This is a genomic window from Chryseolinea sp. T2 (assembly GCF_037203685.1).
Classification (GTDB): Bacteria; Bacteroidota; Bacteroidia; order Cytophagales; family Cyclobacteriaceae; genus Chryseolinea.
This window is the reverse complement of record NZ_JBBCAU010000008.1, coordinates 173015-230685: the sequence shown is the minus strand read 5'-3', so window position 1 is coordinate 230685 and position 57671 is coordinate 173015. Positions and strand designations below refer to the sequence as shown.

Annotated in this window: 44 protein-coding genes and 1 riboswitch (2 of these 45 running past the window's edge); of the genes, 23 read left to right on the top strand and 21 right to left on the bottom strand. The window is 47.5% G+C overall.

Going from position 1 to position 57671, the window contains the following annotated elements; translation table 11 throughout:
* From WBG78_RS24150 to WBG78_RS24120, 7 genes are all read right to left on the bottom strand, one after another.
* On the bottom strand, nt 1-85 hold the beginning of the coding sequence (locus WBG78_RS24150) for an acylphosphatase (RefSeq protein ID WP_337329080.1). The gene continues 188 nt to the left of window position 1, outside the view; 85 of the gene's 273 nt are visible here — the first part of the coding sequence; the start codon lies at nt 83-85; the stop codon falls past the left edge of the window.
* 22 nt (nt 86-107) lie between these two features.
* Nucleotides 108-1712: an NADP-dependent glyceraldehyde-3-phosphate dehydrogenase gene (locus tag WBG78_RS24145; RefSeq protein ID WP_337329079.1), complete on the bottom strand. Its 1605-nt coding sequence runs from the start codon at nt 1710-1712 to the stop codon at nt 108-110.
* A 199-nt stretch (nt 1713-1911) separates the two neighbouring features.
* Nucleotides 1912-2298 (bottom strand): hypothetical protein, encoded by a 387-nt coding sequence (locus WBG78_RS24140; RefSeq protein ID WP_337329078.1) that lies wholly within the window; start codon nt 2296-2298, stop codon nt 1912-1914.
* 208 nt (nt 2299-2506) lie between these two features.
* Nucleotides 2507-2989, bottom strand: a complete 483-nt coding sequence (locus WBG78_RS24135; protein WP_337329077.1) for a thermonuclease family protein — start codon at nt 2987-2989, stop codon at nt 2507-2509.
* Between the two features lie 143 nt (nt 2990-3132).
* Complete coding sequence (locus WBG78_RS24130) at nt 3133-6015, bottom strand: tetratricopeptide repeat protein (protein ID WP_337329076.1); 2883 nt, start codon at nt 6013-6015, stop codon at nt 3133-3135.
* Nucleotides 6016-6148: 133 nt separating this feature from the next.
* Entirely contained in the window at nt 6149-6946 is a 798-nt protein-coding gene (locus tag WBG78_RS24125; protein ID WP_337329075.1) for an anti-sigma factor, read from the bottom strand.
* Nucleotides 6943-7443, bottom strand: coding sequence for an RNA polymerase sigma factor (locus WBG78_RS24120; protein WP_337329074.1), 501 nt, complete (start codon nt 7441-7443; stop codon nt 6943-6945). Before WBG78_RS24120 ends, WBG78_RS24125 begins: the two co-directional genes overlap by 4 nt.
* A gap of 392 nt (nt 7444-7835) precedes the next feature.
* Here WBG78_RS24120 and WBG78_RS24115 point away from each other — a divergent pair, with 392 nt between their 5' ends.
* The 3 genes from WBG78_RS24115 to WBG78_RS24105 all read left to right on the top strand — a co-directional run bounded on the left by WBG78_RS24115 (nt 7836) and on the right by WBG78_RS24105 (nt 9623).
* Nucleotides 7836-8558 (top strand): ferritin-like domain-containing protein, encoded by a 723-nt coding sequence (locus tag WBG78_RS24115; protein ID WP_337329073.1) that lies wholly within the window; start codon nt 7836-7838, stop codon nt 8556-8558.
* Nucleotides 8559-8576: 18 nt separating this feature from the next.
* Nucleotides 8577-9362, top strand: coding sequence for a ferritin-like domain-containing protein (locus WBG78_RS24110; RefSeq protein WP_337329072.1), 786 nt, complete (start codon nt 8577-8579; stop codon nt 9360-9362).
* Nucleotides 9363-9446: 84 nt separating this feature from the next.
* Nucleotides 9447-9623: a Sec-independent protein translocase subunit TatA/TatB gene (locus WBG78_RS24105; RefSeq protein WP_337329071.1), complete on the top strand. Its 177-nt coding sequence runs from the start codon at nt 9447-9449 to the stop codon at nt 9621-9623.
* 4 nt (nt 9624-9627) lie between these two features.
* On the opposite strand, the gene WBG78_RS24100 is transcribed toward WBG78_RS24105, so the two are convergent.
* Complete coding sequence (locus WBG78_RS24100; protein ID WP_337329070.1) at nt 9628-10404, bottom strand: class I SAM-dependent methyltransferase; 777 nt, start codon at nt 10402-10404, stop codon at nt 9628-9630.
* An 84-nt stretch (nt 10405-10488) separates the two neighbouring features.
* On the opposite strand from WBG78_RS24100, the gene WBG78_RS24095 reads away from it, so the two are divergent.
* From WBG78_RS24095 to WBG78_RS24080, 4 genes are all read left to right on the top strand, one after another.
* Nucleotides 10489-11676 (top strand): GWxTD domain-containing protein, encoded by a 1188-nt coding sequence (locus tag WBG78_RS24095; protein ID WP_337329069.1) that lies wholly within the window; start codon nt 10489-10491, stop codon nt 11674-11676.
* A gap of 10 nt (nt 11677-11686) precedes the next feature.
* Nucleotides 11687-12370, top strand: coding sequence for a 16S rRNA (cytidine(1402)-2'-O)-methyltransferase (gene rsmI / locus WBG78_RS24090; RefSeq protein ID WP_337329068.1), 684 nt, complete (start codon nt 11687-11689; stop codon nt 12368-12370).
* A gap of 267 nt (nt 12371-12637) precedes the next feature.
* Nucleotides 12638-13447: an inositol monophosphatase family protein gene (locus tag WBG78_RS24085; protein WP_337329067.1), complete on the top strand. Its 810-nt coding sequence runs from the start codon at nt 12638-12640 to the stop codon at nt 13445-13447.
* A 77-nt stretch (nt 13448-13524) separates the two neighbouring features.
* Nucleotides 13525-16335 carry a M16 family metallopeptidase gene (locus WBG78_RS24080; RefSeq protein WP_337329066.1) on the top strand — a complete coding sequence of 937 codons (2811 nt, stop codon included), beginning with the start codon at nt 13525-13527 and terminating at the stop codon, nt 16333-16335.
* Between the two features lie 218 nt (nt 16336-16553).
* Here WBG78_RS24080 and WBG78_RS24075 read toward each other — a convergent pair whose 3' ends face one another.
* Nucleotides 16554-17315 (bottom strand): arylamine N-acetyltransferase family protein, encoded by a 762-nt coding sequence (locus WBG78_RS24075; RefSeq protein WP_337329065.1) that lies wholly within the window; start codon nt 17313-17315, stop codon nt 16554-16556.
* Between the two features lie 40 nt (nt 17316-17355).
* On the opposite strand from WBG78_RS24075, the gene WBG78_RS24070 reads away from it, so the two are divergent.
* The gene (locus tag WBG78_RS24070; RefSeq protein WP_337329064.1) at nt 17356-18402 is read left to right on the top strand and encodes an NAD(P)-dependent alcohol dehydrogenase; all 1047 of its coding nucleotides are present in this window, start codon (nt 17356-17358) and stop codon (nt 18400-18402) included.
* 138 nt (nt 18403-18540) lie between these two features.
* Here WBG78_RS24070 and lpdA read toward each other — a convergent pair whose 3' ends face one another.
* Nucleotides 18541-19932, bottom strand: coding sequence for a dihydrolipoyl dehydrogenase (gene lpdA, locus WBG78_RS24065; protein ID WP_337329063.1), 1392 nt, complete (start codon nt 19930-19932; stop codon nt 18541-18543).
* A gap of 180 nt (nt 19933-20112) precedes the next feature.
* On the opposite strand from lpdA, the gene fabG reads away from it, so the two are divergent.
* From fabG to WBG78_RS24040, 5 genes are all read left to right on the top strand, one after another.
* Complete coding sequence (gene fabG, locus WBG78_RS24060; protein ID WP_337329062.1) at nt 20113-20859, top strand: 3-oxoacyl-[acyl-carrier-protein] reductase; 747 nt, start codon at nt 20113-20115, stop codon at nt 20857-20859.
* A gap of 382 nt (nt 20860-21241) precedes the next feature.
* Nucleotides 21242-21347, top strand: a riboswitch (SAM riboswitch).
* 10 nt (nt 21348-21357) lie between these two features.
* Complete coding sequence (locus tag WBG78_RS24055) at nt 21358-21501, top strand: hypothetical protein (protein ID WP_337329061.1); 144 nt, start codon at nt 21358-21360, stop codon at nt 21499-21501.
* 149 nt (nt 21502-21650) lie between these two features.
* On the top strand, nt 21651-22973 hold the full coding sequence (locus WBG78_RS24050) for an O-acetylhomoserine aminocarboxypropyltransferase/cysteine synthase family protein (RefSeq protein WP_337329060.1): 1323 nt from the start codon (nt 21651-21653) through the stop codon (nt 22971-22973).
* A gap of 27 nt (nt 22974-23000) precedes the next feature.
* Nucleotides 23001-24053 carry a homoserine O-acetyltransferase family protein gene (locus WBG78_RS24045; RefSeq protein ID WP_337329059.1) on the top strand — a complete coding sequence of 351 codons (1053 nt, stop codon included), beginning with the start codon at nt 23001-23003 and terminating at the stop codon, nt 24051-24053.
* Between the two features lie 24 nt (nt 24054-24077).
* Nucleotides 24078-25340, top strand: a complete 1263-nt coding sequence (locus WBG78_RS24040) for a homoserine dehydrogenase (protein ID WP_337329058.1) — start codon at nt 24078-24080, stop codon at nt 25338-25340.
* 19 nt (nt 25341-25359) lie between these two features.
* On the opposite strand, the gene WBG78_RS24035 is transcribed toward WBG78_RS24040, so the two are convergent.
* On the bottom strand, nt 25360-27714 hold the full coding sequence (locus WBG78_RS24035; protein ID WP_337329057.1) for an ABC transporter permease: 2355 nt from the start codon (nt 27712-27714) through the stop codon (nt 25360-25362).
* Between the two features lie 127 nt (nt 27715-27841).
* The gene (locus WBG78_RS24030; protein WP_337329056.1) at nt 27842-29599 is read right to left on the bottom strand and encodes an MASE1 domain-containing protein; all 1758 of its coding nucleotides are present in this window, start codon (nt 29597-29599) and stop codon (nt 27842-27844) included.
* 109 nt (nt 29600-29708) lie between these two features.
* Between WBG78_RS24030 and WBG78_RS24025 the strand changes: the two genes are divergently transcribed.
* Nucleotides 29709-30905: a formimidoylglutamase gene (locus WBG78_RS24025; protein WP_337329055.1), complete on the top strand. Its 1197-nt coding sequence runs from the start codon at nt 29709-29711 to the stop codon at nt 30903-30905.
* Between the two features lie 29 nt (nt 30906-30934).
* On the opposite strand, the gene WBG78_RS24020 is transcribed toward WBG78_RS24025, so the two are convergent.
* From WBG78_RS24020 to WBG78_RS24005, 4 genes are all read right to left on the bottom strand, one after another.
* Nucleotides 30935-32212: an NRAMP family divalent metal transporter gene (locus tag WBG78_RS24020; RefSeq protein WP_337329054.1), complete on the bottom strand. Its 1278-nt coding sequence runs from the start codon at nt 32210-32212 to the stop codon at nt 30935-30937.
* Nucleotides 32213-32225: 13 nt separating this feature from the next.
* Nucleotides 32226-33104, bottom strand: a complete 879-nt coding sequence (locus WBG78_RS24015; RefSeq protein ID WP_337329053.1) for a YicC/YloC family endoribonuclease — start codon at nt 33102-33104, stop codon at nt 32226-32228.
* A 101-nt stretch (nt 33105-33205) separates the two neighbouring features.
* Complete coding sequence (locus tag WBG78_RS24010; RefSeq protein ID WP_337329052.1) at nt 33206-36604, bottom strand: translocation protein TolB; 3399 nt, start codon at nt 36602-36604, stop codon at nt 33206-33208.
* A 2-nt stretch (nt 36605-36606) separates the two neighbouring features.
* A complete protein-coding gene (locus WBG78_RS24005) occupies nt 36607-37674 on the bottom strand; it encodes an NAD(P)/FAD-dependent oxidoreductase (protein WP_337329051.1) in 1068 nt (355 codons plus the stop codon).
* 146 nt (nt 37675-37820) lie between these two features.
* Here WBG78_RS24005 and WBG78_RS24000 point away from each other — a divergent pair, with 146 nt between their 5' ends.
* From WBG78_RS24000 to WBG78_RS23960, 9 genes are all read left to right on the top strand, one after another.
* Entirely contained in the window at nt 37821-38444 is a 624-nt protein-coding gene (locus tag WBG78_RS24000; protein ID WP_337329050.1) for an MBL fold metallo-hydrolase, read from the top strand.
* A 72-nt stretch (nt 38445-38516) separates the two neighbouring features.
* A complete protein-coding gene (locus tag WBG78_RS23995; protein WP_337329049.1) occupies nt 38517-39218 on the top strand; it encodes a CDP-alcohol phosphatidyltransferase family protein in 702 nt (233 codons plus the stop codon).
* A 12-nt stretch (nt 39219-39230) separates the two neighbouring features.
* Entirely contained in the window at nt 39231-42641 is a 3411-nt protein-coding gene (porU, locus tag WBG78_RS23990) for a type IX secretion system sortase PorU (RefSeq protein WP_337329048.1), read from the top strand.
* A gap of 14 nt (nt 42642-42655) precedes the next feature.
* Nucleotides 42656-43861, top strand: coding sequence for a type IX secretion system outer membrane channel protein PorV (gene porV / locus WBG78_RS23985; RefSeq protein ID WP_337329047.1), 1206 nt, complete (start codon nt 42656-42658; stop codon nt 43859-43861).
* 6 nt (nt 43862-43867) lie between these two features.
* Nucleotides 43868-45127: a M16 family metallopeptidase gene (locus WBG78_RS23980; protein ID WP_337329046.1), complete on the top strand. Its 1260-nt coding sequence runs from the start codon at nt 43868-43870 to the stop codon at nt 45125-45127.
* 55 nt (nt 45128-45182) lie between these two features.
* Complete coding sequence (locus WBG78_RS23975) at nt 45183-45887, top strand: hypothetical protein (RefSeq protein WP_337329045.1); 705 nt, start codon at nt 45183-45185, stop codon at nt 45885-45887.
* Between the two features lie 325 nt (nt 45888-46212).
* Nucleotides 46213-46680, top strand: a complete 468-nt coding sequence (locus tag WBG78_RS23970) for a hypothetical protein (RefSeq protein WP_337329044.1) — start codon at nt 46213-46215, stop codon at nt 46678-46680.
* Between the two features lie 158 nt (nt 46681-46838).
* Nucleotides 46839-47201 carry a hypothetical protein gene (locus tag WBG78_RS23965; protein ID WP_337329043.1) on the top strand — a complete coding sequence of 121 codons (363 nt, stop codon included), beginning with the start codon at nt 46839-46841 and terminating at the stop codon, nt 47199-47201.
* Between the two features lie 179 nt (nt 47202-47380).
* Nucleotides 47381-50779, top strand: coding sequence for a HEAT repeat domain-containing protein (locus tag WBG78_RS23960; RefSeq protein WP_337329042.1), 3399 nt, complete (start codon nt 47381-47383; stop codon nt 50777-50779).
* A gap of 28 nt (nt 50780-50807) precedes the next feature.
* Here the strand turns inward: WBG78_RS23960 and WBG78_RS23955 are convergent, their stop codons facing one another.
* From WBG78_RS23955 to purD, 5 genes are all read right to left on the bottom strand, one after another.
* Nucleotides 50808-51965, bottom strand: a complete 1158-nt coding sequence (locus tag WBG78_RS23955; protein WP_337329041.1) for a glycoside hydrolase family 26 protein — start codon at nt 51963-51965, stop codon at nt 50808-50810.
* 109 nt (nt 51966-52074) lie between these two features.
* A complete protein-coding gene (locus WBG78_RS23950; RefSeq protein WP_337329040.1) occupies nt 52075-54030 on the bottom strand; it encodes a sialate O-acetylesterase in 1956 nt (651 codons plus the stop codon).
* 172 nt (nt 54031-54202) lie between these two features.
* Nucleotides 54203-54697, bottom strand: a complete 495-nt coding sequence (locus WBG78_RS23945; protein ID WP_337329039.1) for a gliding motility lipoprotein GldH — start codon at nt 54695-54697, stop codon at nt 54203-54205.
* A complete protein-coding gene (gene ricT, locus WBG78_RS23940) occupies nt 54694-56445 on the bottom strand; it encodes a regulatory iron-sulfur-containing complex subunit RicT (protein WP_337329038.1) in 1752 nt (583 codons plus the stop codon). The genes WBG78_RS23945 and ricT overlap by 4 nt, the downstream gene beginning before the upstream one ends.
* A gap of 5 nt (nt 56446-56450) precedes the next feature.
* Nucleotides 56451-57671 carry the 3' portion of a phosphoribosylamine--glycine ligase gene (gene purD, locus WBG78_RS23935; protein ID WP_337329037.1) on the bottom strand. 66 nt of this gene lie beyond the right edge of the window, so the window shows 1221 of its 1287 coding nt (coding positions 67-1287); the start codon falls outside the window, past its right edge — the gene reads right to left on this strand; the stop codon is at nt 56451-56453.

Below are 57671 nucleotides of genomic sequence, written 5' to 3'. Positions count from 1 at the left end.
GGCTTTTTGCAACATCGCGCGCAGAGGCCCGATAAAAAACTCCCTGCACTTTGCCACTGACGATGAAGGTAAGATGCTTAGTCATAGTTAGAATTGATCACCCGTGATCACATTATATAATCAGTACTGAGAAAGGCCGACTCGCGATTTCGGATAATTTCGCTCAGCACGCGCTTATTTTCTTCATTTGACTTAGTCGCAACAATCGTACGTATCGAGAACACGCGCAACGCATCGGCTATTGAAAGAGTGCCTTCTGCTGAATCCTTCCGGCCGTTGAAAGGAAAGTTATCAGGTCCACGCTGGCTTTGAGCATTCAGATTGATTCTGCCTACCTGGTTCACAAAGGCATCCATTAACTTCGCTACACGTTCAGAGTTTGTTCCAAATATACTAACCTGTTGTCCGAAGTTCGATTGAAGTACATAGTCAATTGCCTCATCGTCGTCGCTAAAGGGAACGATAGGCACCACTGGTCCAAACTGCTCTTCGTTGTAAATGCGCATTTTGTCGTTTACCGGATACAGTACGGCAGGGTAGAAAAATGTTTCATCCACTGAGCCACCATTCGCATTTACAACTCGTGCTCCGAACTTCTTTGCATCTTCTACGAGTCCGGTCAGATAGTCAACCTTTCCAGGTTCCGGCAATGGTGTAAGGGAGACGCCAGGGTCCCACGGCATTCCGGGTTTCAGTTTTTGTATGGCGGCGTTAAACTTCTCAATGAACGTATTTACGATGGAGTCATGTACATATAGGATCTTCAATGCCGTGCATCGTTGACCATTGAACGATAAAGATCCGGTAATGCATTCGGTCACAGCGACGTCAAGGTCGGCGTCCGGTAATACAATACCGGGATTTTTTGCATCCAGGCCGAGGACAGCTTTAAGTCGGTGGAGTTTGGGGTGGAGTTTCTTCAGTTCATTGGCGCCTTTGTTGGTTCCTATGAATGCGAAGACATCTATCTTGCCTGTCTCCATCAGGGCGCCAACGGTCTCACGGCCGCGGCCATAGATAATGTTGATTACACCTCTGGGAAAGCTGCTGCAAAAAGCATCCAGCAATGGACGTATCAAAAGAACACCATACTTCGCAGGTTTGAACACAACGCTGTTTCCCATGATCAATGCCGGGATCAGAGTTGAGAACGTTTCGTTCAATGGGTAATTGTACGGACCCATACACAACGCTACGCCTATTGGCACGCGTCTGATCTGCGCCATAAAGCCCTGCTCTTCCACAAGCTTGGCAGAATTACGATCGAGCTCTTTGTATGCATTGATGGTATCAACAATATAGTCGCACGTGCGGTCGAACTCTTTCTCCGAGTCCTTTAGTGATTTGCCGATCTCCCACATCAGAAGTTTTACAACTTCGTCGCGTTTTTGTCGCATCGCAGCAAGAAACTTTTCAACATGTGCTATGCGGTCAGCAACGCTCATCGTTGGCCATAGCCCTCTTCCAAGGTCGTATGCGCGCACGGCAGATTCAAGTGCCTCCAATGATTCTTTAGAGGTAAGCAATGGTGTGCTGCCAATGTCTTTCTGAATTAATTTATCGCCTTCCCTGATAAACACAGGACTCAAAACAGGATTGAGGGTGCCAGGCCATTGCTTCAGCTCACCATCAATAAGGTATTCGCGTTGCTCGATGCGCTGATTGATCCGGAATTGCTCAGGGATAGATTGTTCAGAGGGAAAATTAATCATGAGAGAAGGTCCTTTAGAAAGTTGGTTAATATCGGAATTGGCCGAACAACCAAACAAATCAGTTCTACGAAAACGATTTCCGTAGCATGATGATTCGGTGGGAAGCCAACCCACTCAAATTAACCAATAAAGAACCAGAAAAGATCGCAGTTACTTAAAAACAAATCGCAAGACTTCAATCAACAAGTCAACAAATAAATCAATGTCTTATTCCGCACTCCTTGCAATACTTAATCTTGCCGGGTGCATGTCTCTTGGGTTTTCGCTTGTGGCCGAAGTATGCTGGGTTTGCATACTGAGGTTTCATTAGCATGCGTTCGTTGTAACGGTAAGTTTTTGCACGCGCAGACATTCTATCTTCATATTCCTTCTGCGAATTGTAGGTGAGACCACTTGATTTCTTTCGTTGCTTCCTCTCCTTTACTGCGGGCGCATTAAAATCCATATCGTCAGAGCCAGGGCTCAACGTTGTCGGCTGATCGACAGCCGTACCACGACGGGCAGCTTTTTTTTCCTTACGCGTTAAATCCTGTCCGTAAGACGTTAGCGCAATCGTGACGAATAGTATAGAAAGCAGTAGTTTCATTCTGCAAGAGGATTCAAATATATTAACTACAAATCCCTATTAAAAATTGTTTGGCGACTGAATAAGCATACAAAAGAAAGGCCGGAAATACTGCTCTTACGATCGTAGAATTGCAATTCAACGACGAGGGCTGCAGATTATCCTGAAAAAAAGAAACTGCCCGCGGTTTCCCGGCAGGCAGTTCAAAACCAACCTAAACAACAAATTATTAGCTACTCTTTGGGGTCATCATGGATTGCTGGCGGCGGAATGTCCATGGCGGTGTTGGATTTTCGTCCTTCCAAAGGCCCTTCTTTTTGGACTGTGATGCTACCTTATATGACTCCAGTTCGTTTGATGTGCCTTCCTGCGTCCAGGCAAGTCCATCTTTCAAAAGCTGAATGCGTGGATCCTTCTTTCCATCGACCATCACCTCGGCGATAGAGTTACCTGTGCGGTCCTTGCCTTTCACAGTGACAGTTGCTTTTTTGTTCAGTGCCAACTTTTCAAGACAGATGCGCGCTTCGTCGCCATAGGCCTGAGTAAGTTCCGGACAGTCGATGCCGGACAAAACGATAATGTAGGTTTCGCCGGCGTTTGAGATAAACTCGAGGGTGTTACCATCGATGATTCGGGTAACCTTGCCCTCCATCGTGGTTGCGGGAGCTGCTGCCGCCACGAATAACAGAAAGAAACAGAGAATGGCTTTCATACAAGTGGTGTTTGACAAGTGGAGTTATGTTTTCTGGTATACAAAAACATCACCACCGTAAACAGCTTGCGAAATCGTGTGAAAAACGAGCTTGCCCCAACTTTCAGTACCAAATTGGGAGTTTCAAAGCATCAAAACGGGAATTACTTGCAGTATTGATCAATCTGGAACTTGGCTTTTCCGTCGCCAAATTCAACGGCACGGCGCCAGTCAAAGCATGCCTTGTCCTGCTGTTTCAGCTGGTAGTAGAAGTTACCACGCTGCTTGTAATATGAAGCGTTCTTGGGTTCGATTCGTATTGCCTCATCCATATCTGAGACGCCCGCGCCGTAATCGTCCAATTGCGATTTACAGGTCGCGCGATTGTAGTACGCGGTTCCATCTTCAGGATTGAACTGAATCACCTTATTGTAGTCAAGCATGGCGCCTTCATAATCTTCGAGTGATTCCTTCACCAGTGCTCTGTTGAAGTGCGCATCGACGCTCTTCGGATCCAGATCAACAGCTTTGTTGAATTCGCCAACAGCCTTCTTATAGTCTTCAAGTGCAGCGTAAGCTCTTCCCTTGTTCAGAAAAAGTGTAATACTGTTCTCCCCTGCCTTCTGTGCATTCTCCAGGCTCTGTAAAGCAGTCTGGTAATCCTCGGTATCAATCTCCATGAGGCCGCGACGAATGTATACTGTCTTGTTATCCTTTACACCTGCAGCGATAACCTTTCCATAGTATTCATACGCAGGGGGAAACTTTTCCATCGCATAATAGGCATCGGCAAGTGTAAGATACAGGTCGGCGCCTGGCTTCTCCGTTAGCTTTTCAACATCGCGAAAGTCGCGCACCGCTTCATCGTATTTCTTGAGACTGATGTAAGCCTGGCCGCGATTCTCGAATGCTTTAACGTAGTCGGGCTTTTTTTGCAGCGCTGTTCCGAAGTCGGTTATTGCAGCAGGATAATTCTGCTGCAACATATACGCCTTTCCCCGATTGTTGAATAGTACAGGATCCGTTATTCCTCCACCAATCGCTTTTGTATAGTCGTCAATCGCACCAGCAGTATTATTGGTCACCATTCGGGCATCGCCGCGATGAAAGTATGCAATAAACAATTTACTATCACGCGTAACGGCCTCGTCGAAATCCGCCAATGCTTCAGTATAAGCCTTGGTTTCGTATCGCGACCAGCCTCTCATGTCATAAGCAGTCGGTTCATCAATGCCGCTTTTTATTGCCTTGTCAAGATCGGTCAGTGCGCTGGCATAATCTTTACGGGCAAACTTTGCTGCGCCTCTCTTGAAGAACAGTGCCTTATCCGTTTGGCCTGCGTCAATTGCCTTGTTGAGGTCGTTGATTGCTTTTTCATATTCTTTCAACTCGAAGTAGGCATTTCCCCGAACTGCATATAGAGTGTTATCCTTTGCTGATCCGTCGATTGCTTTTGTAAGATCGGCTGCAGCACCGGCGTAGTCTTTAGTTTGATACTTGCTTTTACCCAACATGGCAAGGTCATCTGGTGTCACTTCGCCCCGCGACGCAACGATAGCCATATCCGCCACTGTGCCGGCATAGTCATTCAGCTGATAGCGTGCCGCGCCCCTGTTGCGTGTAGCCGTTGTGTAATCCTTCTTAATTCCCATGGCACGATCGAAATCAGCAATGGATTCCTTTGCCTGGCCAAGTGACAATTTGGACTTGCCGCGATTGTTATAAATCACCTCGTCGTTTGCTCCGAGGTTAATGGCATTGTCGTAGGCTTCAATGGCGCCCTTGTAATCGTTTTGCTTGAACCGTGCATTACCGAGTTGATAGTACAAGTCCTTGTTCTTACTACCCAGGGCAACGGCCTTTTCGAGGGCAGGAAGTGCCTCCTTTTCCTTTTGTGTACTCAGATAAGAAATTCCCAACGCCTCATAAGTAGAGAGATCAGCAATTCCAGCGGCCACGGCTTTCTCAAGATCCGGCGCGGCGACAGCGAACTGCTTCTGCTGAAATGCCGACATGCCATGAGCGTGAATTATTTCCTTCTCTGTGGCTCCCGCCGCTATTGCCTTACCCAGAGTTTCAAGAGCCGGTGCATATTCCTTATTCTGATACTGACATTGTCCAAGGGCTGAAAAAACTTCTTTGCCTGCAGCACCCATTGACACAGCGGCAGAAAGACTTTTTGAAGCTTCCGCACAGTTATTCAAACGCACCTGTGAAAGGCCTAGCATGGTGAATACTTCCTTGTCGCGTACCTTCTTATCAACGGCGCTCTTCAACGCGTCGGCAGCGCCCTTGTAGTCCAGGAGATTATACTTCGCGGTTCCAACCCGCTGAAAAATTTCGGCATCTGATCTACCCGAGGCGATTACTTTGTCATAGTCTTCCACGCTGCCTTTCCAGTCGCTGAGCTTATAACGCGCATCACCCCTGTTCAGGAGGGTATTTGCTACTCCGGGTTTCAATTCCAGTGATTTGTCGTAGTCGGTCAATGCACCTTTAAAGTCCTGCAGGTTGGCCTTTGCTTTACCGCGATTGTTATACAGCGTAGGATCCGATTTACCTGCTGCTACTGCCTTGTCGTAATTGCTGATGGCATCCTTGAAGTTGTCCATTCTGAACTTCGCGTTTCCAAGGTTCGCGAATGTATCGGCACCCTTAGCCCCCATGCTGACGGCCTTTTCAAGGTCTGTTGATGCTCCGTCAATGTCTTCGAGCAGATATCGTGTATTTCCACGATATTCAAACAACTCTGCGGTATTAATGCGGCCTTTTACAGCCTCATCGAAATCCGACTTCGCCTTTTCATAGTCTTTCGTCATGTACAAGGCGATACCCCTTTTTACGTAAACTTCCTTGTTGGTGAACCCGGAGTTGATCAACTGTGTGAACTGAAGGGAGGCGCCGTTGTAATCATTGGAAGAAAGTTTCCTGAGGCCTGACTCCCAATTCACACGCATGATTGAATCCTGTTTCTGGGATTCTGGTTTCTGAGCGAGAAGGGTTACGGAGACAAGAAAAAATCCAAACGCGAAAAAAAGTGCCCTCATAGCGTTAGCAAGGTGAACAGCAAATTTACCAATCATTTGCAGATTGTGCGTGTCGTTCGGGGCAAGGATTAAGTCACTGGTCGGAAGATATATACCAATGTAAGCTTTCCACGTTAGTAGAACGTTTTTCGCTTCAGCCTTCGATGACGTTCCCCGCCACTTGCATGGTCTGGAGCGTAGGCGCTGTCTTTCCACCTTTCGGCTCGATAGTGACCGCGAAAGTGGTGGCGCCTGGTTTCACATCCTTCATCCGGAGAAGCCGCCCTTTGGTGAGATCAAATACGCCGGCGTCAACGGGCTTGCCGTCAATAATCGCCCAAAGCTGGTATTGATTCTCGGCACTAAGCTCTTTCATTTCCTGAATGCTGAGGTATACTTCTTTAGAGGTCTCATTCCAGTATACTGAAGCCAGTGCCGAAGGTGCCTGTTCAGTTCCTTTCAGCACGACCCTCCTGAATGCCGGATTGTTGATGATTTTGATATCGGTCTCCAGCCTGTCGAGGCGTTCATTCACTGTATTGTAATTATCAGCTACCTGCTGATTTTGTGCTATGAGATCGGTGAGCTCGCGCTGGGAGTCTTTCCATTTTCCTCTATAATCGAAAGCAAACCAGGATGCCACCAGGGCAATGAATACAGCTGCCGCGGCCACCCAACGGTAATTGATTACTTCCTCACTTTTCAATGGCACAATTTTACCGGTCGATGGCTTCTGAATTTGAGTAAGTAATTTCTGTCGCGTTGATGGCTTCGGTTGAATTGCCATTTGTTGAAGGAGTGCCTCATGGGTATCTTCAATGGCTTTAAGTTCCGACCGAAGTTGAGGATAGCGAACAAGGTTCTGCTCTACTTCGGCGATTTCTGCCGCCGACAGTTGTCCCTGCACGTATGCTTCCAGTACACCCGACGCTATGTATGCTTCGATGTTCACTTGACCAAAAGGTTTCTTAGTAATTGCATGGCGAGGCGCATTCGGGTTTTTACAGTCCCTAAAGGTAAATTGAATTCCTCCGAAATTTCTGACTGCGTGTAACCCCTCAGGTAATGCTTCTCGATTACAAATTGTTGTTCTTCGGGAAGTTTATGGAGGAGATCGCTAAGGCCAATAGCCTCCACTCCCAGTTCGATGTGGTCATCCGCATCAATCCTATTTACGAACTTTCCAATGTTACCAGTTTGCTTGTCCTTGCTAAATTCTTTGGATCGTGTTTTATCGATTGCCTGATTGCGGGCAATGTTAACCATCCACGTAAAGAGTTTTCCCTTCTCCCGATCGTACGACCCGATGCGGTCCCAGATCTTGAGGAAGACATCCTGTAGTACCTCCTCGGCCATTTCCTCCTTTTGTACTATTCGTACGATCACACCCAGAAGTGCACCTGCGTAGCTGTCGTAGAGATAAGCAAACGCATTCTGATCGCGACTCATGAGTGCCGCGACAAGCGAATCCTCTCCGGTATGTTTGTACGTAGTAGAGATACCTGGTGGTTAATTCACGAATGTATCAAAAAAACAATGGCTATTGATCTTTCATCGCGTAAAGAAAATGTTGTCTCAAAAGAGATCCAGGCAGTGACAATCTTCGTAGCGCTTACTTAACGAGTTCGTTGCGAATACCTGGAGTGCGTGCAGGATTCTACTTCATTTTGAAATTTGATCGTATTTGCAATTCATGCGCATATATACACCGTTGCGAAAAGTGTAGAGAATATTGCCCGTAAAAAGAATAATAGATTTTCGTAATGCAGTGAAATCCGGATTGGTCAATCTGTTCGTAGTTGAATTAAACTAATGACGAATCAACTTAAACCAATTCAGTTATGAATAAGACCCAATCAAAGAGTCATGATTCGATAAGTGACTTTGAAAAGAGAATCATGAGCCCGATGCGCCGCGGCAGATTTTTAAAATACCTGGGCGCGTCAACCGCGGTATCTGCAATTATTGTTTCCGGATGTGACGACGATGATGATGCTCCTTCCATGAACGCATCAGCAGTCGATCTGGGAAGCGGCGATATAGGCATTCTAAACTATGCCTATTTGCTTGAACAACTCGAAGCGGCCTTTTATGAGATGGCAGTGTCGACACCATATTCGGGTATCAGTGCAGCCGAAACATCGATTCTTACGGACATCCGAGATCACGAAAAAGCTCACCGCGACTTCTTTAAGGCGGCACTTGGTTCAAGTGCCATCACCACTGTGGAGTTTGATTTTTCCTCTATCGACTTCAACAGTCGCGCCAGTGTGTTGGGCACCGCCAAAGTCTTTGAAGACCTGGGTGTCTCTGCGTACAATGGTGCAGGGAAACTGCTTGTCAAGGGCGAATATCTGTTACTTGCCGGCAAAATTGTTTCCGTTGAGGCACGGCACGCATCCGCCATCCGGGACCTCCTCAATCCCTTTACAGCCGACTATGCCGGCGATGATGTGATTGCTGTGGCTAACGGACTTGATCTCGCGAAGAGTCCCGCAGAAGTATTATCCGCTGCGGGATCATTCGTAAAGAACACCGTAAACTTTGACAAGCTACCCTCTTAACCTTAACTACAATACATTATGAATCTGCTTAAAATAATATCAGATATTGGAAAGGTAGACCCTGAAGTCTACGAGAAACTGAGTTCACGGCGCGCTATGTTCAAGCATCTGTCGGGAAATGGGGTGAAGCTTGCCGCAGCTGCTGTACCTTTTCTTTTTGGCGCTGCGCTCAACAAAGCATATGCTCAATCATCGGCCGTGCCTGACATTCTAAACTATGCATTGACTTTGGAATACCTTGAAGATGAGTTTTATCGATCCGGTCTTGATGCAGCTGGTTTGATTCCGGAAAACAGAAGAATGATTTTTCAACAGATCAGCAAGCATGAAAGCGCACACGTTGCGTTTCTGAAGTCTGTGTTGATGCAATTGTCAGCTACCCCAGTTTCGAAACCCGAGTTCGATTTCACGGCCGGTGGTAAGTTCGCCGATGTATTTACAAACTATCAGACATTCCTTGCCTTGTCGCAGGCGTTTGAGGATACCGGCGTTAGGGCATACAAGGGTCGCGCAGGTGAGTTGTTAGGTAACGCAACAGTTCTAACGGCTGCATTGCAGATCCATTCCGTTGAAGCGCGACATGCGAGCATGGTCAGGAGACTTCGTGCAGAAAAAGGTTGGATTACCGGTAACAGCAACAGTGGATTACCGGCCGCTATTTATGCAGGTGAGGACAATGTGATGCAGGGCGGAGCAAGTATTACAGGCCTAGGCTATTCAGCTGCTGCCGCAACAGAGGCGTTTGATGAACCTTTGACTCCAGACGAGGTACTGGCAATTGCCGGTGGATTTATAGTGGCGTAAGTTGGTAAGTGGGTAATGATGCCGGGCCGGTTAGTTACGCTTCCGGCCCGCATCATTCGATTTAACCTTTAATACATAAACGAAATGGATACGATTAACCTATTATTTCTAAGCGGCGTTGGTTTCCAGGAGATCCTCCTTATTGCACTGTTTGTGCTTGTGTTTTTTGGAGCCGGGAAGATCCCGGAATTCATGAAGGGACTTGGGAAGGGTGTAAAGGAATTTAAAGACGGCGTCGGGGGTAAAGAAAAAGCTGAATAGTCTGCTACTTGCTCACTATCAGAAACAAATCCAAAGCATCGGTTGCATCATCAACAACAATATAGTCACTGTGGTGGATTCCCGATACCAGTTTGTTGTCGGTAGATTGAAGTTTATTCCGGTTCCACCGGTTGAGCAACTCATAGGGTATGCGCAAAACAGATGCCGGCAGGCGATGCTGAAGATCCAGAATATCGAAACGGGTAAAACGCCGTACTGATCGTCTGTTTTCTTCGTAATACGCCATCACTTTATTGTTTCCCGTGATTCCCTTCATCGTTACTTTGGGAAACACACGTGCCGCCAGGGCCGTTAACTCTTCGGCAAGGTATTCGCGGACATGCCATGGGTTCCGTGTTAGTGACATTTTTCGGTTTGGGGTGGTGATCAGCGCAGTGCCACCGGGTTTCAGCACGCGATGAATCTCTTTCAGATACCCAAGATCATCGTCAATGTGTTCAATAACCTGAAAGCTGAGAACAACGTCATAAACATTGTCCATCAATCCTCCGAAGGGAGGGATGTTCATGCTTATAAACGTGGAATTGCCATACTTTTTCCTCAATACTGCCAGCGCGGATTCGATCTTGTCTACGGCCGTATATTGAGTAGCCCGCGGCAGAATAACCGGTATGCCACGTCCTTCGCCGCATCCCACCTCGAGTACGTTTCCATGAATGTGCGGTTCTGATGCAACATAAGCCTTGAACAATCGTTGATGTATCGGATTGTCCGAAACAAGCTCCTCACTGGTGATTTCCGTCGTGTATACCTTTGACATCGGCACAAAAATAGTGATTTTAGCCCCACGCGGTACATACCCGATCGGACGCGAGTCGAATTGTTAAACTGAGGAAAGCCATACATGTTAAAGAATTTCAGGACTGCATTCAGTCTTGCCATCATAATAGTAGCGGTTAGTCTGACGCCGGCATTGAGTCAGGCTTTACGGGATATCAATTACAGCTATCTCTATGATCCGGACGAGCCGTTTGTGCTGACGGTCAAGCCAATCCGGGGGCAGGACGGATGGGCTGTACACTTTTCTCTTGTGCTTCAGGATACGTCGCAGACAGCGGATCAATACGCGATGTCCTGGGACATCCGGACCTCACTGGAAGAAAAGTCCGGAACGACCATCACAACTGATGCCATTCAGAAACACATTACACGAACGCGCGTCGAAGGAACAGTAAAGGTACCGTTGTCTACGGCGACGCAATACGTGTCCCTGAGAATTCTAAACAATCGGGTTAAGCGGGTGTGGATACATTACAAAGCATTGCTTCCGAATTATCCATCAAATGGCTATCTGATTTCGGAAGGGAAAGCGGTGCAGGTTCCGTTTGCCCATGCTGGAAAGCCATTGCAGCTGGCAGGCATAGCTGAGACGAGCGTTGTATCTTATTACAATGACGATTTCCCGGCGGCGGTTCCTCCCTTTTCGGAGGGAATGTCAAGGGTGTCGCGCAGTATGGTGGCCGACTCAACGTACAACATCCAGGTAAACGCAACGGTTACTTTCACAAAACGCGGGCTCTACCTGGTACAGAAGGACACGAGCAGCAGCGAAGGCTTTGCTTTTCGGATTGAAGACGATTATCCACGGCTTGCCCGAATTGAAAGTCTGGCTGATCCCTTGATATACATCTGCACGAAGCAGGAATTTGTTCGGGTAAAGGAAGCCAAGGGCGACAAGAAGGCTTTTGATAAGATCATTCTCGGCATTACCGGAAGCTCTCAACGCGCAAAAGACTTTATGCGCAATTACTACAAGCGGGTGGAATGGGCGAACGCATACTTCACTTCGTATAAAGAAGGCTGGAAAACCGACCGGGGGATGATCTATATACTATTTGGTCTTCCTGATGAGCTGTACCGTTTTTCTGATCGCGAGGTGTGGACTTATAAGAACCAGTTTCTAAACGCAACCTTCAACTTTGTTCGTTCACAGACACTTTTTGATCCGGATAACTTTGTATTGATCCGCGATAAAAAATATCAGGATACCTGGTACGAAAAGATCGATCTCTGGAGGAATTCGCGTTTTTAAAATAAAGGCGATGCAGGAAAAGACAGTCCTCTACCTGGTGCCGACGCCTATTGGTAATCTGGCAGACATAACTCTTCGTGCCCTGGATATTCTCAAGTCTGTTGATGTGGTACTGGCAGAGGACACACGCACGTCCGGATTTCTGTTAAAGCATTACGACATTAGAAAGCCTCTGCAGTCGTTTCACAATTTCAACGAGCATAAGGTTCTTGGGGCGTTGATCAAGCGCATGCAGGATGGTGAAGTGATGGCTCTTGTTTCCGATGCGGGCACTCCGGGTATTTCTGACCCGGGATTTTTGCTGACGCGAGAGGCGCTCAAGGCCGGATTGACTATCGAATGTCTTCCAGGCCCAACAGCCTTCGTTCCAGCTTTGGTAAAGTCTGGACTGCCGTCTGATCGTTTCATATTTGAAGGTTTCCTTCCTCATAAAAAAGGTCGTCAAACTGCTTTGAAAACACTCGCACACGAGACACGGACGATGATCTTTTATGAATCGCCCTATCGGCTTCAAAAGACACTGGAACAATTCGCGGAATACTTTGGGGCTGACAGAATTGTTTCAGTTTCAAGGGAACTAACGAAGCTTTATGAAGAAACAAAGACCGGACCCGTTTCAGAATTGCTCCAGTACTTCACTGAAAAGGAAGCAAAAGGCGAAATTGTAATTGTCGTTGCCGGCAGACCTGAATAATTCCTCATACATTGACCGATGGATGAGCGATCTTTCGCAGTCTGTGTTAACAGCGGCAGTAAAAGAATTTCCAGATGGCTGCCTGAGGTTCCTGATCGATCGCTATCTTCACTTTTCCGACGGGTTTATGATCCGTCGCAGGGCATGTGAGTTTAAGTGTGGCGTGGCTTTTTGCACGGAAGGAACTGTTTGAAAAAGTTAATACTGTGCCCGGGCCTTTGATGGTTTGGAGTGTGAAGTGTAAATGGAGTTATAAGGATTTGAGAGATGAAAGTTGATCTTAAAATTGCCATGAGTAATGTAATTGAAGTATGCACTGAAGTGGCAGACTTCATTTACACCGAAGGAACAAACTTCGACAGGGGCCGAATAGAACAAAAGACAAGTTTTAATAACCTTGTTTCGTATGTCGACAAAGAGGCGGAGCAACGGCTTGTGCGTGTTCTCAAAAACGTCATACCCAATGCAGGTTTTATCACGGAAGAAGGAACAGTTGAGCAATCAAAGAGCAATGAATACAACTGGATCATTGACCCGCTCGATGGCACCACGAATTTTCTGCACGGTCTTCCGATTTATTCCATTAGTGTTGGATTGACGAGAAACAACGTACCCATTCTTGGAGTAGTTTATCACGTCGTCCGCAACGAATGTTTTCATGCTATTGAAGACGACAACGCTTATTGCAATGGTCGGATCATCCACGTGTCGAAGATTCCTACGCTGCAGGAAAGTCTTTTGGCAACCGGATTCCCTTATTATCATTCAGAAAAAAAGGACCCGTACCTGGACATCATAAAAGACTTTTTAGAAAAGTCTCACGGCATAAGGCGGTTGGGAAGTGCGGCAATTGATTTGGCGTACGTTGCCTGCGGGCGCCTTGAGGGCTATTTCGAATATAATCTCAATGCCTGGGATGTTGCCGCGGGACTTGTGCTGGTTCGCCAGGCAGGAGGAAAAGTAACCGACTTCAAAGGTGGCGACAACTGCCTTTTCGGAGGCGAGCTATGCGCCTCCAACAGTCATATTCAGTCAGAAATGCTGTCAGTTGTTCAGGGGCAGTGGAACAGGAAATAGATGTAACAATTCCTTGCCGCCAGGGCAAAGCTGTTACCCAATAATACTACGTTGCAATCACCTTTTAAACCAACTCAATGATGTTGAAAAGATTAAGTCTTTTAATGCTCATCTTTTTGGGCTTTCATGTTCAGGCACAGGACAATCTGAACGACAAGCTCCCAGTCGAGGATCGCCTTAAGATGGGCAAGCTATCCAATGGCATGACCTATTACATCCAGAAAAATTCGCGTCCCGAAAAGAAAGTGGAGTTGCGTCTCGTTGTCAATGCAGGCTCCATTCTTGAGGATGATGATCAACAGGGGTTGGCCCACTTTACCGAGCACATGGCTTTCAATGGCTCTGCTCATTTCAAAAAGAATGAACTGGTATCATTTCTCCAAACCATAGGCGTAGAGTTTGGTGCCGACCTCAATGCTTACACAGGCTTTGATGAAACGGTCTACATTCTTCCTATACCAACTGAGAAAAAGGAGAACGTTGAAAAAGGTTTCCAGATCCTCGAAGACTGGGCAAGCACCGTAGCCTTTGAAGGTGCCGAGATAGATAAAGAGCGGGGTGTTGTTTTAGAGGAATCGCGTCGGGGCAAAGGTGCAGAAGACAGGATGTTCCGCGTGGTGTATCCCAAAATGTTCGAGGGATCTCTTTACGCCAACAGAATACCGATCGGCAAGGATGATATCCTGAAGAATTTCAAGTATGATGTCATCAAACGTTTTTACAAGGACTGGTATCGGCCTGACCTGATGGCCGTAATTGTAATTGGAGATATGGACGTTGCCGAATCAGAGAAACTTGTCAGGCAGCATTTTGAAAAATTGAAGAACCCGGCTAAACCACGTCCGAGAAAACTAGCCGACGTACCGGGTCGTACTAAGTCGGAAGGCATTGTGGTGTTGGATAAGGAAGCCACTAATCATGTGGTTGAAATTGACTATGGCTATAAGAAATCCGACGAGCAGGTAACCGTCGGTGACTATCGCCAGCTGCTTGTGAGACTGCTCTTCACTTCAATGCTCAGCCAACGCATGCAGGAGCTGACTCAGAAAGCAGATCCACCATTTCTTTTTGGCGGAAGCAATATTGGTGGATGGGCCAGAGGCTTCGAAGAGTTTCAGTCATTCGCTTATGTGGGAACCCGCGGTGTTGAACCGGCAATTCAGGCGTTGGTTCAGGAAAATGAGCGGGCAAGAAAGTTTGGTTTCACTGCCGGCGAATTGGATCGTATAAAGAAAGGGCTGATGAAAAACATTGAGCGCAGCTACAACGAGCGTGATAAAACTGAATCGTCACAAATTGCAGAAGAGTACATCAGAAACTTCCTCACGAAGGAGCCCATCCCAGGCATCTCCAATGAATACAATTACTATAAGAAATATCTTGAAGGTATCACACTTGAGGAGCTGAATGCTTACACAGCGAAAACCATTCCAGCACCTGATGCAAAGAAACTGGTGAGCTTTACCGGACCAGAGCAGGCACAATTTAAAATTCCTTCGAATGCAGAGCTTCTGGCAATAACGGAAGCTGCAGGTAAGGCTGAAGTGACTCCCTATGAAGAGAAGGCTGTTGCAAGTTCCATCATGGAGACTCCTCCAAAGGCCGGGTCAATTACAGGCGAAAAAGAAAACAAAGAACTGGGCACTTCGGAGCTGACGTTGTCTAATGGCGTTAAAGTGATTTTGAAGCCAACAGATTTCAAGAATGACCAGGTTGTCATGATGGGTTCACGATTTGGAGGACAGTACCTCTACGATCCGAAAGACCGTTTTAACGCTGAGTTCGCCTCAACGGTTGTCTCACAAATGGGTGTTGCTCAGTTCGCACCTCTTGATCTGCGTAAAGTGCTTGCGGGCAAAACTGCTAACGTTGCTCCACGCTTAAGCACAATCGCCGAGACTGTAAACGGAGGAAGTAGTGCCGTTGATGTCGAGACGATGCTTCAACTTACATACCTGTACTTCACGCAGCCCAGAAAAGACGATGAGTTGTTCAAGTCCTTCATAACGAAACAGTCTGACCTCTATCGCAACATGGCGGCCGATCCACAGTTCACTTTCCAGGACTCAATCATCTCGACGCTATACAAGAAACAGCCGTGGGCACCAAAACTTCCCAAACCTGAGAACTTCGCACAAATCAATGAAGACCGTGCACTCGAGATTTACAAGGAACGCTTTGGCAATGCCAATGGCTTCACTTTTGTACTGGTAGGAAAGTTTGATCTCAATGCGATAAAGCCACTGGTTGCAACTTATCTCGGCGCGCTTCCATCTTCACAGACAAAGAGTACCTTCAGGGATGTCGGACTTCGTCCGGTGAAAGGAGTAGTAAAGAAGGTGATCAACAAGGGCACTGAAGACAAGAGCTTCATCAGGATGTTCTGGAATGGAGAAGCACCGTATTCGGAAGCTGAATTGTTAAAGATCCAGGCGCTGGCCGACATACTCAATATCAAAATCATTGAATCGCTGCGTGAGGATCTGGGGGGCATTTACAGTGGCGGTATGTATGGCAACCTGAGCAAGAATCCTTACAACAATTATTCATTGGGTATTTCGCTGCCTTGTGGTCCTGAGAATGTTGACAAGCTCATTAAAGCAGCTCATGCCGAGATTGAAAAGATCAAAGCCAATGGTCCTGTGGCTGCCGACATGGAAAAGATTAAAGAGACCTGGAAGCAACAGTATCAGGTAAACATCAAGGACAATTCATTCTGGGCAAAACAATTGCTGGCCAGTGTAGAAACTGGATCGACAGGTGGAGAGTTAGTCAGTTATGAGAAGCGTGTTGCAGCCCTAACAGCCAATGAGGTGAAGGAGGCTGCAAAGAAATATCTCGACATGAAGAACTACGTTGAAGTCGTTCTGAATCCGGAAAAGAAATAGTATACCGCTCAAAGGCCGCTTTAAAAACAAGCCGGGCTCGCAATCCCGCCAAATCGGCAAAAAGGGTTGAACCCTTCAAAAACGATAAACAACCGAAGAGTACTACCTCTTCGGTTTTTTTTTGAGCTAATCTTGAGTTAAAGCTTTGACTGTGGTCTATGAGTCTGGCTGTCTAATACACTTCTCATTATTAATTCCGTCGCTTTCATTAGGCGACATCATGCATCTCCGCGGATTACGATACCAAACTTATCTTTCAGCAACTCTCTCAAGTTTTCGTCTCCCTCAACAGGTGTAATCATCCTTAGCTCTCCACGCTTTTCAACCAGCTTGTCGTTAAAAATCGTAACGCGGCCAGTCGCCGTTGGTTTCGTGCAGATGACATTCTGAACAAAGTATGAGTTCGGATTTGTTTGCTTGTCGAGGCAGGGGGAGTCAAAACAATGCGCCTGAACAACGGACAGGCTGAACGTATACCTTTTCGCGTAGACGATATTATCAGGCGACATGGAAAGAATGTAATTGTCGCTGTCCTTTTGTTCAATTCTGAAGTAGTTTCGTCCGTCGTATTGAATGCCCTCTTTGATCTCAAGCGGCGTGACAAAAAGATCACCATACCCTACATCCAACAGAAAGTCCTTTTCTGCTTTTACGGATATCGACATATGGTCGAATGGCGGGCCGAGATCTCCTTGCTCGTTGAAAATACGCGCTGCTATTATCCGGCTTGTGAAGCCAATACACTGCAACAATGAGTTAAACAATAGATTTTGTTCATAGCAAAATCCACCGCGATGTTCAACAACGATCTTCTGATACAATCTCAAAAGGTCCAGATCGAATTTTCGCTTGTAGTAAACATCGAGGTTTTCAAATGGAACCTGAAACACGTGTTGCCTGTGAAGATTCATCAGCGTATCCCCGGAAAGATCCATTGCTCCATTGTACCCGATTCGTTTCAGATATTTTTCCTTGTCCATAACAGTCGTTGTAATTTAATGAAAGTCGGACGTCCTGATTATGAAGATAAGCGCAACATTCAACGGAATCATTTTACAGGCTTCGTGCGTATATATGAATCGAAAGCATAACCCAGTGAAAGCAGCAGTATATCATAAATACGGATCGTGGGATCAGTTTCACCTTGAAGAGGTGCCTGAACCAACGGTGAAGGATGGCCATGTGCTGGTAAAAATCAAAGCGTCGTCGATTAACTCATGGGACGCTGACATGCTGAAAGGTGATACCTGGATAATCCGTGCACTGAACGGATTCTTTAAACCCCGTCACACGATTTTGGGCGCAGATATCGCGGGAGTAGTAGAAGAAGTTGGAAAAGATGTGCAACGCTTCCGTGCCGGCGATGAAGTATATGGCGACATTGCCGAAGCACACTTTGGTGGGTTTGCCGAATATGGTGTTGTGCCTGAGAAACTTCTTGCTGCTAAGCCGACAAATGTTTCATTTACAGAAGCCGCCTCGCTGCCTCAGGCTGCATTGCTGGCTATACAAGGCCTGCGTTTTTACGGCGACATTTGCAAGGGGCAAAAGATACTGATTAATGGCGCTGGTGGTGGAGTAGGAACGCTGGCGCTTCAGTATGCAAAAGCAAAGGGAACAGATGTCACTTGTGTCGATCGTCGGGAAAAATTTAGTACACTGCAAAGTTTCGGCGCTGATCGCTTGATCGATTTCACAACGACCGACTATACGAAGACAGGCATTCAATATGACAAGATATTGGATGTTATTGCACACCGCCGTACCGCTGACTACAAACGGGTCCTTAACCCCGACGGCGTGTTTGCAATGATTGGTGGATCCATGGGTGGATTGTTATTTCGAATGATGGCAGTTGAACCATTGTTATCCCGTTCCCGAAAAATGAAATTGGGAATTATGCCTTATCACGCAGGTAATACTAACCTTGAAGTGATCACGCAGTTGATTGAAGGAGGTACATTGAAGCCAGTTATTGATAGCACTTATCCTCTCACCAAAGTGTCTGACGCCTTCCGCCATTTCATATCCGGCAACTTCTGCGGGAAGATTGTTATAGAAGTTTGAAACGAACGGCATGCTGGTCAGGAGTGGCTCACGCCTGCTTTAATGAGAAGGCAATCAGATGCTTCTTAAAATTCAGATGCTTTTAAATAAGAAAGGCTCCTGCAATGGAGCCTTTCGATATTACAATTTGCAGTATTTCTACAGGTGTATTACTTCACCATAAGCGGCGGCGGCCGCTTCCATAATTGCTTCACTCATTGTAGGGTGTGGATGTACAGATTTGATGATCTCGTGACCAGTTGTTTCCAGCTTACGCGCGACAACTACTTCGGCAATCATTTCCGTAACATTCGCGCCGATGAAGTGAGCTCCCAGCCATTCACCATACTTGGCATCAAAGATCACCTTAACAAATCCATCCGGAGCACCTGCGGCCTTCGCCTTACCTGATGCACTGAATGGGAATTTACCAACTTTGATTTCATAGCCGGCTTTCTTAGCAGCCTCTTCAGTATAACCCACAGAAGCGATCTCCGGTGAGCAATAGGTACAGCCAGGAAGGTTGTTATAGTTCAAAGGTTCAGGATTCTGACCTGCTATCTTTTCAACGCAAATGATGCCTTCCGCTGATGCCACGTGGGCAAGTGCAGGGCCTTTCACGATATCACCGATGGCATATACGCCCGACACATTGGTTTTATAAAAGTCGTCGACGATAACTTTACCTTTTTCTGTCTTCACGCCCACATCTTCAAGTCCTATTCCTTCAATGTTCGTAGATACTCCCACCGCAGAGAGGACGATATCGCTTTCGATCTTGATCTCGCCATCCGGAGTCTTCACCGTGGAAACACATCCTGCACCAGAAGTGTCGACCTTGGTGACCTCGCTGTTCACATAGATCTTCATTCCCGCTTTCTTGAAAGACTTATCAAGTGCTTTCGACACTTCTTCGTCTTCTACAGGAACGATGCGAGGGAGGAATTCAACGATCGTTACTTCGACACCGATCGTGGCATAGAAGTAAGCGAACTCCACGCCTATCGCGCCGGAGCCCACGACGAGCATTTTCTTCGGAAGTTTATCGAGAACCATGGCCTCGCGATAGCCAATGATCTTCTTGCCATCGATCTTCATGGCAGGCAGTTCACGTGATCTTCCCCCAGTAGCAACGATGATGTTCTTAGCTTCGTAGTCGGACTTCTTTCCTGTGCTGTCGGTCACTTCCACTTTTCCGCCCTTTTTGAGTTTACCGGTTCCGGCGATGTGATCGATCTTGTTTTTCTTAAACAGGAACTGAATGCCTTTGCTCATGCCGGCAGCTACATCACGGCTGCGTTTCACCATACCGTTGAGGTCAGCCTTGAAATCCTTTGCTTCGATACCGTAGTCGGATGCGTGTTTAAGATATTCAAATACACTCGCACTTTTGAGGAGCGCTTTCGTAGGGATACATCCCCAGTTCAAACAAATACCTCCCAACTCGGCCTTCTCCACGACACCGACCTTCATGCCTAACTGGGAAGCGCGTATGGCAGCAACGTATCCACCGGGGCCACTCCCGATCACGATCATATCATATTTCGACATAGCAATGGATTTAGAATTCGTCGCCAAATATAAAGCCCAGATCGCGCTTTCAAAATCTTTTGAAGTCCGGGCCGGAAGTCTGCAAGCGATAGCAACCTTGAATTCTGGCAGATTTACCTATTTTTGAAAAATTAACGGATCACTAAACCCCTCAGCCTGCCGTGGGCTGCAGCAGATGTTATGAAATTATTAGCGGGAAAAACGGCGCTGATCACTGGCGCCTCAAAAGGAATAGGTAGGGCGATCGCCATGCAGTATGCGGAACATGGTGCCAATGTGGCATTTACTTATTTGTCGAGCGTTGAACAAGGTCAGGCACTGGAGGCAGAACTTTCGTCGAAGGGGGGTAAGGCCAAAGGGTACCGGTCTGATGCTTCTGACTTTGCACAAGCGGAAAAACTGGTCAGCGACGTTATTGCCGATTTTGGCTCGCTCGATATCCTGATCAACAATGCGGGTATAACTCAGGACACCTTATTACTCCGTATGTCGGAAGAAATGTGGGATAAAGTCATTGCTGTGAACCTGAAGTCGTGCTTTAATACTGTAAAGGCCGCCACTAAGCAGATGATGAAACAAAAGAGTGGCTCGATCATTAACATGACTTCAGTAGTCGGTATAAAAGGAAACGCCGGACAAGCAAACTACGCCGCGTCGAAGGCGGGCATTATCGGTTTCACAAAATCAGTAGCCCTCGAGTTAGGTTCGCGCGGCATCAGATCAAATGCCATTGCTCCGGGATTCATTGAAACCGAAATGACAGCAAAGCTTGATGAGAAGACTGTGCAGGGCTGGCGCGAGGCGATACCTATGAAGCGTGGTGGACAACCGGATGATGTAGCTAATGCCTGTGTGTTCCTGGGATCGGATATGTCGTCTTACATCAGCGGCCAGGTGCTGCAGGTTGATGGGGCGATGCTGACTTAGAGCCCGGGAACGAATTGATAATTGATAATTGACAATTGATAATTTTGGAGGGGCTTTCGCCCCTTTTTTGTTCTCGGACTCTCATTGGATTAACCAGCGGTTATTGCGCACTCGGTTGTCCGGTGTTCTGTCCCTTTAGGTCAGCAGAATCGAAAAGGAATAAAACGATTGAACTGCCTGCTGATCAAGGCAAAGGCATTCCTCACCCTATGAGCCCAAGCCCCGGCAGGGGCTCCATAATTATCAATTATCAATTGTCAATTATCAATTAGCCGCTAACGTCCGTACGTCAGTGGAAATTATTTTGTGTCATCCCTTGGAAACCAAACCCCTACCCTCTACGTTTGTGATCTCAAAGTCGAATAAGCACACCCGCTTTATCGATTTATAAAGAAGCGTGGAGAGACGGGCTCTAAGAAACGCTAGCAACCTCCTGAAACTCAGTAAGGTGCTAAATCCTGATCCGCCAAAAGCGGAAAATATAAATTGGTTAATACAATGAAAAACATCATTAGTATCATTGCTCGGACTACGGGCCTGGAAGGAATCGGTGCTTATTTCAACGACGCCATCCACATTATTATTCAGAACATCAACGGAGCGCGCAGCATGCGTTATTGCATGTGTTGTTGCCCTGCATGATGTTGCTGCCAACCGACCGGTTTCCGATCCCAGCAACACGTTAGCTTATGACCCTGCCAGGTGACAGGCAGCTCAGGTTACGGCTAATCCCCGCACAAAAACATTCCAATTAAACTACATCAAAAACTCTCACTAAAACATTTAATGCCATGTCTAATCTTCATTTTGAAACCCTTCAGATTCACGCTGGTCAGGAAATCGATCCAACAACACGTTCACGCGCAGTACCGATTTATCAGACCACATCATATACATTCAAGGACTCAGAACACGGTGCCAATCTTTTCGCACTGAAAGAATTCGGAAACATCTACACGCGGATTATGAATCCGACTACCGATGTATTCGAAAAGAGAATCGCTGCTCTTGAAGGTGGCGTTGCTGCTCTCGCCACAGGTTCAGGTCAGGCTGCACAGTTCCTCGCTCTCAATAACATTTTGCAAACGGGAGAGAATTTTGTTTCCACTTCGTTCCTGTACGGCGGTACATACAATCAGTTCAAGGTTGCCTTCAAACGTCTCGGCATAGAAGCGCGATTTGCAAAAGGCGACAATGCACAGGACTTCGAAAAACTTATCGACAGCAAAACGAAGGCGATCTATCTCGAAACCATAGGCAACCCGGAATTCAACATTCCTGATTTCGAAGCCATCGCCGCACTGGCAAAGAAGAAGGATATTCCATTGATTGTCGACAATACATTTGGTGCTGCTGGTTTCCTCTTCAGACCAATTGAACACGGAGCCAACGTAGTTGTTGAATCCGCTACGAAGTGGATCGGTGGCCACGGTACGACTATTGGCGGCGTCATCGTTGATGGTGGTAACTATAATTGGGGCAATGGCAAGTTTCCTCAGTTCACGGAGCCTTCAGAAGGTTATCACGGTCTGAAATTCTGGGATGTGTTTGGTTATAACAATCCTCTGGGACTGCCAAACATTGCATTCATCATTCGTGCTCGTGTAGAAGGCCTGCGCGATTTCGGTCCTTCATTGAGTCCATTCAATTCATTCCTGCTGCTTCAGGGTCTCGAAACTTTGTCATTGCGCGTACAGCGCTCTGTTGATAATGCTCTTGCCCTTGCGCAGTGGCTTGAGAAGCACGACCTCGTTGAAAAAGTAAACTATCCTGGCCTGGAAAGCAGTCCTTACAATAAACTTGCTAAGAAGTATCTGCGCAACGGCTTCGGTGGAGTACTATCGTTTGCAGTACGGGGTACAAAGCAAAACACAACCAAACTGGTCGATAATCTGAAACTCGTAAGCCATTTGGCCAACGTTGGGGACGCAAAAACACTGATCATTCAGCCGTCTGCCACAACCCATCAACAATTGAGCGAAGAGGAGCAGATTGCTTCTGGTGTTCTGCCTAACTTGTTAAGAATCTCCGCCGGTATTGAACACATCGACGATATCAAAGCAGATCTTCAACAGGCATTTGAGAAAGTTTTCGAAGGTGAGTTGGTAAGCTGACAAAGCTTATCAGCGAATAAACAAGCAATGGAAAAACACGATCACACATTTCATTATCAGGGAAAATTCGAGCTGGAAGCCGGAGGTTCGCTTCAGGGCTTCCAGCTTAAATACACTACGCTGGGAAAATTCAATGCCGAGAAATCGAATGTTATTTGGATTTGCCATGCGCTAACGGGCAGTCCTGATTTTACAGACTGGTGGAGCGGACTGTTCGACGAAGGACGGTTCTTCGATCCCAGTCAGTACTTCATCATCTGTGCAAATGCGCTTGGGGGTTGCTATGGATCAACCGGGCACCTTTCATTAAACCCCGCGACCGGCAAACCGTATTTTCATTCATTCCCGACTCTTACCAATCGCGATGTTGTGCGCGCCTTTGATCTGCTTCGCCAGGAGCTTCAAATCGAACAGGTACACACGTTGATCGGTGGTTCTCTGGGGGGCCAGCAGGTATTGGAATGGGCAATCGAACAGCCGGAAGTATTTCAACACATCATCCCGATTGCCACAAATGCTTCGCATTCTCCCTGGGGAATCGCGTTCAATGAAGCACAAAGAATGGCAATCGAGGCTGATGCCACCTGGAAGCAAAATGATTTGCGTGCAGGTTCTGAGGGACTCAAAGCTGCCCGCGCAATAGGGATGCTTTCTTACCGGTTCTACGACACCTATGGTCAAACTCAGGGTGAGAAGAACAACGATAAACTCGAAGAGTTTCGTGCCTCGACCTATCAACGATATCAGGGACAGAAGCTCGCCAATCGCTTTAATGCTTTCACCTACTATGGACTTTCCAGGATGATGGATAGCCATAACGTTGGCAGGAAGCGCAACGGGGTTGAAAACGCTCTTCGCTCGATCAAAGCAAAGGCGCTGATCGTTGGTATCGACAGTGATATTCTCTTTCCGCTTGGCGAACAGCGTTATCTCGCTGAGACCATACCTAATGCCCGCCTCGAGATTATGAGCTCACTATACGGTCATGATGGTTTCCTTGTCGAATTCGAGCAACTAAGTAATCACATCAGAAAGTTCTTCCAGGAAGATCTCGTGAGTGTTGAAATAAAACGAAAATAATTTCTTACTGATACCACCACAATTATGTCATTGACTAATAACGTTCCACAGGCGCCCCACACAGTTCACAAGCATCTTAAGCTGGGTTTGTTCGGTTTTGGTTGCGTGGGCCAGGGTCTCTATCATGTACTTGAGGAAACGCCTGGGATCAAGGCTGAGATAAAACGGATCTGTGTGAAGCATCGGGGTAAGGCAAGACCGCTTTCAGAAGATCTCTTCACTTTCGAAGCTGCAGATATTCTCAACGACCCGGACATTGATGTTGTGGTGGAACTCATTGACGATGCCGATGCTGCCTTCGCGATTGTGAAGAGCGCACTCGAAAACGGAAAGGCCGTGGTAACGGCAAACAAAAAAATGCTGGCGGAGCACCTCGAAGAGATATATCGTCTGCAACAACAATACGGCAAGCCTGTATTGTATGAAGGATCGGTATGTGGAAGCATTCCCATCATTCGCAATCTGGAAGAATACTACGACAACGATCTTCTTACGGGTATCGAAGGAATTTTCAACGGATCAACAAACTACATTCTCACAAAAGTATTTGATGAACGCAGTAGCTATGCTGAGGCCTTGAAGAAGGCTCAGGAGCTTGGCTTTGCTGAATCAGATCCAAGTCTCGATGTGAAAGGCTTTGACCCTAAGTTCAAGCTTGTTGTCGCCATCGCCCATACGTTTGGTGTGTTCATAAAGCCGGAGGATGTCATCAACATTGGCATCGACCGGATCTCTGACCTCGACCTGAAGTTTGCGCGCGAGAACGGCTACGGTATTAAACTGATCGCGCGCGCATTCAAGCTGGAGAATCGTGTGTATGGCTTCGTGGCACCACAATTTGTTGAAACTATACATCCTTTGTATGCTGTGAGAAACGAATACAATGCTGTGCAGGTGCAGAGTGCTTTCGCAGAGCAACAGTTATTTGTTGGCAAGGGTGCAGGAAGTTATCCCACCGGCTCTGCTGTCCTCTCTGATATCTCAGCTCTCACATACGACTATCGTTACGAATACAAGAAGTTGCATCAGCTTCACGACTTACAGTTTTCGAACAAGCTGACTGTCGAAGCCTTTGTAAGCTTTACTGAAGCAAACAAGATTGCCATCAGCGACTTTGAAGAGTTCCAGTCAGGTTACGCGGCCAATGGCACACAATACATGGTTGGAAAAGTGTCACTGGAAAAGCTTGCAGCATGGTCGAAGCAGGACGGCATTGGAATCATCCTTGCACCGAATGCCAAGCTGACTCCGTCGCGCCAGGACAAGAAAGCTCTGACAGTTGCCTAAATCGGGCGACCGTAAGATGCTATTCTGAACGCAGCCCTCGGGCGGGATTCATGCGCGCTATTTTGATCGCTTGGGTGCCGGCCGTGATCCAGCAGAAGCAAACGGCCACAGCTGAACCTGCAACAAAGTACCACCACGTCAGGTCTACGCGCAGTTTGAACGCATCAAGCCAGTCGCTTATTATAAAATAGGCGACGGGTACTGCGATAGCTACAGCAGCAAGCAGAGGAATTGCAAAATCTCGGGTCATCAGAAACACGATATCAAGTTCGCTCGATCCAAGAGTTTTTCGTATTCCCATCTCTTTGGTTCTTCGCTCTGCCGTATATGATGCGAGGCCCAGAACACCGAGGCATGAAAGAAGCACAGCAATTAAGGTGAAATATTTCGCCAGCACTTCTACGCGCTTCTCGGCAGCATACTGTGCCTGGAAATCGTCGTTGAGGAACCTAAGATCAAGTGGCGTGTTACCCATTATCGAAGCATAATACCGTTCCAGGCTCCGAACCGTTTGCTGCGGCCGCGACGTGTCTATACGCAACATCACTGTGTTGGTACGTTCGGGGTTGTAGATAAAGAACAGAGGCGCAATCTCCGAATAGAGAGTTTCGAAGTGGAAATTTTTTGCCACTCCGATAATTTCGCGCTCTGCACCCCAAAGTCTGACCGTTTTTCCAACTGGATTGTCGAGCCCCATCGCTTCAATGGCTGCACTATTGAAGATGATACCCCCATGAGTTGCAACCTCTTCATTCGAAAAGGATTTGCCATCTGCCAACTCTATGTTGAGGACTTCGAGCAACCTGTCGTCTACCCGCCGATATTGCATCAACGTTTCTACCGAAGCCTCCTTTCCTGTCCACACGATATCTGAGGTGCTGTTGCGCTGGCCAAGAAATCCCCACCAGATCGCAGACGCCTCCTTGACCCCGTCGACTTTCCGCAGTCCATCCAGAAATGCCTGCTGATGCGTTTTGATCTGATCATCCATTTCAAAGTACACCACACCTTCCCGCGCGTATCCCATGTTCCCATTTTGAATCAGGCTCATCTGGTTGTAAACAACCATCACTGAAATCACAAATATGATCGACAATGAAAACTGCAGTACGACAAGGCCTTTTCTTACTACTAGTGATCTGTTAGACGTTCTAAGATTACCACGAAATATAACGGTCGGGTTGAACGCCGACAGATAGAATGCCGGGTAAAGACCGGACAACAATGCAGTAATCACGGTGACGACAATACACCCATAAACAAACCAGCTTTCAAATGTCAGCGAAAGTTGTTTATGAGTCAGTAGATTGAACGACGGCAGAAGCATGCGCACAGCAATCAGGGCAACGAGAAGCGCCGCACCTGATACCACCAATGATTCCAAAAGGTATTGAACAGTTAATGATGCTCTGCTTACCCCAAAGCTCTTTTTAACACCGACTTCTTTAAGGCGCTCTGTAGCTCTTGCGGTCGCCAGGTTAGCGAAATTTACACAAGCAATAACGAGGATCGCCAGGGCGATTACCGAAAACAGTTGCACGTACTGGATACGTCCTCCAGCACGGACACCATTGCTGTAGTTGCCATGGAGGTAACGTTCGGAGAATCGCTCCAGAAAAATCTGTTGATGAGTTCGGCCGGAATGGTGGGAATAGAAATCAGTAATCTTTTGATTAAGTATCTGCACATCCACATCCTTTCGAAGCCGTACATACACCGACGGCCAGTTGTTGTTCCACGTGTTTTTGAAGTTCGACTGCTGAGCGAACATTTTGCGAAAGGGCAAAGCAAAATCAAATCGCCGGGATGAATTCGCAGGAAAATCAAAGAGGCCCGCAACCATCATTTCCGCCTTTCCATCCAAAGTGACTGTTTGTCCGACAACGTCGACTGATGATCCGAATAGTGCCTTAGCGAGCTCAGTAGAAAGGACAATGTTGTTCTCATGCTGTAACAAAGAACTATCCTTCGTCTCATCAATGCCCAGCGAAAACAGTTCAAAATATCCGGGATCGACATATGCGCCATCAGCTTTCAAAGATTTGTCATGGTACGCGATGGCAGTTTTTACGGGAAGTATTGCCTCCGTAACAGCTGTTTCAATATCCGGAAGTTCTTTCGCTAAAGCATCCGCAAGTACAGGCGGCATTTCTGTGGTAACATGGATGCCTCCATTTTCTGCACTGCGCAGCATTACCTGGAAAAGTGTTTCGTCGTGGTCATTGAAGGTATCCATCCGATATTCATCACGAATCCATAGGAATACGAGAATCGCTGAAGCCAGGCCGATGGACAGCCCAAACACATTAATGATAAACGCTCCCCTGAAGCGGAGAAGATTGCGTGCTGCCAATCGAAAATAGTGAGTAAACATTGACGACCTTTTTCACAACACCACCAAGGGCTATGCCACTCGGTCAAATAGCCAGAATAAGGTCATAGGAGAATGTGCTGCGCAAAATATGTACGCTAACGCACTTGAAGCTGTTCAATAGTGTTCACTATTGTTCTTCATGATTGGGATTGGTGATCAGGGCAACTGACCGGCTCAGTGCTGGTATCGCCAGAGTAACCAAAGTACCTTTGCCAACTTCTGACTCAATATCAACGGAGCCCCGAAGCTTATCGACCGCTTCCTTCACGATATAAAGACCGAGGCCCGAGCCCGCACCATCATCGGTGCCGCGATAAAACATCTTATACACATTTGGCAAATGTTCACTGCTGATACCCTTACCGTTGTCCTGAATCGTTAATTTGGCAGATGATGAATCAACATTAACGCTGACTTTGATAACAGGATCTTTTCCGTTTCTGTATCGGATAGCATTCGAGATCAAATTGTTGAGAATCACCTTCAGGCGCCAATGGTCAGAATGAAAAGGTGCAGATTGAGTAACAGTGATATCCTTTTGAACAGGTTGTTCCGGATTGGTAGCATGACTGAGATGCGCGAATGTCTCTTCAATGAGTTGCTCGAATGCGATCTCATCGCACTTTACTTCCAGACGTGAATTACGCGATTGATCAAGAATCTCCTTAATGAAGTCATCCTGCCTTACAGCGCTCTTGTGGATCATGTCGAGATACACATCCTTCATAGCCTTATCTTTGTCCTTTTTTGCAAGGTTGATCAATCCAAGAACCGATGCAATAGGCGCGCGAAGGTCGTGCGAAACACTGTATACAAAATTATCGAGCTCCGTATTCCGTTTGCTCAATTCAACATTCGTCTGAAGCAATTTGGTTTCAGTTTCCTTACGCGTAGATATCTCGTCATTGAGTGCACGCGTACGTTCCATTACCATTTCCTCAAGGTTCTCATTGAACAGTTCCAGCTTACGCTGGACTTCACCCACCTCCCTTACCGTGGCAGAAAGTATCATGGTAGAAATGCTCATCACGCCAACATAGATCTGCAGCAAGAGCATTGAACTATATGAATTTTTCAGGACGAAGGGACCGATTCCAGACTTTGTCAGATGAATTGACACCATTGAAACGACAAGAACACCGGCCAGGGCTATCATAAGATCGAATCTGAACGCAAGCCACAACAATAATGGCAGCATCAGAAATGGCATTGCATGAATCAAGCTTGGACGGAGATACTCAACACGAAGCAGCAACAAAATGCCAGCGACATTCAGAAGGAATATGCCCAGCTCAATGGTTTTGTCAGATGAAAACCTGAAGTACGTACGACGAACTATAGTGAGGATAAAAGGAGTGAACAACAGAATTCCAACAACTGTACCTACCCACCACGAGTAGCCTATGCGGAGGAAAACTTCGACGCCTTTCGGATTGTTCAGATACATCGAAAGTGTGCCTATAAATGCACCCACTCCGCTCATCACCAGTGTGATGAAAAGGAATCTGAATGCATTGCGTGGTGTATTGAAAATGTATGGATCTTTAATCCAACGGCTGAGCAGCTGGCAGCCGAGCATTGGTTCCAGTGTGTTGCCAATGGCAATCATGGTGCTGCTTGAAATGATTACTGATGCCGAAACATTGGGCGTGTTCCAGTACAACAACACATTTGCCAGTAATGCACCAATGGTGATTCCGGGCCAGGCTGCTCTGCCCAGCAGTATGAGCAGAGCAAACCCGATTCCCGCGGGTGGCCAGGCGGGGATGGCCATCGTCTTATCGAAGGCAAAAAAATAACCCAGCTTGGCAGAGAGGTAGTACAAAAGCGCAACCCCGATAATTTTAAGGTCTGGCTTATATTTAAGCGAAAGTTTATCTACCAAAATGAATCAACTCATTATCAATCTAATATACCGCAATTCGTTGTGGTAGTTCGTCCCTTTCAGCCAGCATACGACTTTCAATGGCCAAGCCGCACTTTTTGGGGGTTAGATGATTGTTATATCTTCACGCAAGGAAAATCGCAACATGGATCTTACCATTCTCTTTTCACCAATCGACGAATCGCTTTACACGGACATTACGTCACCTTCCAGTTTCTACAAGAACATTCACATTTTCGGAGAGAAAATGCCTGATTATCGCGGTGCACACATTGCTATTTTCGGTGTACGTGAAGATCGTGGTACAGTGAAGAACAAAGGTGCAGCTGAAGCTCCAGATGAGGTGCGCAAAAAGTTGTATCATCTCAAGCGTGGCGCGGGATCTTACCGGATTGTTGATCTCGGAAATCTCAATGCAGGGCATGATCTCAATGAAACTTATGTACGTGTGAGTGAAGTATGTCGGATGCTGATGGAATTCAACGTGTTGCCCGTAATCATCGGCGGAACGCAGGATATTGACTACGGTCAATACGCTTCCTATGAAACCATGGAAAAACTCGTGAGTTTTCTAAACGTGGATGCATTGCTTGATCTCGACGAAAAGAAAGAGTCATCGGAAAGCCATCAGCACATTCATAAGATATTGATGCACGAGCCAAACTATCTCTTCAGCTACACGCATCTTGCGTATCAAAGTTATCTGATCGATCCGGCGTCAGTAAACGTTCTCGAGAAGCTCAACTTTGAAGCGTTTCGCATTGGACAAATGCGTACGAACCTTCAGGAGATGGAACCCACCATCAGGAATGCCGACATGTTGTCGTTTGATATGACTTCGGTACGGGCATCTGATGCACCTGGCAACGGCAACGCTCAGCCATTCGGGCTAACCGGAGAAGAGGCGTGTCAGATATGCTGGTATGCGGGCCTCAATGAAAAACTGAGCTCCGCAGGATTCTATGAATACAATCCTTCCTTCGACAATGTACACCGCTCTACGGCTTCGGTGCTGGCTACAATGATATGGTATTTCATAGAAGGATATTATCACCGGAAAAATGAACAGAACTTCAAGAGCAATGACTTCATGAAGTATTCGGTGTCGATGCCTTCGGATCCGGCGATACTTACGTTCTACAAGAGCAAGGCCAGTGAAAAGTGGTGGCTCGAAGTGCCATACCCGCATGGCCGCGATCGTTACTCACGCAACAGCATCGTACCTTGTAGTTATAGCGACTACCAGACAGCCATTAAAGGAGAAGTTCCTGAGCGATACATCAATATGATTGCAAAGTTGATCTGAGGTAGACCCTGATAACATGCCAACCGGCACTATAGCTTCCTCAGCTTCCTGACTATTGAGAACATAGTTGCAAGCGTAACCACTGTTGATATCACAACAGAAGCAACGATGTGGTTACTGCGAGTTATATGAATGGCATCGAGCGCGGACTTATCAATATTATCCAGGCTGATCATGCAAAAGCCCCACAGGGTAATAAGTAGAACAGCATTGTACAACCATCCATGCATGAACTCCTTTGGGGTGATAGCCGGGTCGTTTATAACAAGCAGCAGGAAGATTACCATAAACGGCAGAATGAAACCATTCACGGCCTGAACTACTACTATCACCGGAATTGGTTTTAATCCGCTGACGCCAATTATGAATCCGGTAAGCAGTACGCCAATCCAAACAAGTTTGACTGTTCTTTCATTCTGCACCTCAAACACTGTTCGTGTTATAACAGCAGCTGCATAAGGTGATGTAATTGCCGAGGCGAAGCCTGCACCGAAGAGTCCGAGTGCAAGGGCCACGGCACCTAACGAGCCAACCTTTGTCTCAAGCTCAGTGTACAGACTTTCAAATGAAGAAAAATCTGTGATAGTAGTGCCAGCAATAAGGATAGCTGCAGTAATAAGTCCACCCATCAGGATAGAAATGATCAGGCCGACACGCATGATGGGAACCGTTTGACCTTCACTTATTCCGGAGCCGAGAAAGATGTTATAAGGTACCACGGTCGTTCCTACCAGCGCGAGAATAGTAAGATGAGATCCTTCAGGTATTACTGGGACAACAGATGACCGAACCGCATATCCCCATGAGATTTCCTGAGTTGCAGCGAGGGCACAGAACGCAACACCCATCAAAGCAACAAGAAACGCCATGAGATTAAATATCCACGCTGGATTTTTATTCCATAAAACAATGAAGCATGTCGTAGATACGACGACCGTGGTAACAACAGCACCAAGTCCGGTCATGAGTTGCAAGCCAGCAACTGCGCCTACAATGTTTCCAGCTTCATAGGCGGCACAACCACCGATTACGCTAACACCGAGGAACCACTGAAGGCGGCGCCCGCTTCTGTCTCCAAAGAGTTTGATTAAGGCCTGTCCAACATTAAGGCCACTGGCAATTGTAAGACGCGCGGCAACTTCCTGTAGGGCAATGCAGGCAGCGATTGAAAATGTCACTGCCCACATCAAATCCAGATTGTAAAGAGCGCCGGCTGCCACCGCTGTGGTAACAGAACCAGGACCAATAAATGCGGCAGAAATGATGGACCAGATTATGACACTTCTCCAGGTTTTGCTGATGCGCATGCCTTAAAGATTGTCAGACCACGTTGTTCAGTTGTTCTTTGATCTTCTCCAGCTCCTCCTTCATAACAACGACATGCTTTTGAATAGCAGCATCGCTGGCCTTTGAACCGATCGTGTTTATCTCACGTCCGATCTCCTGCGAAATAAAGCCAAGCTTCTTGCCGTTGCTTTGCTTCTCAGCGAGCACTGAGTTGAAATAGTCGAGATGCGTTTTTAAACGAACGCGTTCTTCGTTGATGTCGAGTTTCTCAATGTAAAAAATGATCTCCTGCTCCAGTCGGTTCAGATCATAACCTTCTTCGCCTAGAAACGAGACCACGTTACCTTTTAATCGTTCACGTATTCGCTCCACTCTCTTTGGATCGAGTTCACCGACATGAGTCAATTGAGTCGCAATAACCTGTATACAATCCTTGAGCATGTTGCCCAGCACCTTGCCTTCGTCACGTCGAAACTGCTCGCATTTAGTGAGCGCTTCTACCAGGCAGCCTTTTACTTTTTTCCATGCTTCTTCAGACGAGGTCTCGCGGGGTTTGCTTTGTATTACATCCGGGGAATTCAACGCGAGCTCAAACAGGTTATCATAAGGTGCTACGACGCGATCAGCTAGTCGTTTGAGTTCATTATAATAACTAACAAAGAGATTTTGATTGTAAGTCTGCCGGACTTCTACGTCGGCATATTCCTGATAGTCGATCACCAGCGAAACCTTACCGCGTTCCAGTTGTTCGCTGATCAGATTCCTAACTTCAATTTCCTTGTCGGAGAAGATCTTCGGGAGACGAAGGTTGAGGTCCAGAAATTTCGAGTTCAGACTTTTGACTTCAGCCGAGATCTGCACATTCCCATCGTCAAGGGAGTGCTGACCGAATCCCGTCATTGATTTGATCATCGATGTTGGTTTGAATGAATTGATTAATGCTAAACACCCGACAATATTGCGCGACTTAAATGCAGCAAACTTGGTCTAATGTCTCTCAGAGAGTAAAAGTCTTAGAAGTCGAAGCCCAGCGTCACAAACAAACGTGGCTTCATCACTTCATAATTTTCTACCGGCCACGCGAGGTCAGCTTTAATATAGTAACCCAGCAAAACAGTGCGCATGCCAAGTCCATAGCTATACAGCCAGGGGTTGAGATAGTTCTTTATCTGCGCAGTGAACGGACCACTTTCCTTCTCTTCGTAGCTGACGCTGTTCTGCGAATTAAATGGCGCCTTGCCCGACCAGCTTGTGCCGATGTCATAGAAGGCAATGAATTGCATATTGCGCAGGAAGTTCGAGGAAATCGGACCACTTGACAGGGCACGAATCAAAGGCACCCGGAACTCCGCATTACCCATCAATACGCTGTTGCCAAACAATGTCCCATAATCAAACCCGCGAAGCGAAGTTGCGAACTCCACAAATAGCAAGTCCTGTGTTTCGCCCGTATACCCTAAAGGATTCGGCACCCCGGTGCTGGACTTTCCATTGGTCTTGGACTTATTGAAGAACCAGTTGTCCATACCACCCAGCAAATACTGCTTAGGTGCATTGCCAAAGAAAGTACCACCGAAGCCCCGAACAGCAAATACGATCTCCTTATATATCTTTTGATAGTGACGAATGTCGATAGATGCCTGGCTGAAGCTCAGCTGAGCGTTCTGCAATCCCTGAGTATGCTGGAAGCTAACCTTCGCGCGTGTACCTTCGATAAGGTTCAGGCCCGTAGACACAGAGTTGTCATACACAATTTCAGACTTGAAACCGCCATAGTAATTGTTGGTCGGATCACCAGACGGTGGTGTTGAAGGATAATCAGCAGGCCCCAAAGGCACTGAGCGCGCCAATGCGCCGAACGGCTTCAGCGTAAAACGAATTCTATCTGAAACAGGAAGTGAAGCACTTACTTCAATTCGATTCAGCGAATAGTGATATAGATTTCCCTGTGCACCGTTCTCTGCTGGCTCAGTTTCCCATCTGATGCCTTTCCGATCTATGCGTGCGCTGAAATCGATCAACGATTTCAGGTACTGGAACTCACCATAGAAATCACCGTTACGGAGATCAACACTCGTCATCAATCCACCGAAGAAACGGTAGTTCTCCAGCATGTCGTTCATTTGCGTCTCGATAGAAATCCCGAGGCCGCGCAACGGATCCACTACCAGCGATGTCACGAGATTATTTGAACTGAACTTCGACTCATAGCCGAACGGTCCGGTAATCCTGCTTTTCTCACGGGCCTTCTTGTACTTGCTGAGGAAAGATTCGGTAACCTGGTTTTGTTTTACAGCATCGTCCTCAAATACGTAATTGTCAGTATTGACCTCTCCCTTCTTAGCAGAAGGCACTGTTGATTTCGATGTATCAACTTTTGCAACGCCTGTAGTGTCCTTAACTGAATCCGGCTGACCCTGATGTGCCGTGATCGAATCCAGAGGAGCAATGTGATTTGCTGAGTCAACATGAACAGGAGCCGGTGCTTTCGACCGTAAACTGTCCGGCTGCACTGCATCAGTTGAATCTGAAAGCTGACCCTGACGCAGACGTGCATTCAGGAGGTCCTTAATGCTCATTGATTTGTTTTCCTCGGCTTGCACTTTCCTGCGATCGCGAATGATGCGGGCCTGCTGTAAGTCCTTACGACGAGTTGCTGGTGTGAACACCTGCTTATCAAAGTTAAAGGTCCGATTAACATAAATGTTCTCCTTCAGATTTTGAGTGAGCACCATCGCCATGGTATTGTTGGCGAAATTGATATCATAGTCCTTGATGCTTGAAGCGTAGTTCGTAACCTGGGAATAGATGCCGGTTGACCTGTTGAACTTGAAAAGATTGACAATTCCACGCTGATCGCTGAGATAGTAAAAGGTGTTCTCGTCGAGAGCTTTTGGCGCCTGATCATTGCTCAACGTATTCGTTACACGATTCAGCAGGAACTTCGTGCTGTCGAGGTCGTAAACAAACAGATTGTAAACATTGGTTAGTTGCTCGAACTGTGGCTTTGCTGTAGTGCGTAAAGTATCCGTCGTCCTGTTGGAGCTGAATAAGATGCGATTCGTATTCGGAATGAATACAGGATCAACATCGTCATAAAGATCGTTTGTTAATCTTCGGGGCGCTCGGTTGCGCTTTGAGCTCATCAAGAACAGATCGCTCTTACCTTCAAAGTCTGCACTTAGAATTACCAGACGGCCATTGCTCGAGAAGTCGAAGCTGCGAACGTTGCTGAACCTCTCCAATTCCCGTGGCACCTTGGACTTGGTCGTAAAGTCGTAAAGCCAGAACACATACTGGCCGCTCTTTACGCCGATTACGCCAAGAGTATTGGCATCGGCCCAGGCTATCAGTGGCAGCCTGTAGTCAACCCGTTGTTTGATTACTTTGCTTCCACCGGATATGATCGTTTTTTCCCGACCATTCTCCAGCGACCTCACTTTCACTATGTATCGGCCGCGATCGTTCTCAGCATAGGCGATGTTACGTCCATCCGGGCTGATCTTAACAGTTGTGAATTCAGTCGTCTTGTTATGAAGGTGTGTGAATGAAAGTGAGTCCTGCGCAGATACATAAGATTTATCTACTGCATGCTCCATATCCGTATAGAACTTCTTCCACTCCGCCATCAGCTGGCGGAAGCTAATGCCTAACGTGATATAAATACTCTTCTCCTCGTTGCGCGTTACGCGCGTATAATTAAGGATGTTGGCTACACTGCTTTTACCGTATTTCTCGGCGATGTAATTCCACATCGATTGTCCTACCAGGCCTGCGTCCTTCCCTCCCAGCTTCGTTGCACGCCGTGACTTGCGAGTCACCATCAGCTGACGGATGTAGTCATCCATTTCGATGCTCCATCCTTTTGCAACGTATAAAGAGGCCCCGTCGATAAACCAATCCGGAAGGTTCATCAGAATGGAACTTTGAAACATGTCCTTGAGGTTTCCTCCGAACATCATTTCATTCACCATCAGATCGGATATCTGAAAGAGGAGCTCGTCTTTAAACTCCTGCGCCGTACCCATGTGCGCCACCTCGACGTACGGCTTAATGAATTCAGTTTCACCCCCAACGTTAAACACGTTGTGATTCAAACCTACGTTGCTTTGACGCAGATCACTGAGGGAATTATATAAAAAGACTTTTGTTTTAAAATAAGGTGGATAACCGATGAGATCCGTGATGCGGTCGAACTCACTTTCAAGGTACTCCAGTGCTTCCTGCGCAACCTGCCTGCGGGCGTCATAGTAGTAGACGTCGAAATTTTCGCCACTGAGGTACAGCCAGTCAAACTGCCTGTATTGAATACGGTTCTTTCCAAATACCTCCCTTGATTGCTGCCCCTGTGCCTCTGCAAGTCCTAAAAATAAACACCATAGCAACAAGAAATATCCTCTTCGCAAGTTCATAGTCATGTCAGGGAAGTCCAATATAGTGATTTATAACGTTCAATATCTACGAGTTTGTTCAACGGCGTTCCATTTTCTATGGCCGAAATCAGTTCGCCCGAAAAGAACGGTGCGAGGCTTACGCCTTTAGTCCCCAGTCCGTTCAAAGTCCACATCCGGTGATACCCGGGATGCCGCCCCACCAGTGGACGTCGATCCGGCGTGGTCGGCCGGAAACCCCATTGCTGACTCTCGACCGTGAATGGCAAATGTATTAGTTCTTTGATAGCAGCAGTTAGTTCATGAAGAGATTCTTCTGTGGTACCCGGGTTATTGTCGGTGTAACTGTATGTCGCCCCGGCCCGCCAGCTTCCCATTTGCGGAACCAGATATGCACCCCGGTTTACAATCCATTGTGGCTCAACTGCCGATTGGATCTGCAGCGTTTCGCCCTTTAAGGGACGGATCGGAAGCCACTTAAACCATGAAGTACTGTGAACACCCGTGCAAATGATGACATGATCCGCTTCATACTCCCCGTACCGGACAGATGATTCGCCGGAAACCAGCAACGAGTCCTCTATCATTTGTCCTAAATATGTCTGATGTCTTGACAGGAGATTCCGCACCCCGTCAACGTATGCATTCGTGTCTACAAATCCGCATTTATCAAGTAGCAGGCCACCAAGGGGATCAATGACGCCATCCAGCGACGGGCCTTTTTTTACGTCCCGAATGAAAGGAGAATACACAGGATCGGAACTTTTACCCATCCACTCGTTCTGCTCCTCAATGCTGTGGAACGGCCGATAGATCGGCTTAGGATGAAAAAACTTCCGTCCCGTCAAACCTTCGGCATCGGAATAGTGCTTTTCAAGTGACGGAAACAATTGATCGGCAAGCCAGGTTTTTGTCATCTTCCTTCCCGTGACGGGATTAAAGATTCCTGCCGCAATCCTCGATGACGTATTCCCCTCCGGCCAGTCTACCACGAGGATCTTCCGGCCCAGCTGATGAAGTTTCAGGGCTACTGCGGCTCCCGCCAGGCCCAAACCAATAACTATGTAATCAAAATGCTGCCTGGTGCTCAACTGAATCAAAAGTATATCTCCGTGAAATAACAGAATCCCCAATAGCAATCAGCCGGTCACCATGAAAATTGTGACCGGCAATTCACTAATGGGGAAACTACTAACTTTGAACCTTAAGAAATATTGTAATGCTTCAAATCGCTTCAATGACTTTTAATCCGTTTCAGGAAAACACCTATGTGTTATATGATGAATCGGGTTCATGCATAATTGTAGATCCTGGTTGTTACGAGCCCGATGAACGTCACGAGCTCCAGGCGTTTATAAGCAACAACGACCTGCGCGTGACTCAACTGGTTAACACGCATTGTCACATTGATCATGTACTGGGCAATGAGTTTGTCAGACAGACTTATGGCGTGGGCCTACATATACATAAGCTGGAAGAACCTGTTCTCAGAGCAGTGGGTTCGTACGCTCCGAACTACGGATTCAATATGTATCAACCTGCTAGTGTCGATGGCTACCTGGAGGAAGGTGGCGAGCTTTTAGTGGGCAACGTCAGGTTGTCGATACTATTTGTTCCAGGTCACGCTCCCGGGCACATTGCCTTTTATGACTCTGAAAGCAAATCTCTGATCAGCGGCGATGTTCTCTTTTACAATAGCATAGGCAGAACCGATCTGCCAGGAGGGAATTTCGAGGTATTGGAAAACAGCATAAGAAAGAAGTTGTATGCCCTCCCAGATGATACAACAGTATATCCGGGACACGGCCCAAAAACCACAATCGGATTCGAAAAAAAGACGAATCCTTTTGTTCATGCCTGACGAGACTCACATTCACCTTTCATTCTTTCTGCCTACCTTCACCCTTCATTCTTTTTAGAAAACTGCCATTTTTTGAACCTTCTGAGATATCTTCCAAACACGCTCACCTGCCTTAACCTGGTGTGTGGATGCCTGGGTCTGCTTGCACTATGGAGAAACGAACCGGGCCTTGTTGAATACTACATGTGGGCGGCCTGTATTTTTGACTTTTTTGACGGCTTTGCAGCCCGGTTGCTAAAAGTCTCATCTCCAATAGGGAAGGACCTGGATTCGCTTGCCGACATGGTGACATTCGGGGTTTTGCCTTCATTCTTCATGTACTGGATGCTGCAGCAAACAGGCGCATCTGATACAATTGCCTATGCAGCTTTCCTGCTGGTCGTGTGTTCTGCACTTAGACTGGCGGTTTTCAACAATGACGCCACTCAGTCGGATTCTTTCAGGGGAGTTCCAACACCAGCCAATACCTTGTTTATCATAGGCTTACCTCATATTCTAAGTCTGGACTTCGTCGGCGGCGGGCTTGCAAATGTCCCCACGGTTGTGCTCATCGCGATAACGGTGATATTTTCACTCCTTCTCGTCTCCAGATTCGAGCTCTTTGCCCTGAAATTCAAAAGCTTCGGCTGGGCCGATAATAAATTAAGATATAGTTTCCTGATACTTGCAGGTATTTTACTGTTGATCTTTAAGCAGGCGGCCATCTCTCTGATTATACTTTTGTACATCGGGCTGTCGTTAGGATCAAGTGTGTTTTCCAGGAGTAGGAGTTGAATTTTTTGGCGATTGAACCGTCCCGTGTCACCCTTTGAAAAAGCAAGTTTGCTGCTTTCGTGTCTCCTCGCATGGGTGACTGTCGCTTCACATGCTCAAAGCGTTTTGCAATCGGGCCATTGGTATAAAGTGGGCATAGCACAACGGGGTGTCTATCGCATCAGCGGCGATCAGTTGCAAAAGATGGGATTTGGCTCAAATGTCGATCCTGCGCACATTAAGATGTACGGCAACATTGGGGGCATGCTCCCTCAGGAAAATAATCAGGTTCGGCCCAATGATCTCACCGAAATAGCCATTCTGGTGTCTACGGGCGATGATGGATCATTTGACAAGAATGACTACATCCTTTTCTTTGCCGAGGGCCCTGATCTGGTTCAGTTTAAGCCCGGCAAAAACACTTTCTTTTATGAAAGCAACCTGTACAGCAAGCTGAACTACTATTTCATTACGGTAGGGCCAGACGCCGGGAAGCGCGTAAGTCCCGCAGTCGATGCGCCCTCCCCATCCGTTGTAATTGATACTTTCAACGACTACGTCTATCATGAATCCGACGAATACAATGAATTGAAGTCGGGCAGGGAATGGTTTGGTGAACGTTATGATATCAGCACCACCTATTCCTACCGTTTCGACATAGAGGGTATTGTTGACAACACGTCTGTCACGTGGATCTCAGACGTAATGGCACAATCGTTCAATGGATCCAGTTTCAAACTCCAGTTTAACCGAACGCAGGTGGCCGAACAGATTGTGCCGGTGATTAACAATACTCAGTATGGAGTAAAGGGAAGGCACAAGCGCGATACCATTAGTTTTCAATCCGGTACAGTTGGTGCGCCGGCCGTTGTTTCACAGGATTTGCGTTACGAATATGTAAAATCCTCAAGCGGGAAGAATGTCGGCTTCCTGGATTTGATGCTCGTTTCGTTCGAACGAAAACTTGCCCTCTACGGTAAACAAACTATTTTCAGATCATCCAAAAGTTTAACCGCATCGCAGGTCACCTATAAGATCGGGAAAGCCGGAGCTCCTTTGCAGGTCTGGGACGTCACCGATTACTCAAATGCGCGCGTTCACACTACCTCCACTAGCGGGGAGGTTGCAACATTTTCCGCCGATGCGTCACTGCTTCGGGAGTTTGTAGTCTTTGGAAACGATATTTCTTCTCCTGAGATGGTTGGAGAGGTGTCCAATCAGAACCTTCACGCACTTTCGCCTGCTGAAGTTATCCTGGTTACTCACCCTTCGTTTTTATCGGAGGCGCAACGTCTGGCCAGTCACAGACAACAACACAACGGAGCAGCTGTGCACGTTGTTACCACAGACCAGATCTACAATGAATTTTCATCGGGACGGCAGGACGTGTCTGCAATTCGCGACTTTGTAAGACACATCTATCTAAAGAACCCCTCAAGATTGCAGGCGCTAATTCTATTTGGAAGAGGATCGTACGATTACAAAGATCGTATGCCGAACAACACAAACTTTATTCCCACCTATGAGTCGAGGAATTCGCTCTCCCCGCTGGAAACATATTCATCGGACGACTTCTTTGCATTCTTGGAGGCCGGTGAAGGCAACTGGGGCGAAAGTCCTGTTCAGCATCATACACTTGATATCGGAGTTGGTCGCCTTACTGTTAAAACTGAAAGCGAAGCCCGACAGGTCGTAGACAAGCTAATCGCCTACGATGCGCTGGCAAGCACCAATGGTTACTGGAGAAAGGACATCGTTTTTGTGGCTGATGATGGAAGTAACTCAGACGGATTTACGTCGGTTCATCAATCGCAGGCCAATTCCATGGCAGAGAGTATTGAATCTCTTTATCCATCATTCGATACACAGAAGATTTTCCTCGGCACTTACACAAAGACTGCGACATCAAATGGTGAAGTGATGCCCGAAATCAACAAAGAGATACGCGGTCATTTTAAAAACGGCGCTTTAATAATCAATTATACAGGGCACGGCAGCGAGAAGCTTTTGGCCGACGAACGCGTTTTCACCGAAGCTGACATCGACTTGCTGGATAATAAGTTATATCCATTTATGGTGACAGCCACCTGTGAGTTTGGAAGGCAGGACGATCCATCGTTGATCTCAAGCGCCGAGCGATGTGTGCTGCGCGCTAACGGCGGGGCTATTGGCATTCTTACTTCTGCACGCCCGGTCAACTCACCCACAAACTTTCTTTTGAATCAACAGTTCTATACATCGCTCTTCACCCGTACCAATGGATCATACCGGACGATCGGCCAGGTATTTCGTGAAACCAAGAACAACAGCGTGAGCGGCGTTGCAAACAGGAACTTCTCACTGATTGGGGATCCATCAGCGACCCTTGCCTTACCTGTCGAACGCATTGTTGTGACCTCGGTCAATACAACTGCGGGGTCCGATACCCTGAAAGCACTCTCGACGGTTACGATGACCGGTGAGATTCGCGATGATTTGAATACTCCACTTACAAACTTCAAGGGCACATTGGAAATGACGGTGTTCGACAAAGTCACCGAGCAGGTGACAATCGGAAAGAACGACCCCCCTTACAAGTTTACGGAGCGGGAAAATGCACTGTTTCGGGGTAAGGCATCTGTCGTCGATGGCACGTTTCAAATCAGCTTCGTCGTGCCGAAGAACATCGCCTACGAATACGGTCCAGGCAAGATCGGTCTTTACGCTTCAGACTTGTCTTCCGGCCGGGACGCAGGTGGTTCCACAAGACTGGTGGTTGGTGGCAGCGACCCGAAACCGCCCTTAGACACTACACCTCCTATCGTTCAGGGCTTTATGGGTGACACAACGTTCCTGAACGGCGGCGTGGTCATTCCAAACACTGTGCTTGTCGTAAAACTTCAGGATGCCAGTGGAATCAACATCTCAGAATACGGGGTTGGAAATTCGCTTACTGCGGTGCTGGACGGGGCCGAAACTTTTTCGCTCTCGGAATACTATGTCGCCGCAACCGACAACTATTCAAAAGGTTGGGTACACTTCCCGATGGAAGGGCTGACTCCCGGGCGTCATGCAATTACGATCTATGCCTGGGACACGTTTAACAACCCTGCCGAGGCAACCGTGGATTTCATAGTCACTGACGGCGAGGAACTTGTGATTGAGGATTTTGCAAACTATCCCAATCCGTTCCAGAACGAGACTAGTGTATATTTCACACATAATCGCTCGGGCGACGATCTTCAGGCTATGCTGGTGCTGTGCATGGCCACCGGTCAGGTGATTAAAACTTACGAATTTGACATACCGCAAAGCGGCTACCAGGTAGATCTGCTGGATATCGACGCTTTTGCAGAGTTTGGCAAAAAACTCCCCGGTGGAGTATACTTGGCGCGGCTTGCCGTTCGTTCAGTAACGAATGGCTCTAAAAGTGAGCGCGTTACAAAATTAATTGTTGTTAATTAGTTATCTTTGAGCCTTTGAAATTATCATTAATGTCGTACCGCGCATTGGCTTTATTGGCGATAGGCCTAGTAAAGTTTCATTCAGGTTTTTCTCAAGGTGTCGTTGCCAATCCTGATGAATTATTAGGTGCCCAAAACGCGATCACAACTGCCGTTCCTTTTTTAGCCATAACCCCGGATGCGCGGCACGCAGCACTCGGTGATGCTGGGGTAGCAACAAGTCCTGATGCAAACTCATCCTACTGGAACGCTGGCAAGCTTGCCTTCATAGATAAAAAGTATGGCGGCGCTCTTTCTTACACGCCATGGTTAGGAAAGATTGTTAACGACATGTCCATCTCCTACCTGACTGGCTTTTATAAGTTCACAAAAGAACAGGCAGTTTCTACCTCGATCAAATATTTTGATTTGGGAGACATCAGCTTCAGGGACGGGAACAATAACCCGCTTGGTGATTTTCATCCTCGTGAGTTTGCCTTTGACGGAACCTATTCTCGCAAACTCTCCAATGAATTTGGCGTCGGCATTACCGCCCGCTACATATATTCAAATCTGACCGGAGCCTTTGCCGGCGTCGATGCGAAACCGGGCCATAGCGTGGCCGTTGACATCGGCGTTTACTATACGAAAACATTCGAACGGGTTCGCACGTCTACGCTTTCACTTGGTGGCGCCATCTCTAACATCGGTGCTAAAATGTCCTATACTGATAATAATAACAAAGACTTCATCCCCACAACCCTGCGATTGGGCGGCGCATATAATATTGAACTCGATCCTGTAAACTCATTTACTTTCATTCTCGACTTCAGTAAACTGATGGTTCCAACGCCCCCCATACGCGCCACTGACGGGTCAATCGTTTATGGCAAAGATGATGATCGTTCTTTGCTGAGTGGAATGTTTGGGTCGTTCACCGATGCACCAAATGGCTTCGAGGAAGAGATGCAGGAGATCGTGACCTCAGTGGGCATCGAGTACTGGTACAACCAGACGTTTGCCGCCCGCATAGGTTATTTTAATGAAGCCGAAAACAAGGGCAACCGGAAGTACATGACGGTCGGGCTGGGTTTCAGGAGAAAGGCATTCGGAATTGACGTCGCTTATATCGTGCCTGTCAACCGCAGAGAGAGTCCGCTTGCTGAAACGCTTCGCTTTACATTGCTCTTCCAGGCACCCTGGAACAATGCCGAACCTGTAGAGACTGTGACCGAACAATAATCGCTGATGCTCGACAGAACCCAGGCGCCCTCATTCGTAAAAAGCTCATCATTTGATCTCATCCGTCCTGAAAGAACCACCGTCGCAGGTGGCGCCGAGGTACTCTTTGTCCTGGGCGGATCACAAAATGTCTGCAAGATAGAACTCTTGTTTCAGGCGGGGCGTTGGAACGAACGCTCTTTTGGAGCCGGATACTTTACTTCCCAACTGCTTTCCAAGGGAACAAAAACGAAATCAAGTTTTCAGATAGCCCAGGCCTTTGATCAGCTGGGGGCGCACCTTGAAATCAATCCAGGCGCAGATTTTGTCTCAGTAGCGCTCTATAGTTTGACCAGGAAACTGGAGTCCTCATTCGAACTGCTTGTAGAATTGCTGCTGGATTCAGTTTTTCCGGAGAAGGAACTGGCGCAGCTTAAAACGATCTACCTTCAGAACTTAAGGATCAACAAAGAGAAAACAAGCTTCCAATCTTCGGTGCTGTTCCGCCGCACGTTGTACGGATCTTCTCACCCTTATGGTAAAGAGTTGGATGATACGGATGTGCAGCGGATATCGCAGGCAGAACTTGTTAAACACTTCAATGAGTTTTTCAAAGAAGCAACTGTAATTGTCTCAGGGAAAGTGAGCGAGGAACAGCAGCAATACATTGTGTCGTCGTTAGGCTTTCTGAAACAACAGGTGATTGCTCCCGCCGACGCTACAATTCCTGTTCTGAATGTCACGAGCGAAATCATTTCAAAAGAAGGCAGCGTGCAGGCATCGATCCGAATGGGAAAACCGTTCTTTGGACGACTTCATGCCGATTACGCTGGCGCTATCTTATTGAATCACATGCTGGGTGGCTATTTCGGATCCAGGTTGATGAAGAATATTCGTGAAGAGAAGGGTCTGACGTATGGGATATCCTCTTCCCTTTCAATGGCGCTTCATGGCAATCACTTTGTTATTGGCGCAGATGTAAATCTGGAAAATGTTCAACTGGCATTCGGCGAGATCCGTAAAGAAATGAAACGCCTTCGCGAGGAGGCTATCGATCCTGGAGAACTTGAGATAGCACGCAACCATTTTATCGGAAGCCTTCAACTCGAGATCACAACTTCGTTTGCCCACGCAGATAAAGTGAAGAACATTAAAATCTTTGGGCTCCCCGACACGTACTATCAGCAACTCATTCATCGCATTGACGCCATTTCAGCAGAATACCTGATGGAGGTTGCCAACCGACATTTCCAGGAAGAACAATTACTGCAGATTGCCGTAGGCTGATTCAGGATCGAATGCTATAGTTGGTGCAGAAAACTAACTTCGTATTTTGTACGCCATGAAGGTCCACTCACCATTCCTTTCTCTTTTGATGCTTAGTTTGACTGTTTGTCTGTCTGCAAACAGCTGCCTTGCTCAGGCTACACCGTCGACCCATTACGTGTGTATCATGAACGATGGCACCTATCACGATCGGTCATCCTGTGCGTTGCTGCAGCTCTGCAGCGGGGCCAAATTTCGAAAGACATCCAATGTTGAAAATCTCAGGCCCTGTAAGAAGTGCGCCCGGCCAGTCGCAGCTCGTGGGGACTTTCATGACATCAAACGCATTCTGGGTGTGAAGGACAGAAAGCAAATTGCCGATTCTATTGGCACCGCCGAAAGTGTGATAAAACGTGAAGGATACACGCTCCGAATTCTTGGATCGCCGGGAACGAAGACCATTAATACACTGGAGTTCTTTCTGAATGACCGAACGCCGTTTATTAGTGATTCGCTGTTATCAAATTCGTTGTTTAGAAAACTGGGCCTGAACTTTGAAGGCTGCAGGGCCGACACGGTAAGAAATCTTACGCCGCATCCTGTTACAAAAAAGGTCGACCCCTCCTTTACCATTGAATACAGGAACTGCGCTATAGTCGAACGACGCGACGCTTACGACGATATAAGTAAGTATTACTATCGATTGTCGTTTGTGCCTAATGAGGCTGATCAGGTTGTGGTTCTTGAAAAAATTCAACTTGTGCTGACGGCAGAACGGTAATTCTGATACGAACAAAAAGTCCAGGTCACCCGTTTACCTAAACTGTGGAACGATAGGTGCGATTATGTGGCACCAGTTTCACACTCCATGCGTTTAACGAAACAGGTCTCTCTGCACCGACGGCATAGTAACTTGTTTGCACATGGAAATTCAACTCGCTCATTGTCACGTCGCCACCGATTGAACGGTTGATTTCAAACGTCAAAATCTCTATATTCGATTGACATCGTTGGGTCACGTTGGAAAGAGAACTCGTTTCGGTTCAATATTTGTCGACTAGAATGGACCTTCACTATTCGTTATTATACACGCAAACCCAATTTCTATGAATGTGTATTGTGAGTTGCTACTGGATCGTATCCGACTGAAAATCGATGGTGAAGAACTTTCGTTTCAGGTCAATTCAGGGTTTTATGCGCACCGGATGCTTGTGATTACAGGAATCAGCAGCCGGATTAAGGGTTTTGTCCGCTATCACCAGAGCGACATGAACATCCTTCAGAAAATCAGGCAGCGTATTGTCAAGAACAAGGTATTTGTCCTTGTCAATCAGGATGTTCAGCAATACGTCACCCTGAAGCACATTCACGAGTTTGCAACAAGGTTCCTTGACGGTGGAGACATGTATATCATTCCTAAGCCGCCAAGTTTTGACAGCACAAATCTTGAAAACGTCGAAAGGATCAGGTCCGAATATATCAGAGGAAGCCAGAATCGTGATACGGTGCTTTCCCAACTCCAGGATATCGCAAAGCCCGGCGCTCAGCGGCCGGCTTTTAAATCAGGTGTTTAATTGAGCCGATTTCCACAAAATCTTATACCAGGGGCCGCTTTTTAAAAAGGCGGCCCTTCGCTTTATCGCCATTTTCGACGCTTCGTCGAAAAAAAAATCGTTGTCACAGTTAGAAGGCCTGCGTCAAAATTGTACCTTACCCGGGAATGGCTTCAATCATGAATTTCAAAGGTATACTCCTCATCGGCCTGATTGCCTGCGTTGCGCAACTTGCCTGTGCCCAGGATTCCAACACTGCGGTATCTGAATTCCAGGTCGCTCCACCACCGGCACCACCTGAATTTCTCCTCGTGCTCCGCACCGACGACAAGACCGTCATTGTTGATCCCGAAACTAATGACATGCCTGCCATTGAATCTGTAGTTGACGCCCGTTGGGTACAGTCAGTGGAGATGATTACCGGCGAGGAAGCTCTTTCCAGGTATGGCCTTAAGGGTCGCAACGGTGTGATCATCATACAGTTCAAACCAAACTACGTTTTCCCGTTAGGTTTACCCGAAGCAATTAAAGACGGCGAATAGCCGCTCATGCGAGCTCTGCAGCACCCACCTGTCGTTTCGCGAATAAATTAGCGCGGAATTCATCCTATGAATTCTGGCAAACGAAATAACTACTATCTGCCATTGGTAATACCTGGCTTTAGAAAGCCCGGACTTTTTTGCGTTCTTCGTTAACTATTTATCGCCCTTATTTTCCGTCTATGACATCGCCACGTTCGCTTCTGCTGGTCTGTTTGATGCTGATCATTGCTTTTTCCTGTAAGGAGGAGAAACCCAAAGAGCAGCCCTTAACGAAACACGATACGGGTCAGGTGGCAACTGTCGCCTCTGAAATTCGAAAAAACACTCCTGCGAAACTGGCAGAAGGTCTTACGCTTACACTTTGGGCCTCTGACTCACTGGCTCCGGACCCTGTAGCAATGTCCATCGATGATGATGGTAAGATTTATATCGCCCGGACCAACCGCCAGAAAAACTCAGAGTTTGACATCCGCGGTCATCGCGACTGGATGATCCCTTCGATCAGTCTCCAATCTGTAGAAGAAAGACGTGCCTTCCTCCACGAAACATTTGCTCCCGGTAAGAGCAAGGAAAACGAATGGCTCGCTGATCTCAACAACGATGGAAGTCACGACTGGCGTGATCTCGCCGTCGAAAAAGACGAGATCTGGAAAATTGAGGATACCAACGGTGATGGTTATGGTGACCTGGCAACACGTATTCTGGATGATTTTCACGACGAGGTCACCGATGTTGGTGGCGGCATACTCGTTCGCGACAAAGACATCTTCTATACCATTGGTCCTGATATGTGGCGGCTTCGCGATACGAACGACGACGGGGTAATCGACGACAAGAAATCCATCAGCCATGGATACGCTGTACACATTGGATTTAGCGGGCATGGTATGTCAGGCGCAACGGAGGGTCCAGACGGAAAAATATACTGGCAGATCGGCGACATAGGCGCCAACATTACAGCTCCCGATGGCAAAGTTCACTCTTATCCTAACGAAGGAATTCTTGTAAGATCAAATCCCGACGGAAGCGACTTCGAAGTATTTGCATCAGGAATCAGAAACACTCATGAGTTTGTATTCGACGAATATGGAAACATCATCAGCTCTGATAATGATGGCGATCATCCTGGCGAAAGTGAAAGACTAGTCTATCTCGTTGATGGTTCCGATCAGGGATGGCGATCAAACTGGCAGTATGGCAAGTATGTTGATCCGCGCAATAACGAATACAAAGTTTGGATGGATGAAGGCTTGTACAAACCTCGGTGGGATGGCCAGGCCGCATACATCATCCCTCCAATTGTAAACTTTCACAACGGACCTACAGGCATGGTCTATAATCCGGGCACTGCACTTGGCTCGCAGTGGAAGAACAAGTTCTTTTTGGTGGAATTCGTTGGAAGTCCCAGCCGCTCGCACATCTGGGCATTCAGCCTGAAACCGAATGGTGCTTCATTTTCATTGACTGAGGACATTGACGTAGCGAGTGGAATTCTGCCGACTGGCATTCGCTTCGGTCCCGACGGTGCGCTTTATGTTGCCGACTGGATCAATGGTTGGGGCACCAAGAACTTCGGACGCATCTGGAAGCTCGACGTTTCGGCTGATAAGAACGACCTGAAAAATGAACGTGTTGAAACCGAGCGACTGATGAAGCTTGATTATTCCGGTCAAAGCGTAGAAGAACTATTGAAACTTCTGTCCTACGGCGATATGCGCATCAGGCAAAAGGCACAGTTTGAACTGGTCGCACGCGACGGACAAGGTATGGATGCTTTCAAGAACGCCATTGCTCAACGTGACAACCAGCTAGCCCGGGTGCATGCTATCTGGGGCGTAGGCCAGTTAACACGCAAGGACAAGATCAATGGAAGGATACTGCAGGAACTTCTTCACGACAGCGATCTTGAGATTGCTGCTCAGGCTGCAAAAACTATAGGCGACGTTCGCTTCGACGCTGCTGCCGCCGATCTCATCCCTCTTCTCGAAAGCGAGAATCCGAGAGCTGCCTTCTTTGCCGCACAGGCACTGGGAAGACTCAAATACGAGGACGCAATAAAGCCACTTATTCAGCTGATCGATAAGAACAACGATGTAGACAATTACATACGCCATGCCGCAGTCGTTGCTTTGGCGCGCATAGGAAAAGAAGATCCGATTGCCCTGTTGGCGAAGAGTCCGAAGAAACAGTTGCGCATTGCCGCAGTGTTAGTACTGCGTCGACTGCACAGCGACAAGGTATCGCTATTTCTTCAGGATCCGGATGAGTACGTTGTCACGGAAGCAGCACGCGCTATCAATGATGATTTGTCAATTGAGAAATCACTGCCTGACCTGGCCCGGGTCTTAAACGACCCCAGATTCAAAAGTGAACCTCTGTTGCGCCGGGCCATTAATGCATGCCTGCGGGTAGGTTCCGAGAAAGAGATGGATATGCTCATCAATTTTGCAAAGCGTTCCGATGTAACGCCTGAGCTACGCGCAGAAGCACTTGCAACTCTTGGTGTGTGGCCTAATCCTTCAACGCTCGATCGTGTCGACGGAAGATTGCGCGGCAAAGTAACACGCGATCCCGCCGTCGTGACGGCAAAAGTACGCAGCTTCGCCGGCGAGTTCATGAAGAGCAATGAACCTGAAGTAGTTATCGCCAGTGCAAAGATGATTGCCAATCTTGGAATCCAGGACTTCAACAGCAATTTTGCAAGCCTGCTTGGCTCCAGCCACTCACCGGAAGTGAGATCGGCGATGCTCATCGCGCTTTCAACATTGAAATACGATAAGATCGAGGACGTGATTCATAAAGGAATGGCGGATCGCGAAGCTTCCGTACGCACAACTGCGGTCGGGCTGCTCAGCGACCTTGATATCAGCAAGGAAAAACTTCCTTCTATTGTCGATCCTGTGTTTAAAAACGGATCTGTACAGGAGCAACAGGAACTACTCCGCGTATTGGGTGAGATGCCCGCCGACAGAACAGAAGCCGTTCTTGAGAAACTCATCGATCAGCTCGCATCAAAGAAGATTGCTCCAGCCATCACGTTGGATCTTATCGAAGCTGTTGATTCTACTCATTCGGACAAGCTCCTGACCAAACTCGGTCCGCTGCGTTCTACAAGCACGAAAACTGACGGATACCTCGATGCCCTCTACGGCGGCGATGCAAGAAGCGCATGGTGGTATTTCAGAAGCAGCTCAACCGGACAATGCGTACGATGCCATGCTATCGGCGGTGAAGGCGGCACTGTTGGACCCGACCTCTCAAACATTGGCAATAAACTTACGCGTGAACAGATTCTGCAGGCTATGGTGGAACCCAGTGCGCGCCTTTCTCCCGGATATGGTACCGTTAAGGTTACGCTGAAGGACGGCCAGGTCATCACAGGTACTTTAATGGAGGAGAATAAGGATGAGCTGATCATAAAGACTTCCGATGCAGAGCCGGTGGAGGTAAACCTGTCCCGAATCAACAAACGCGAAAACATGGCATCCGCAATGCCTCCGATGGGCACGCTGATGTCGAAACGCGAGATTCGGAACATGGTTGAGTTCCTTGCAAATCAGAAAAAGGATGGCAAGTAGTTGTTAGTTTGTCCTCACAACCCAGAGGCTAGCGTTTTCCGTAGATGTTCTTGAGATCCTTTTCGAATAGTGTATAAGGATCATTGTAGAATTTCATGAAGTCGGGCACACTCACCTGGCCAGGAAATGGTGCGTAATAGTGCGTAGGACTATTCTGATCATTTCTCCATACCAACACGTAACAGAGACGGAGGTTGTCAGTCTTGATCACCCTTAAAAGTGTCTCAGTCCACCACGTCGCATTAGGTATCGACTCAAGACCGGTTTCTGTGAACGCAGCAAGCTTGCCCTTCTTTACCGCGTAATCTGATAGAATCTTCAACTTCGCCGTTGCCTTAGTGAGATCATATCGATCGCGACCCATATCTCCATAGTTGTCCATTCCCAACAGATCAACGTACTCATCACCCGGGTACCGATCGAGATATTCTGCTTCAGAGGAGAACCTGTTGTCGGGAGAAAACGCATAAAGGAAATTGTGTACCTGCAAACTGTCTCTCAGGTAGCTTACGGTAGACTGCCAAAGAGAAATAAACTCCTCACGCGTGCAATGCGATTTACCCCACCAGAACCAATTGCCATCGAACTCATGATATGGACGGAATATCACGGGCACAAGCTTACCGTCTTTGGCTCGAAGATCATTGGCCCAATCCGCTATACCTTTCAGTATCGCTTTGTATTGCTCGTGTGCCACACCACCGGGAATTATGGCGGCCACTGCTGGTTTGGAAAGGGTATCTACCCAATAGAAAGCACCCTTCGAAATAGGATTGAAAAAATGCCAGGCTACAGTGGTCACTCCTCCGCGTTCGTAGGTGGCAATCACATTCTGTTTTAGCCTCACTTTCGCTTCAGCGATCTCACTTTCAGGCCTCCCGGAGAAACCCATAATGTCAACACCGATCACGGCTGGATGCGATCCTGTTACTGATTTCACATCCGACCGGTCCTTGTCACCACTCCATCCATGGCCATACTCAGTAGCATGTTGATGCCCAAACAATGTATGCTTCTCCGAAAGCTTCCACAGCGATTGGTAAAGGTTAATCGTCTCCGCCGTGGCTTTCTTATCAATAGGTCCGGTTTGTGCGATACATGACAATGAAAAACATGTAAGGCATCCCGTGATCATAATCAGAATGGAAACCCGCGTGAACAAAGAATGGGTTTTATTTTCAGTCATTGATTTTCTTGAATGTGAAGAATGGCGCCAGGCCATCCATCAGTGAAATAACAATCAAAGCAGTTGCTGCGAGTCGCTTCCAACCCGTCATTGTCAGAATAAGCTCAGTCTATTGAAACTTGAACTTGGCGTCCTTAGTAATACCGTCCCAGTTATCGCTCCTGAAAGGCACAGCCGGAAATCCGTCTTTGTTGAATAGGTTGGCATCTTCAGGATTGTCGGCCCACGCGAATCTCACGGCAACCGGAGTCTGAACCTGATCACACTCAACAACAACTTCATTACCATTGATACTTGCCTTCGCATAGTGGAACCGTTGGTCACTTCCGGCGAGCTCGAACCCTCTCAAATAGCCATACTTGTCCTTAACCATGAGTCCCGATCCCAGATCGTTAAAGGAAATCCGCACTTTGTTTCCTTCAACGCTCATTGATTTGTATGATGGACCTGCACAAACTACATTCTTACCGTATTCATTCTTAAGTGCCAGCGCTGCAAGTCTTTTTCCTACATCCTGTTTGTTCCTTGGATGGATATCGTTGGCTTCGCCGATATCGGTGGTCACGGCCATACCCGTGTGAGGTAAACTTAATGTCATAGTCTGCGCTTCCCGCAACTCTGCCCACGTGCTTCCTTTTTCGCTCGTGCCATGGCTTGCATTAAAGCTTGCGAGTTGAACAAAATAAAAAGGAAAATCTCCTTCCTTCCAGTGCGAACGCCAGTCGTTGATCATCAAAGGAAATGCCGTCCTGTATTGGTAGGCGCGGCCCGCATTTGATTCGCCCTGGTACCAAAGAACACCAGCGATGCGTGCGGGCAGAAGTGGATTAAGCATGGCATTAAACAACAGCGTTGGATAGCTGTTCGGCCCAACGGCGGCGCTACCATTCAACTTCTCTATTGAATAGCGCCACTTACCTGCAAGACTGTGTTTTGCCCCGGAACCTGTCGTGAGTTTCAGCTGATCGGGCTGCCCGTAGAGTCCCCCTCCACCACCAGTATCATCCACGCGCACAGCGATCACGTTGTCACCGGCTTTCAATACACCACTTGAAAGTTTGTAAACCCTTTGCTCATTATAACTTGCTGTTGACCCCACCATCGTACCATTAACGTAAGTGTCGTCCTCATCATCGATGGCCCCCAGCTCAAGCGTTGCATTTCCTTTTGCTTCGGCTTCCGTCAGCGTTACGGTTTTTCTAAACCATACTACGCCATCGAAGTCCGGGAGTCCGTGGTTCTCCCATAGCGAAGGCAACTCCATCTCGTTCCAGCTATTCGCGTCAAACGATGCGTCCTTCCAGTGATCAACTCCTGCGGGCGGAATGATGATGTTCATGGCTTTGAATTTCGCGATTTGCTCTGCCTGCTTTTGTTTTGCCAATTGCTCAAAATCAAGTTGAGGCATTCCCGAAATCATGTCTTTGAATTCAGGATTTGACATAAATGCTTCCCGGCTTGTCCACGTTTCAGAATGGGTGCCTCCCCATGATGTGTTGATAAGACCAATTGGTACATTAATCTCATTGTAAACTGAACGCGCAAAGAAATATCCAACGGCCGTAAAGTCGCCCGCAGTTTCCGGTGAACACGCCTTCCAGTCTCCGCCTTTCACATCCTCTTCGGGCTTCGCTGACACTTCCTTCTTTACAAGGAATTGTCTGATCTGCGGAAAGTTTGCAGCCTTTATTTCCTCTTCTGCATTCTTTGCCGCGCGAAGAGGCCACTCCATATTGGATTGTCCGGAACAAACCCAAACTTCACCCACGAGAATATCATTGATGGTAATAACGTTCTTGCCTTTCACAATCATTTGATATGGCCCGCCGGCAGTTTCCGGGCTGAGCTCCAATCGCCAGTGACCGGATTTATCCGTTGTTGTCTTTCCCTGCTTTCCATGAAACTGAACCGATATCTTTTCACCCGGACTCGCCCATCCCCAGACAACAACTGGCTTATTCCGCTGCACTACCAGACCGTCACTAATAAGTTTTGGAAGCCGAACCTGCGTATAGCCAATCAGTGAGCAGCTGATCGCTATCAGAAAAGCAAAGAGTTTTTTCATGAAGGAGTTTGATTGATGAGAAACATAGGAACTCGGCGACGACAACTTTCGCAGCCGATAACATTTGCCGACTAAAATAGAAAGAAAATGTAAAGCACTAATCAGCTAAATCATGGATTGTCGCCCCATGAATTAAGCGGTCCCTGGTTGTGAAGAAGCGGGACTTGAATGCCTAATAAGTTTCAGGAGTCTTACCTGCTTCGGCCTTTTCCACCCGCACGCCGATAGCGACAATACCCGGGAGGGTGTCCATGCGCATAAACTGCTCCAGAACAATCTTGTACTTGCCCTTTTGTGGAAACTGAAAGTTTTGCAGCAACAGAAAGCGATGATCATAAAGGTCGCCAATGCCGCTTTTCCCGGAAGGCTTGCCTGACTTCGCATCAAACAAATACTGGCCTATCAATTTCTTTTGAATCTCTACACCGGACGAGTCCTGCAGGTAGTAAGTGAAATAGAACCGCGCGTAAGGATAAGACACTGCATTCCGCAGATCACTGAATATGTTGTACTTGCTGTTGGTGTCGTCGATTTCGAATTCAAACGACGGCTTGTCTGTTACAATCCACTCTTGTTTATCGAAGTCTATTACCTGCTCGTATACGCGACTATCGCTGCACGCCCATAACACTACGCCTAACAGGCACAATGCAGAAGTTATTCTCATTGTTGATTCTCGGGTTTTGAATTGCGGGATTCTCCCTTATCTGTATTGCCTTCGTCAGAATTTCCCTTTGCTGAATTATCTCGATCCGAATTGCGTCGCTCGTTATTGCCCCGGGGCTGATTGCCCCGCTCAGAATTACCCTTCTCTGGACGCGGACCTCCGCCACCACCTCGGTTCTGCTGCTGGTTGCCCTTGTTACCAGGATTATTCCTGCCCTGATTCCGATTCCCTCTGTTAGGATTTCCCTGCTGACCTGGCTGACCCTGATTTGAATCCGGACTGCCTTGCTGACCGCTTTCCTGGCCAGACTGTCCCCGCGGTTGACCACCTTGATTCCGCTGCTCTCCCCGATTGCGTTGTTCGCCCCTATTACGTTGTTCACCCTGAGCACGTTGCTCTCCCTGAGAACGCTGTTCTCTTTGAGGACGTTGTTCTCCTTGACGTTGTTCTCCCTGAGTGCGCGGCTCGCCCTGAGTGCGCTGCTCATTACCTCCCTCGCGCCTCGGTCCCCGCTGCTGATTTTCGTTACGCCCTTCAGGTCTCCCCGATCTCTCTCTACGTGCCTGACCCTCCTCTGGCTTAGGCTGTGGTTGACCGGCATTGGCTTTTGGCTGCTGACCAGATGGCGCACTCGCCTGTCCTTCGCTACCTTTCTTCTTCTTGCGCTTCTTCGCCTTGCCCTTGAACTTCTGATCCATCCGCGCGAGATCACTATTCAAAGTCTCAACAGGGATCTTCTCTGCTACGACGTCAACATCAAGGCTCGCTGGCTTGCGCCCCTCCCTGTTCATCGCGAGGATCTGATTGACCCTTTCAATATTCAATGGATACCATGTGTTCTCAGCTACGAAGCCAAACCACATGATCTTCCTGAAGATGTCTGTCTTCTGAAGAGTAGCTTCTCCTTTTTCTGTTAAAAGCGGGCCTTCGATCTTTGGTATGTGCTCAAGGGCCTCCATGTAAGTCTCAAGCTCGTAATTAAGACAGCACTTAAGACGACCACACTGACCAGAAAGCTTGCTGGGATTGAGTGACAAATTTTGATAACGAGCTGCACTGGTAGCAACATTCTTGAAGTCCGTTAACCAGGTTGAACAACAAAGCTCGCGACCACAAACACCGATGCCGCCGAGGCGACCAGCCTCCTGGCGCAAACTTATTTGCCGCATTTCAACCCTTATTCTAAACTCACCGGCAAGAAGCTTGATCAGCTCACGGAAGTCGACGCGATCGTCAGCTGAGTAAAAGAAGGTAGCCTTGGCGTTGTCAGCCTGGTATTCGATGTCCGACAACTTCATTTCAAGCTTGAGGTCCCGAATGATTTCGCGTGTCCGGTATAACGTCGGCATCTCGCGCTTCTTCACTTCCTCAAACTTGTCGAGATCCTTTTGATGAGCAATGCGATAGATCTTCTTAATGTCACCGTCGGCCGAGATCTTCTTCTTTTGCATTTGCAACCTCACCAGCTCGCCCTGAAGCGAAACGTATCCGATGTGATGTCCGCTTGGAACTTCCACTACAACAGCATCCCCGGTAGTAAGACCAAGTTTATCGGGGTTACTGAAAAACTCTTTCCGTCCATTCTTGAACCTTACTTCAACAATGTTGAACCTGTCTTCACGTGGCATCTCCATGTTCGATAGCCAGTCGAATACATTCATCTTGTTGCATCCGCCCGTGTTGCAGGCGCCGTTGTTACGACACCCCGCTACCGATCCATTCTTACCCGAGCCACATGAACATCCCATCTCGATTAACCTTTATAGTTCATTAAGTCCTGGCCGATATCTTTTCGATAATATAGTCCTTCCCAGTCTATCCCCGACGCAGTTTTGTACGCCCGGGCACGAGCCTGCTCCAATGAGTTTCCGCTTCCGGAAATAGCAAGCACGCGTCCTCCGTGAGTGATAACATCATCCTCATGCTTCGTCGTCCCTGCATGAAAAACTATTGAGTCTCCCTGGTGATCCAGGCCGCTGATTACTTTGCCGGTTTCATACTCACCCGGATATCCTCCGGAAACCAAAGCAACTGTAACGGCGAAATCATCATGGACTTCAAGATTCTTTCCGGCCAGCTGTCCTTTGCCGCATGCAGCCAAAAGGTCAACCAAGTCACTCTTGATGCGAGGCATTACTGCCTGCGTCTCCGGATCTCCCATGCGGGCATTGTACTCTATAACAAATGGATTACCTCCAACATTCATAATGCCCACGAAAATAAAACCCTTGTAGTCGATCTTTTCGCGCAGAAGCCCATCTATAGTCGGTTTCACAATTCGCTCTTCAATCTTCGACATGAAGACGCTGTCGGCGAATATCACCGGTGATACGGCTCCCATCCCGCCCGTGTTCGGACCAGTATCGCCATCACCTATACGTTTATAGTCCTTTGCCTCAGGTAGCAACACATAGTCTTTACCATCAGTAAGAACAAATACCGATAACTCAATGCCATTCAGGAATTCCTCAATGAGTACTTTGGAACTGGCTGCACCAAATCGCTTATTAACAAGCATTTCTTTGATAACGGCCTTTGCCTCCCCCTGACTCAGACTAATGACAACACCTTTACCACCAGCCAATCCATCAGCCTTGAGTACTATCGGAGGCTTGCATTCAGATATGTAATCTAATGCCTGGACCAGATCTCCGGCTGCAAACGTACGTGCCTTTGCTGTTGGGATATTATTGCGAAGCATGAACTGCTTAGAATAGTCCTTACTGCCTTCAAGTTGTGCGCCGATCTTCCCGGGTCCAACCATCAGGATATTCTTCAAAGCAGCATCGTTCTCAAAGAAGTCGCGGATACCGTTTACAAGGGGGCCTTCGGGCCCAACCACCACCAAATCAATGGCCTTGTCGATACAAAACTGCCCGAGTCGGGCAAAGTCATCCACTCCTATAGACACGTTTTCAGCAACAGAAGCCGTTCCGGCATTGCCAGGCGCGACATAGATCTTTTGACAGAGCGG

Bases quoted from the DNA above. Each gene is read 5' to 3' on its own strand.
- WBG78_RS24145 (WP_337329079.1), bottom strand. From the start codon at position 1,712: ATGATTAATTTTCCCTCTGAACAATCTATCCCTGAGCAATTCCGGATC.
- WBG78_RS24140 (WP_337329078.1), bottom strand. From the start codon at position 2,298: ATGAAACTACTGCTTTCTATACTATTCGTCACGATTGCGCTAACGTCT.
- WBG78_RS24135 (WP_337329077.1), bottom strand. From the start codon at position 2,989: ATGAAAGCCATTCTCTGTTTCTTTCTGTTATTCGTGGCGGCAGCAGCT.
- WBG78_RS24130 (WP_337329076.1), bottom strand. From the start codon at position 6,015: ATGAGGGCACTTTTTTTCGCGTTTGGATTTTTTCTTGTCTCCGTAACC.
- WBG78_RS24120 (WP_337329074.1), bottom strand. From the start codon at position 7,443: ATGAGTCGCGATCAGAATGCGTTTGCTTATCTCTACGACAGCTACGCA.
- WBG78_RS24115 (WP_337329073.1), top strand. From the start codon at position 7,836: ATGAATAAGACCCAATCAAAGAGTCATGATTCGATAAGTGACTTTGAA.
- WBG78_RS24110 (WP_337329072.1), top strand. From the start codon at position 8,577: ATGAATCTGCTTAAAATAATATCAGATATTGGAAAGGTAGACCCTGAA.
- WBG78_RS24105 (WP_337329071.1), top strand. From the start codon at position 9,447: ATGGATACGATTAACCTATTATTTCTAAGCGGCGTTGGTTTCCAGGAG.
- WBG78_RS24100 (WP_337329070.1), bottom strand. From the start codon at position 10,404: ATGTCAAAGGTATACACGACGGAAATCACCAGTGAGGAGCTTGTTTCG.
- WBG78_RS24095 (WP_337329069.1), top strand. From the start codon at position 10,489: ATGTTAAAGAATTTCAGGACTGCATTCAGTCTTGCCATCATAATAGTA.
- rsmI (WP_337329068.1), top strand. From the start codon at position 11,687: ATGCAGGAAAAGACAGTCCTCTACCTGGTGCCGACGCCTATTGGTAAT.
- WBG78_RS24085 (WP_337329067.1), top strand. From the start codon at position 12,638: ATGAAAGTTGATCTTAAAATTGCCATGAGTAATGTAATTGAAGTATGC.
- WBG78_RS24080 (WP_337329066.1), top strand. From the start codon at position 13,525: ATGATGTTGAAAAGATTAAGTCTTTTAATGCTCATCTTTTTGGGCTTT.
- WBG78_RS24075 (WP_337329065.1), bottom strand. From the start codon at position 17,315: ATGGACAAGGAAAAATATCTGAAACGAATCGGGTACAATGGAGCAATG.
- WBG78_RS24070 (WP_337329064.1), top strand. From the start codon at position 17,356: ATGAAGATAAGCGCAACATTCAACGGAATCATTTTACAGGCTTCGTGC.
- lpdA (WP_337329063.1), bottom strand. From the start codon at position 19,932: ATGTCGAAATATGATATGATCGTGATCGGGAGTGGCCCCGGTGGATAC.
- fabG (WP_337329062.1), top strand. From the start codon at position 20,113: ATGAAATTATTAGCGGGAAAAACGGCGCTGATCACTGGCGCCTCAAAA.
- WBG78_RS24055 (WP_337329061.1), top strand. From the start codon at position 21,358: ATGAAAAACATCATTAGTATCATTGCTCGGACTACGGGCCTGGAAGGA.
- WBG78_RS24050 (WP_337329060.1), top strand. From the start codon at position 21,651: ATGTCTAATCTTCATTTTGAAACCCTTCAGATTCACGCTGGTCAGGAA.
- WBG78_RS24045 (WP_337329059.1), top strand. From the start codon at position 23,001: ATGGAAAAACACGATCACACATTTCATTATCAGGGAAAATTCGAGCTG.
- WBG78_RS24040 (WP_337329058.1), top strand. From the start codon at position 24,078: ATGTCATTGACTAATAACGTTCCACAGGCGCCCCACACAGTTCACAAG.
- WBG78_RS24035 (WP_337329057.1), bottom strand. From the start codon at position 27,714: ATGTTTACTCACTATTTTCGATTGGCAGCACGCAATCTTCTCCGCTTC.
- WBG78_RS24025 (WP_337329055.1), top strand. From the start codon at position 29,709: ATGATTGTTATATCTTCACGCAAGGAAAATCGCAACATGGATCTTACC.
- WBG78_RS24020 (WP_337329054.1), bottom strand. From the start codon at position 32,212: ATGCGCATCAGCAAAACCTGGAGAAGTGTCATAATCTGGTCCATCATT.
- WBG78_RS24015 (WP_337329053.1), bottom strand. From the start codon at position 33,104: ATGATCAAATCAATGACGGGATTCGGTCAGCACTCCCTTGACGATGGG.
- WBG78_RS24010 (WP_337329052.1), bottom strand. From the start codon at position 36,604: ATGAACTTGCGAAGAGGATATTTCTTGTTGCTATGGTGTTTATTTTTA.
- WBG78_RS24000 (WP_337329050.1), top strand. From the start codon at position 37,821: ATGACTTTTAATCCGTTTCAGGAAAACACCTATGTGTTATATGATGAA.
- WBG78_RS23980 (WP_337329046.1), top strand. From the start codon at position 43,868: ATGCTCGACAGAACCCAGGCGCCCTCATTCGTAAAAAGCTCATCATTT.
- WBG78_RS23975 (WP_337329045.1), top strand. From the start codon at position 45,183: ATGAAGGTCCACTCACCATTCCTTTCTCTTTTGATGCTTAGTTTGACT.
- WBG78_RS23970 (WP_337329044.1), top strand. From the start codon at position 46,213: ATGAATGTGTATTGTGAGTTGCTACTGGATCGTATCCGACTGAAAATC.
- WBG78_RS23965 (WP_337329043.1), top strand. From the start codon at position 46,839: ATGAATTTCAAAGGTATACTCCTCATCGGCCTGATTGCCTGCGTTGCG.
- WBG78_RS23960 (WP_337329042.1), top strand. From the start codon at position 47,381: ATGACATCGCCACGTTCGCTTCTGCTGGTCTGTTTGATGCTGATCATT.
- WBG78_RS23955 (WP_337329041.1), bottom strand. From the start codon at position 51,965: ATGACTGAAAATAAAACCCATTCTTTGTTCACGCGGGTTTCCATTCTG.
- WBG78_RS23950 (WP_337329040.1), bottom strand. From the start codon at position 54,030: ATGAAAAAACTCTTTGCTTTTCTGATAGCGATCAGCTGCTCACTGATT.
- WBG78_RS23945 (WP_337329039.1), bottom strand. From the start codon at position 54,697: ATGAGAATAACTTCTGCATTGTGCCTGTTAGGCGTAGTGTTATGGGCG.
- ricT (WP_337329038.1), bottom strand. From the start codon at position 56,445: ATGGGATGTTCATGTGGCTCGGGTAAGAATGGATCGGTAGCGGGGTGT.